The 57,671-nt window shown below is 50.8% G+C and carries 44 protein-coding genes and 3 tRNA genes (1 of these 47 running past the window's edge); 26 read left to right on the forward strand and 21 right to left on the reverse strand.

The genetic code is table 11. The features are described 5' to 3' along the window. The 4 genes from QNM19_RS23695 to QNM19_RS23710 form a co-directional block, all read left to right on the forward strand. A partial coding sequence (locus QNM19_RS23695; RefSeq protein ID WP_465251002.1) for an EF-Tu C-terminal domain-related protein occupies positions 1-137 on the forward strand: 137 nt, incomplete at its 5' end. A gap of 1,228 nt (positions 138-1,365) precedes the next feature. After that, complete coding sequence (locus QNM19_RS23700; RefSeq protein WP_049864267.1) at positions 1,366-1,725, forward strand: hypothetical protein; 360 nt, start codon at positions 1,366-1,368, stop codon at positions 1,723-1,725. A 14-nt stretch (positions 1,726-1,739) separates the two neighbouring features. Then, positions 1,740-3,521: a lipoprotein N-acyltransferase Lnb domain-containing protein gene (locus tag QNM19_RS23705; protein ID WP_284027285.1), complete on the forward strand. Its 1,782-nt coding sequence runs from the start codon at positions 1,740-1,742 to the stop codon at positions 3,519-3,521. Positions 3,522-3,604: 83 nt separating this feature from the next. Next, the gene (locus tag QNM19_RS23710; protein WP_284027286.1) at positions 3,605-4,408 is read left to right on the forward strand and encodes a VOC family protein; all 804 of its coding nucleotides are present in this window, start codon (positions 3,605-3,607) and stop codon (positions 4,406-4,408) included. Positions 4,409-4,420: 12 nt separating this feature from the next. Here the strand turns inward: QNM19_RS23710 and QNM19_RS23715 are convergent, their stop codons facing one another. Further along, positions 4,421-5,167, reverse strand: a complete 747-nt coding sequence (locus QNM19_RS23715) for a type 2 periplasmic-binding domain-containing protein (protein ID WP_049866331.1) — start codon at positions 5,165-5,167, stop codon at positions 4,421-4,423. Between the two features lie 126 nt (positions 5,168-5,293). Here QNM19_RS23715 and QNM19_RS23720 point away from each other — a divergent pair, with 126 nt between their 5' ends. The 3 genes from QNM19_RS23720 to QNM19_RS23730 all read left to right on the forward strand — a co-directional run bounded on the left by QNM19_RS23720 (position 5,294) and on the right by QNM19_RS23730 (position 8,744). Then, positions 5,294-5,959 (forward strand): SDR family oxidoreductase, encoded by a 666-nt coding sequence (locus QNM19_RS23720; RefSeq protein ID WP_049866330.1) that lies wholly within the window; start codon positions 5,294-5,296, stop codon positions 5,957-5,959. Positions 5,960-6,036: 77 nt separating this feature from the next. After that, positions 6,037-6,408: a hypothetical protein gene (locus tag QNM19_RS23725; RefSeq protein ID WP_049866329.1), complete on the forward strand. Its 372-nt coding sequence runs from the start codon at positions 6,037-6,039 to the stop codon at positions 6,406-6,408. Continuing rightward, positions 6,408-8,744 carry a fatty acid cis/trans isomerase gene (locus QNM19_RS23730; protein ID WP_284027287.1) on the forward strand — a complete coding sequence of 779 codons (2,337 nt, stop codon included), beginning with the start codon at positions 6,408-6,410 and terminating at the stop codon, positions 8,742-8,744. The genes QNM19_RS23725 and QNM19_RS23730 overlap by 1 nt, the downstream gene beginning before the upstream one ends. Positions 8,745-8,772: 28 nt before the next feature. On the opposite strand, the gene QNM19_RS23735 is transcribed toward QNM19_RS23730, so the two are convergent. Continuing rightward, positions 8,773-9,414 (reverse strand): peroxiredoxin-like family protein, encoded by a 642-nt coding sequence (locus QNM19_RS23735; protein WP_049866328.1) that lies wholly within the window; start codon positions 9,412-9,414, stop codon positions 8,773-8,775. Positions 9,415-9,544: 130 nt separating this feature from the next. Between QNM19_RS23735 and QNM19_RS23740 the strand changes: the two genes are divergently transcribed. Continuing rightward, the gene (locus QNM19_RS23740) at positions 9,545-10,165 is read left to right on the forward strand and encodes a dUTP diphosphatase (protein WP_284027288.1); all 621 of its coding nucleotides are present in this window, start codon (positions 9,545-9,547) and stop codon (positions 10,163-10,165) included. Here the strand turns inward: QNM19_RS23740 and yrfG are convergent, their stop codons facing one another. Beyond that, entirely contained in the window at positions 10,166-10,822 is a 657-nt protein-coding gene (gene yrfG / locus QNM19_RS23745; protein ID WP_125564760.1) for a GMP/IMP nucleotidase, read from the reverse strand. A 61-nt stretch (positions 10,823-10,883) separates the two neighbouring features. Between yrfG and nudE the strand changes: the two genes are divergently transcribed. From nudE to QNM19_RS23770, 5 genes are all read left to right on the forward strand, one after another. Then, positions 10,884-11,447 (forward strand): ADP compounds hydrolase NudE, encoded by a 564-nt coding sequence (nudE, locus tag QNM19_RS23750; RefSeq protein ID WP_010387001.1) that lies wholly within the window; start codon positions 10,884-10,886, stop codon positions 11,445-11,447. Beyond that, positions 11,447-12,244 carry a 3'(2'),5'-bisphosphate nucleotidase CysQ gene (gene cysQ / locus QNM19_RS23755; protein WP_010387000.1) on the forward strand — a complete coding sequence of 266 codons (798 nt, stop codon included), beginning with the start codon at positions 11,447-11,449 and terminating at the stop codon, positions 12,242-12,244. The genes nudE and cysQ overlap by 1 nt, the downstream gene beginning before the upstream one ends. Positions 12,245-12,471: 227 nt before the next feature. Continuing rightward, positions 12,472-12,548 (forward strand) — tRNA-Met (locus QNM19_RS23760). Positions 12,549-12,667: 119 nt separating this feature from the next. Next, positions 12,668-12,744 (forward strand) — tRNA-Met (locus QNM19_RS23765). A gap of 36 nt (positions 12,745-12,780) precedes the next feature. Beyond that, positions 12,781-12,857: transfer RNA gene (locus QNM19_RS23770), tRNA-Met, on the forward strand. A 470-nt stretch (positions 12,858-13,327) separates the two neighbouring features. Here the strand turns inward: QNM19_RS23770 and QNM19_RS23775 are convergent. The 6 genes from QNM19_RS23775 to QNM19_RS23800 form a co-directional block, all read right to left on the reverse strand. Then, on the reverse strand, positions 13,328-14,512 hold the full coding sequence (locus tag QNM19_RS23775) for a dipeptidase (protein WP_049865990.1): 1,185 nt from the start codon (positions 14,510-14,512) through the stop codon (positions 13,328-13,330). Between the two features lie 98 nt (positions 14,513-14,610). Beyond that, the gene (locus QNM19_RS23780) at positions 14,611-14,856 is read right to left on the reverse strand and encodes a YheU family protein (protein ID WP_049865989.1); all 246 of its coding nucleotides are present in this window, start codon (positions 14,854-14,856) and stop codon (positions 14,611-14,613) included. 7 nt (positions 14,857-14,863) lie between these two features. Beyond that, complete coding sequence (locus QNM19_RS23785; protein ID WP_049865988.1) at positions 14,864-15,853, reverse strand: hydrolase; 990 nt, start codon at positions 15,851-15,853, stop codon at positions 14,864-14,866. 514 nt (positions 15,854-16,367) lie between these two features. Continuing rightward, the gene (locus tag QNM19_RS23790) at positions 16,368-16,508 is read right to left on the reverse strand and encodes a DUF3149 domain-containing protein (RefSeq protein WP_010386996.1); all 141 of its coding nucleotides are present in this window, start codon (positions 16,506-16,508) and stop codon (positions 16,368-16,370) included. Positions 16,509-16,626: 118 nt separating this feature from the next. Continuing rightward, entirely contained in the window at positions 16,627-17,070 is a 444-nt protein-coding gene (locus tag QNM19_RS23795) for a TIGR02444 family protein (protein WP_049865987.1), read from the reverse strand. Next, a complete protein-coding gene (locus QNM19_RS23800; RefSeq protein ID WP_284027289.1) occupies positions 17,064-18,986 on the reverse strand; it encodes an ATP-binding cassette domain-containing protein in 1,923 nt (640 codons plus the stop codon). Before QNM19_RS23800 ends, QNM19_RS23795 begins: the two co-directional genes overlap by 7 nt. A gap of 172 nt (positions 18,987-19,158) precedes the next feature. Here QNM19_RS23800 and QNM19_RS23805 point away from each other — a divergent pair, with 172 nt between their 5' ends. Next, positions 19,159-19,359, forward strand: a complete 201-nt coding sequence (locus QNM19_RS23805) for a YheV family putative zinc ribbon protein (protein WP_010386993.1) — start codon at positions 19,159-19,161, stop codon at positions 19,357-19,359. A gap of 33 nt (positions 19,360-19,392) precedes the next feature. On the opposite strand, the gene QNM19_RS23810 is transcribed toward QNM19_RS23805, so the two are convergent. Then, positions 19,393-19,605 carry a SlyX family protein gene (locus QNM19_RS23810; RefSeq protein WP_010386991.1) on the reverse strand — a complete coding sequence of 71 codons (213 nt, stop codon included), beginning with the start codon at positions 19,603-19,605 and terminating at the stop codon, positions 19,393-19,395. Between the two features lie 2 nt (positions 19,606-19,607). Beyond that, positions 19,608-20,600, reverse strand: coding sequence for a WD40 repeat domain-containing protein (locus tag QNM19_RS23815; protein WP_284027290.1), 993 nt, complete (start codon positions 20,598-20,600; stop codon positions 19,608-19,610). A 268-nt stretch (positions 20,601-20,868) separates the two neighbouring features. On the opposite strand from QNM19_RS23815, the gene fkpA reads away from it, so the two are divergent. After that, on the forward strand, positions 20,869-21,645 hold the full coding sequence (gene fkpA, locus QNM19_RS23820; protein WP_049863512.1) for an FKBP-type peptidyl-prolyl cis-trans isomerase: 777 nt from the start codon (positions 20,869-20,871) through the stop codon (positions 21,643-21,645). Between the two features lie 107 nt (positions 21,646-21,752). Here the strand turns inward: fkpA and QNM19_RS23825 are convergent, their stop codons facing one another. After that, positions 21,753-22,226, reverse strand: a complete 474-nt coding sequence (locus QNM19_RS23825; protein WP_010386987.1) for an Rsd/AlgQ family anti-sigma factor — start codon at positions 22,224-22,226, stop codon at positions 21,753-21,755. 642 nt (positions 22,227-22,868) lie between these two features. Here QNM19_RS23825 and hemE point away from each other — a divergent pair. Beyond that, positions 22,869-23,936: a uroporphyrinogen decarboxylase gene (gene hemE / locus QNM19_RS23830; protein WP_046006930.1), complete on the forward strand. Its 1,068-nt coding sequence runs from the start codon at positions 22,869-22,871 to the stop codon at positions 23,934-23,936. Positions 23,937-24,012: 76 nt separating this feature from the next. Here the strand turns inward: hemE and speE are convergent, their stop codons facing one another. Next, positions 24,013-24,879: a polyamine aminopropyltransferase gene (speE, locus tag QNM19_RS23835; protein ID WP_010386985.1), complete on the reverse strand. Its 867-nt coding sequence runs from the start codon at positions 24,877-24,879 to the stop codon at positions 24,013-24,015. A gap of 239 nt (positions 24,880-25,118) precedes the next feature. Here speE and speA point away from each other — a divergent pair, with 239 nt between their 5' ends. The 5 genes from speA (at position 25,119) to QNM19_RS23860 (ending at position 31,153) form a co-directional block, all read left to right on the forward strand. Further along, positions 25,119-26,999, forward strand: a complete 1,881-nt coding sequence (gene speA, locus QNM19_RS23840) for a biosynthetic arginine decarboxylase (RefSeq protein WP_049863514.1) — start codon at positions 25,119-25,121, stop codon at positions 26,997-26,999. A 154-nt stretch (positions 27,000-27,153) separates the two neighbouring features. Next, a complete protein-coding gene (locus QNM19_RS23845; RefSeq protein ID WP_049863515.1) occupies positions 27,154-28,077 on the forward strand; it encodes an acyltransferase in 924 nt (307 codons plus the stop codon). 25 nt (positions 28,078-28,102) lie between these two features. Further along, positions 28,103-29,023: an acetyltransferase gene (locus QNM19_RS23850; RefSeq protein WP_049863516.1), complete on the forward strand. Its 921-nt coding sequence runs from the start codon at positions 28,103-28,105 to the stop codon at positions 29,021-29,023. Continuing rightward, positions 29,020-30,225, forward strand: a complete 1,206-nt coding sequence (locus QNM19_RS23855; protein ID WP_049863517.1) for a mechanosensitive ion channel family protein — start codon at positions 29,020-29,022, stop codon at positions 30,223-30,225. The genes QNM19_RS23850 and QNM19_RS23855 overlap by 4 nt, the downstream gene beginning before the upstream one ends. Before the next feature lie 109 nt (positions 30,226-30,334). Next, the gene (locus QNM19_RS23860; protein WP_082225349.1) at positions 30,335-31,153 is read left to right on the forward strand and encodes a substrate-binding periplasmic protein; all 819 of its coding nucleotides are present in this window, start codon (positions 30,335-30,337) and stop codon (positions 31,151-31,153) included. On the opposite strand, the gene QNM19_RS23865 is transcribed toward QNM19_RS23860, so the two are convergent. Further along, positions 31,150-33,735 carry a serine hydrolase gene (locus QNM19_RS23865; RefSeq protein WP_049863518.1) on the reverse strand — a complete coding sequence of 862 codons (2,586 nt, stop codon included), beginning with the start codon at positions 33,733-33,735 and terminating at the stop codon, positions 31,150-31,152. The two genes, QNM19_RS23860 and QNM19_RS23865, sit on opposite strands and share 4 nt — an antisense overlap. A gap of 196 nt (positions 33,736-33,931) precedes the next feature. Here QNM19_RS23865 and QNM19_RS23870 point away from each other — a divergent pair, with 196 nt between their 5' ends. Continuing rightward, entirely contained in the window at positions 33,932-34,435 is a 504-nt protein-coding gene (locus tag QNM19_RS23870) for a DUF6653 family protein (protein WP_049863519.1), read from the forward strand. Here the strand turns inward: QNM19_RS23870 and QNM19_RS23875 are convergent. After that, positions 34,420-34,767, reverse strand: a complete 348-nt coding sequence (locus tag QNM19_RS23875; RefSeq protein ID WP_049863520.1) for a rhodanese-like domain-containing protein — start codon at positions 34,765-34,767, stop codon at positions 34,420-34,422. The two genes, QNM19_RS23870 and QNM19_RS23875, sit on opposite strands and share 16 nt — an antisense overlap. 3 nt (positions 34,768-34,770) lie before the next feature. Beyond that, complete coding sequence (locus QNM19_RS23880) at positions 34,771-34,959, reverse strand: YgaP family membrane protein (protein ID WP_010386970.1); 189 nt, start codon at positions 34,957-34,959, stop codon at positions 34,771-34,773. Positions 34,960-35,073: 114 nt separating this feature from the next. Here QNM19_RS23880 and QNM19_RS23885 point away from each other — a divergent pair, with 114 nt between their 5' ends. Genes QNM19_RS23885 through QNM19_RS23895 form a run of 3 tightly spaced genes read left to right on the forward strand, consistent with a single transcriptional unit; the run spans position 35,074 to position 39,798 of the window. Continuing rightward, entirely contained in the window at positions 35,074-35,382 is a 309-nt protein-coding gene (locus tag QNM19_RS23885) for an ArsR/SmtB family transcription factor (protein ID WP_049863521.1), read from the forward strand. After that, on the forward strand, positions 35,379-38,705 hold the full coding sequence (locus tag QNM19_RS23890; RefSeq protein WP_284027291.1) for an efflux RND transporter permease subunit: 3,327 nt from the start codon (positions 35,379-35,381) through the stop codon (positions 38,703-38,705). The genes QNM19_RS23885 and QNM19_RS23890 overlap by 4 nt, the downstream gene beginning before the upstream one ends. After that, positions 38,698-39,798, forward strand: a complete 1,101-nt coding sequence (locus tag QNM19_RS23895) for an efflux RND transporter periplasmic adaptor subunit (protein WP_049863522.1) — start codon at positions 38,698-38,700, stop codon at positions 39,796-39,798. Before QNM19_RS23890 ends, QNM19_RS23895 begins: the two co-directional genes overlap by 8 nt. Here the strand turns inward: QNM19_RS23895 and QNM19_RS23900 are convergent. Further along, positions 39,761-40,438 (reverse strand): nitroreductase family protein, encoded by a 678-nt coding sequence (locus tag QNM19_RS23900; RefSeq protein ID WP_010386962.1) that lies wholly within the window; start codon positions 40,436-40,438, stop codon positions 39,761-39,763. The genes QNM19_RS23895 and QNM19_RS23900 overlap by 38 nt on opposite strands. Before the next feature lie 252 nt (positions 40,439-40,690). Here QNM19_RS23900 and QNM19_RS23905 point away from each other — a divergent pair, with 252 nt between their 5' ends. Then, positions 40,691-41,356, forward strand: coding sequence for a fumarylacetoacetate hydrolase family protein (locus QNM19_RS23905; protein ID WP_049863523.1), 666 nt, complete (start codon positions 40,691-40,693; stop codon positions 41,354-41,356). Here the strand turns inward: QNM19_RS23905 and QNM19_RS23910 are convergent. The 4 genes in view from QNM19_RS23910 to QNM19_RS23925 are tightly spaced (at most 11 nt apart) and all read right to left on the reverse strand, a layout consistent with a single transcriptional unit that may run on beyond the window. Further along, complete coding sequence (locus tag QNM19_RS23910) at positions 41,346-42,629, reverse strand: MFS transporter (protein WP_049863525.1); 1,284 nt, start codon at positions 42,627-42,629, stop codon at positions 41,346-41,348. The two genes, QNM19_RS23905 and QNM19_RS23910, sit on opposite strands and share 11 nt — an antisense overlap. After that, a complete protein-coding gene (locus tag QNM19_RS23915; protein ID WP_284027292.1) occupies positions 42,626-46,747 on the reverse strand; it encodes a non-ribosomal peptide synthetase in 4,122 nt (1,373 codons plus the stop codon). Before QNM19_RS23915 ends, QNM19_RS23910 begins: the two co-directional genes overlap by 4 nt. An 11-nt stretch (positions 46,748-46,758) precedes the next feature. Continuing rightward, complete coding sequence (locus QNM19_RS23920; RefSeq protein WP_284027293.1) at positions 46,759-53,145, reverse strand: non-ribosomal peptide synthetase; 6,387 nt, start codon at positions 53,143-53,145, stop codon at positions 46,759-46,761. Position 53,146: 1 nt separating this feature from the next. Further along, positions 53,147-57,671 carry the 3' portion of a non-ribosomal peptide synthetase gene (locus tag QNM19_RS23925; RefSeq protein WP_082225350.1) on the reverse strand. 485 nt of this gene lie beyond the right edge of the window, so only the last 4,525 of its 5,010 coding nucleotides appear in the window; its start codon lies beyond the right edge, outside the window — the gene reads right to left on this strand; its stop codon occupies positions 53,147-53,149.

Genomic DNA, 57,671 nt, shown 5'->3' on the forward strand with positions numbered 1-57,671 from the left:
TGGTAATGCCTGGTGACAACATCAAGATGACTGTTGAGCTAATCGTTCCAATCGCGATGGACGAAGGTCTACGTTTCGCGATCCGTGAAGGTGGCCGTACAGTTGGTGCTGGTGTTGTAGCAACTATCGTTGAGTAATCAACAGTAGTGATGCAATAAGCATTGTAAAAAAGGTCACTTCGGTGGCCTTTTTTAATGCCTGAATGAAAGTCATCATGTGAAGGTGGCGCTCTCTACAGGGTAATGTAGGTGCTTGTAGCTACAATCGTAGAATAATCTACAGATTGCAGTAACACTGTGAAAAAGGTCGCTTAGGCGGCCTTTTTTAATGCCTGAAATATAGCGATGGAAAATGCGGTGTGGAAGTACATCCTTGTAGCGATGCCCATCGCGCATCTCGATAATTGCTCCTGCATTATTCTACTTCCCCACATCCATGTGGGTCCTTGCGCTCACCTCCTCATGCTGCGAAGCGGCGGTGACTCCAGGCTTCCTGCCTTACGCTCTTCGAGCCAGCATAGCTGTTCAAAAATATTCCAGATATTTTTGTCGTTCACTCGTCGCTCTTGCGTAAAGGAAATGCCAGTGCAAGCACTTTGTCATTAGCCCTTTGCACGATAGGTGGCGCCTTCCACAGGGTAATGTAGGTGCTTGTAGCTACAATCGTAGAATAATCTACAGATTGCAGTAACACTGTGAAAAAGGTCGCTTAGGCGGCCTTTTTTAATGCCTGAAATATAGCAATGGAAAATGCGGTGTGGAAGTACATCCTTGTAGCGACGCCCATCGCGCATCTCGATAATTGCTCCTGCATTATTCTACTTCCCCACATCCATGTGGGTCCGTGCACTCACCTCCTCATGCTGAGAAGCGGTGGTGACTTCAGGCATCCTGCCTTACGCTCTTCGAGCCAGCATAGCTGTTCAAAAATATTCCAGATATTTTGGTCTTTCATTCGTTGCCGTTGCAAAAAGAGAAGCGAAAAAAGCATCAGGTTAGACGGTAGGTGATGGGTTATCGCGTAACACAAAGTGACCATTGTTGCGATTTATACAGTGTAGAATGAATATAATTAGGCATGAATTTAAATCGGAAAAGAGAGAAAAAACCTGATTAATTAAAGGCTATTATAGGATCTTATAATCACTCAATACGCTGTGTCAGCCTGGCTATGAGTAGTTTTATTCTCGCATTTGACGAATAGGTTGTTTATTTCATTAATATTAAAAGTTCAATATTAACAAAGAGGTGGTTGATGTTTGTTCGATTATTCATGTTGCCTGAATGTATAATGAACATTTTTATTGACAGGTTTCTGGCTATGTGTAGAATTTGGGTAACTTTTTTAATATAAAGATAAATGGAAATGAAATACTCAATTATCCCTGCTGCTGCACTAGTAATGTTGTCTGGCTGCGCAAGCGTTATGACTTCTGATATGCAAACTATTCAAGTAACAACAAACACAGGTAAAGTTGTTGAAGTGACTGCTGATGGCAATCAATCAAGCACTCCAGGTGCCGTTCAGGTACTAAGAGACGGTCAGGATAAAGTGATCAGAACCACTGCTGCGGGCTGTGCTTCTGAAACACCAGTTAAGAAATCTGTCACCCCTGCATTTTTCGGTAATATCCTTATCGGTGGCTTGCTAGGTTCAACCACAGATTCCTCAACAGGTAAAATGTGGGACTATGAAGAAAACGTAGAAATTCAGTGTGATAACTAAGCTGTAGCTCAAGTATGAAACAAATATTAAGCTGTTTTATAACAGCTTTTTTTTTATTTGCTGGTCAGGCTGTTGCCCTTACCACAGCGCCATTGGAGCGTCTCGCTGATTCAAAACAGTGGCATCTGTTACTTCATCTAGATGACAATGGTATGCCTCAGATCGAGGACCCGCAGTTTTTACTTTCTGCTGAGTCTGGCCGCTTCTCGGCAAAGGCTGAGCTGGATAAAACACTGGCGTTAATGAATGAAGATCTTCGTCTTGCTTATTGCCAGTTTCCTGCACGAGTGACGCTGATATCGCAGGCCACCGGGCGGACACTCTCTTCCGATATGGCACAGCAGTGCCCTGAATTACAAAAGTTTCTTGATTATGTTCCCTTTGATTCACTGACCCTGGTTTTTGCATCAGAAGTGGTGACGTCTGCATCCAGTATGATGGGGCATATCTTTTTTAAGGCCGAAGGCAAAAATCACAAAGGGACGGACGTGGCCCACTCTTTGGCTTATTTCACGGAAATCACCACATTCAACCCACTTAAACTGCTGGTTGAGAGTACCTATACGGGGATGCCTGGGTTTTTCTCTGTGCGGCCATTTGCCAAAGATTTGGTGAAGTATCGTGATATTGAACAACGCAGCTTGTGGCAATATAAATTAAAGGCAGATCCTGAAAAGCTATCGTTACTGCAGTTACACCTATGGGAGCTTAAAGGCAAAGAGTTAGTATATTATTTTCAATCGTATAATTGCGCTACGATGACTCTGGAACTATTGGCTCTGCTCAATATTGATATTCTTGATGAAAAAGGCAGCATTGTGTCACCTTTGGATGTTGTTAAGGCAGCTAAAACACATCAGCAAATAGACACAATTCATGTCGATGCATCGGATTTATGGCTCGTGCATGCCATGTCCGATGAACTACCTGCCTCGAGTCTGACCAAACTGGAACAGTTGCTTACCAGTGATTTGTCTGTCATAGAGCAGGTGTCATTAACACCGCTTGAGAAAGAGTACCTGGTGAGATCGCTGAAATACTTGCCTGTTTCCGAGGATAAACAGACGCATGTTGCGCACCTTCAGGCTGAAGTCGATCAGCATCAGCTGAATCTGATGCATCATAAAATGCCGACTAAGGCCCCCCAAGATTCTTCTTTTGATCTGCGATTTGCAAGGCAAAGAAACGGTCATGATGTTATCAAACTAGGCTGGTTACCTGCTGGGCATTTTTTGCAAAGTGATAATCGCCAGTACTTGTCGGAATCAGAATTGCAAATGGGCTATACCGTCTTGGCGTATGATTTTGAGGCGCAAAGTTTGAGTCTGGATGAGCTGACGCTCTATAAAGCGCGATCGTTAGCAGCCTCTTTGCCTGCATTTGGGCAATTGTCTTCACAAGTGTACTTTGGATACCGGCCACAAAAAACGCAACAGCTCGATGAAAAGTCGTTGCTGGAGCTCTCTGGTCTTGCTGGCAAATCACATCAGTTCCACAGAGATATATTGGGATATTGGTTAGTGGGTGGTGGGTTGACATCGGATGTACGTCATACTCGTGGTTATATCAAAGCCATTGCAGGCTTATCGGCGGATATTCTGGTAGACAGTAAATTTACGCTGGAGTTGGGGGCGACAAGCGGTGCGGTCGCCGAGTCAAGCCGCAGCCATTACTTAAATACCTCTCTGAGCTGGTTTATGACTCAGGACAGTATGTTTAACTTGTCTTTTAAACTAGAGCGTAATCGTGATTATGAAAACCATGAGTTGGGTGTGCAGTTTGTCCAGCATTATTAGACGCATGGTGACTTAATTATTGCTCTATCGTGCATCCAGTGCTTCACTTAATCGGTGAATGACATTTTATCAGTGGGTGCAATATGGCATTAGTTTCTTATAACCGGGTGAGGGCGTTTTGTTGGGCAGAGCTGTGCACCAGCAACTGGCAGGAGGCGAAAGCCTTTTATACGCAACTTTTTGATTGGGGGTTTGATGACCAACCGATTGGAGAGGGCGCTTATTATACTATGCTGCAAAAGCAGGGTGATGATGTTGCAGCTATGTACCAGATGATGCCGCAACAGAAAGAAGCGGGTGCGCAGAGTCAGTGGTTGAGTTATATCGCGGTTGAGAATGTGGATGAGATGGCTGACAGAGCGCAGGCACTGGGCGCTGAAATCATTGCCGGCCCCCATGATGTGCCTGAAGCGGGCAGAATGGTGATGTTACAGGAGCCCGCAGAAGGGGCCCACTTTGCGCTTTGGCAGGCAAAAGAGCACCCGGGGTGTCACCGTGAACTGGAAGCTAATGTGCCTTACTGGTTTGAACTGGCGACACGGAGTAGCCAAAGAAGCAGGGCATTTTACAGCGCTTTGCTGGGCTGGCAGGCGCAAGATAAGCCGATGGAAGGCATGGATTATGTGTTGTTCAGCGCACGCGACACGGTTGTGGCGGGCATGTTACAGATGAGCGAAGAGTGGGGAGATGAGATCCCTGCACATTGGATGACCTACTTTGCGGTGCTGGATTGCGATGCCATGGCCGATAAAGCCCGAACACTGGGAGGGCAAGTGTGTGTGCCGCCGACGGATATCCCTCAGGTTGGTCGTTTTGCCGTGATCACAGATCCTCAGGGGGCTGTTTTTTCAATTATTCAATCTCAAATGCATGACATTGAACCTTAGCTCACATACGGCTCAGGTGTGGCTATCTGTACTTGGGTCTAACGAGATCAGCTGCCCCTGACACTGAGAAAAGGCGTTTTCCAGTCGTTCTGCATATTGCCTGAGTTGCCCGCTTTTTCTTATTGCCTTTATGTGGGCACTGAGTTTCGGTACCAGAGCCCGGTGCTTTTTATGGACATAATGGTAGATGGTAAAAGTGCGCTCTGAGGCCGTTTTACTATACAGCGTAGTGAGTCCGGATTCACACAGAGAGCCTAAAGCGTATTTATCGGTGGCTAATATCCGATTGACGCGGCCGCGGCTCAGTGCCTGATAGGCGGATATGTCATTCTGGACCCGATTACAATTGAGCTGGTGTTGCTGACAAAACCAAACCGTGATCAGGTTACCGGCAATGATGGCCAGGTCTGTTTCATAAGACAGGTCACAGTACTTTGGATCTGTACATAGCAGCATTAATTTGAGTTGGCCGAGTGGCGCAGGCACAGCAATTAAATTGGCATAGCGTGCACCAATTAAGTCAACGCGTCCGGCTTCGGCATCCAGTTCCCCCTCATTTACCAAGTGTAGACCACGCTCACTGGGCAAAAATTCAAACTCTGGTTGGATCCCCAATGGCGCATAAATGGCGCTGAACATCGCTGTGATTTGCTGCTGCCCCAGTGTATATGACAAAGCTTCGCTGATGTTGACACGGTAGGTGTTCGCAAACGCAGCTGGCAGCCATAACAGGGCGAGCAGGATGAAATAGCGTGGCAAGAGTGTACTCCCTTAACTGGCGTTCTTTAAAGGTAGCAGAACCTGCCGAGGCTGAAAGTAATCACTGCAATCTATAAAATGGCAGATATGCTAATGTGAGTGCAGACAAATAAATGGGAGAAAGATATGTCAAAACATGTGGTGATCACCGGAGCCAACCGTGGCATTGGTCTGGAGTTATGCCGACACTATGTAGCAGCGAGTGATCGGGTAACGGCGGTTGTACGTCGAACGTCGGATGAACTACAGTCCCTGGATGTAACCATCCTTGATGGTATTGATGTAAGCATTGCTGAAGATGTTCACACCTTATCTTCAGCGCTGGGAGATCAGGCTATTGATGTATTGATTAATAATGCTGGTATTTTTCACAATGAAACCCTGCAACAGATGGATTTTACAACATTGGAACAGCAGCTGATGGTCAATGCTGTTGCTCCAGTGCGCGTGACACATGCGTTGCAGCGTAATTTGGTTGCGGGGAGCAAGGTGGCGATGATCACCAGCCGGATGGGCTCCATCGAGGACAACGGATCGGGGGCTTATATTGGCTATCGTATGTCCAAAGCGGCTCTGAACGCGGCTGGGGTGAGTCTGGCACATGAACTGAAGCCGCAGGGGGTTGCCGTGGCTTTGCTTCACCCGGGGTTTGTACAAACGCAGATGGTCAATTTTGCCGGGGATATTTCTGCGACAGACGCCGCGCAGCGTCTAATCCAGCGTATCGCCGAGTTAACGTTGGAAACCAGTGGGGGATTCTGGCACGCCAATGGTGACCGCTTGCCCTGGTAAGGGCAGGATAGTGCACTGGAAAGGGGCAAAGTTGTGCTAAACTTCGGGCAGGTATTTGCATAAATGAGCTAATTTTCATGGAACTTCAAGAAAACACCCCGCTAAACCTGCCTCTGTTTAAACTGGATGATAACCTGGCGGAGCGCGACATTGCGCAGCCCGACCTGACATTGGAAGTTATTCTGGATGCCAATCTATTGGCCAATCTTTGTCAGAACCCTGCGCCTGAGCAAAGTGTGAGCATTCCGCTTGAGGGTTATCAGATCAGTAATATCGAACACCAGGTGGCAGAGGTTTTGAGCCATGGCCATCAGGCGCAGTTGTTGCTTAATCACGGTCCGGTATTGAGTGCTGTTTTAAGCTGTGAAAGCCAGGTCATGTTTGTTTCTCCACCAATGGAAATGATGCCCACATTCGATTTAGGGCTTGATGACGAAGAGGACGAGTAATGCGCAGATCGGGCTGGATACTGATTGGCTTAGTTACTTTCTTAAGTGGGTGTGTGGCATTGGGTATGAATCATTACGATGATTTGTTTGGGCCACAGCAGGTGCAGCAGCGTATCCAGCCACAATCAGAGCCGCATGGCGCAGCATATTTGAGCGATATCAAACCGATCCTGGACTCCCGGTGTGTGGTGTGCCACGGCTGTTATGATGCGCCTTGTCAGCTTAAACTGAGCTCTCCAGAAGGCATTGATCGGGGGGTAAGTAAAACCCGGGTTTATGATGGTACCCGCTTGCTGGCCGAGTCTCCAACCCGTTTGCTGTTCGATGCACAGTCTACGTCACAATGGCGCGATAAGGGGTTTACCCCGATCCTCAACGAGCGCGTGCAAACCGAGTATGCCAACCTCAATGCGAGTGTGCTGTATAACAGCTTGCTACTCAAACATACTCAGCCGTTTGCTCAGCAAGGGCTGCTGCCTCAGCATTATGACTTTTCATTAGACAGAGCGCAGACCTGTCCGACAATGGATGAATACCCGGACTATGCCAAAGAGCAGCCGCATGCAGGGATGCCCTATGGCTTGCCTGCACTGACGAACAGTGAATTCGCACAACTCACACAGTGGATTAAGCAAGGCTCACCAATGAGTCAGATTGCCCCACCCAATGCGGATGAGCAACTGGCCGTTGCAAAGTGGGAAAGTTTTTTAAACCAGGATGACAATAAGTCTCGCCTTGCCGCCCGATACATTTATGAGCACTGGTATCTGGCGAATGCTTATTTTGACCACCTGGATGGCGATGCCTTTTTTAAGCTTGTGCGTTCTAAGACGCCGCCGGGTGAACCCATTGAACTGATTGCGACGGTCAGGCCATTTGATGATCCCAAAGTCGCACGGGTTTACTATCGCTTGATGCAGGTGCGCAGCACTATCCTGTCTAAAACGCATATGCCGCTGGCATTGAATGACGACAAACTGGCGCGGCTGCAGACGCAGTTTATTCACAGTGATTATCAGGTGTCGCAGTTACCGGGCTACGCGCCTAAACTGGCAGCGAACCCTTTTAAAGTGTTTGCAGCGATCCCCGTGAAGTCACGGTATCAGTTTATGCTCGATGAGGCGGAATTGATCGTCAAAGGCTTTATTAAAGGCCCGGTGTGTCGGGGTCAGATTGCCCTGAACGTGATCAATGACCACTTCTGGGTGGCTTTTGTCGATCCTGATAAAAATGCCTCGCCGGCTGTGGCACAACTGTTGACCCGTCATGATGATGATTTGATCTTACCGGCGGCTGAGCAGAGCAATGTTTTGCCATTATCCAGCTGGGCGAAGTATGCCAAGCGCCAGCATGATTACCTGGAAGCAAAAACGGCTTTGTCTAATCAGGTATTTGCCGATGGCAAGCAACTCAACCTTGACCTGATCTGGCAAGGAGAAGGGCATAATCAGAATGCGGCATTGACCATTTTCCGCCACTTTGACAGCGCCACTGTGGTCAAAGGGTTCATTGGGCAAGCCCCCAAAACCACCTGGGTGCTGGATTATGCGTTGTTTGAGCGGATCCATTATTTACTGGTCGCGGGCTTTGATGTGTATGGGAATATTGGCCATCAATTGGTGACCCGCTTATACATGGATTTTCTGCGTCTCGAAGGCGAGCAGAACTTTCTGAATTTGCTGCCGCTGAGTCATCGTCAGGCGATTAAACAACATTGGTATCGCAAATCTCATCTGAGCCTCAGTGAGTTCATTAATCGCAAGTCATTACTGGGTGCACCATCTGGGATCCACTATCACAGCAACGACCCACAGGCAGAGCTGTATGACATGTTAAAAGCGCATCTGAAGCCTGTACTGAATGAGGCCTATGATTACACCGCTGTTCCGCCAGCACTGCAACCACTCAATACACTGCCCGTACGCGCGATTAATCAGCTGCCTCAGGTGTCGTTTATTTTGGCTGTCGATAGTAAAGGTGAGCATAAGCCTTATACCCTGATCCACCATAATGCACACTTTAATATTTCGAGCCTGCTGAACGAAGAAGGCCAGCGCGCGTATGAGGAAGACACCGCGACTGTGGTCCCAGGGTTTATCGGCGACTACCCGGAAGCTATCTGGCACCTGCCGAATCAGGCGCATATAGACGCTTTTGTGCAACAGCTGGGTGAGGTACGTAGCGAGTCGGATTACCGGATGCTAAAAGCCACATTTGGGATCCGCAGAACACACCCGCAGTTTTGGCAATACAGTGACTTATTGCACCGTGTTGCCCGTGACGTGCGGGGTGTGGAGTACGGATTGTTTGACTACAACCGACTGGAAAATAGGTAATTAACAGCGGGCTCAAACCCGCTTGTCGTTATTTCAGATTACTGGCGGCACGGACCGCTGCCAGCAGCACACTTTCTTCCAGACGTACTTTGTAATTGGGGTTGGCATACTGAAACTGTACCAGGCCCGCCTTATCAATGACAAAGACAGCTGGCACCGGCAGCGCCACTCGGTTTTTGCCATCCAGATCGACAAACTGTACACCCATGCGGTCGCGATAGGCCTTTGCGGTTTTGTCATCGAGGTAATATGCCAGTCCCAGTGCCTGAGTTAGAGCAAGCTGGTTATCCGAGAGTAACCGGTAATTGGGTGAACTGATGGTACTTTTACTCAATGCTTGTGGGCTGTCGGGTGAAACCGCCACTATCTGTGCATCGAGCTCAACAATCTGCTTTTCAATTTTCTGTAGTCCAGCCAGCTGACGAGAGCAATATGGGCACCAGCCACCACGGTACACCACCAAAACAGTGGTTTTGTCCTGATACAGCTTGCTCAGATCGATGGCCTTGGCATTGTTATCCTGAAGCGTTAAAGCAGGGGCTGTGAGGCCAGGAAGCAAAGGTGATACTTTCTCCGGGTGATCACTGATGTTAGTGGCTTGTGCAGCTGACAGAGAAAAAGACAGTAATTGCGAGACTGAGAGTGTTATCGCAAGAAGTATGGATCGCATGTAAAACCTCAAAAATGTATTTATGACTCCTAATAGAACGGGGCAGAGCAAAAAAGCTTTCATCGTGGCATTTGCACCACTGTGTGGGTATCATAGCGCTTTGACTGAATTGTGAGAGTGAGAGCCAAATATGTCTGCGAATAGTGCAAAGCTGGTTGTGATGCTAGAGATGCAAAATGCCATGAATACCAAAGTGCATGAGCAATGGTTCAGCCAGGGGTTTGAATGGTACCGGGCCATCTGGGTTGAGTGTGCAGAAATGTTGGACCACTACGGCTGGAAATGGTGGAAAAAACAAACCCCGGATACTGAGCAAGTGATCCTGGAGTTGGTCGATATTTTCCACTTTGGCCTGTCACTGCGCATTGACGGTGAAACGACTTATGAGGCACTGGCAGCACAGTTGGATAGTGAGTTGTCTCAGCCTTTGTATGCCGAAGATTTTAAGGCAACGCTGGAAGTGCTTGCTGCATCGGCTGTGGCCGACAAAACCTTCAATGCCGCCGCTTTTGCAGGGTGTATGCAGCAGATTGGTATGAGCATCGACGACCTATATCGGGGATATGTGGGTAAAAATACCCTGAACTTCTTCCGCCAGGACCATGGATATAAAGATGGCAGTTACATCAAAGAGTGGCATGGCAAAGAAGACAATGAGCACCTGGTTGAAGTTGTGAAAAGCCTGGATACAGAACATCCAGACTTTGCTAAGCTGGTATATCAGGGCTTGCAAGCACGCTACCCAGGTTGATCAGCTGATCGGTAGTAACGTGCGGTAGTCGCAAATGGCCGGGTAGTCAGTGATGTCATTGTGAGGTTGCTGGCTATCCGGATTCGCGATGGCCAGTAAATGCCCGATGCCATATTCTCTTGCGGCGGCCAACACCGCCAGACTGTCATCGACAAATAAGGTGCGGTCTTTATCAAACCCCAGATCAGCCTGAACCTGCTGCCATAGCTGCTGGCTTTCCTTACTCACCCCATAGCTGTGCGTTGAAATTAATTTATCCAGGTACTGGTCAAACTGGGTTCTTTCTACTTTAAGACTTAAGCTATCCGGGTGCGCATTGGTGAGTAAAATCAACTCTTTTCCGGCTGCTTTTAATGCTTGCAAAAATGCCGGCACATCTTCGCGAACAGAAATCAGATGCTGGATCTCGCGCTTGAGTTCCATAATGGGTAATTGGAGTTGCTGTTGCCAGTAATCGAGGCAATACCATTCAATTTGTCCCATGACGGCTTCGTAGCGCGCGAGGATATCAGCCCGGGCTTGCTCCAGTGTCAGGCCTTGCTTAACGGCATGGGCTTTTGGGATCACGTCCAGCCAAAAGTGATTATCAAAATGCAGGTCGAGTAATGTGCCGTCCATATCCAATAACACAGTATCGATCTTTGACCAATTTAACATAGGCATTTACCTGTAAAGGCTTTATGATGAGGTTAATCGCCATGATAGCAAAATAATCTCTATGTCACAGAAAAAGCACCCAATTCCCCCTGAGATAATAGCCTCTGAGGTTGTCGCAAAAAGTAAGCTCTTTACCGTTGAATCATTGTCGCTGTCATTTTCTAATGGTGAGCACCGTGAGTATGAACGTGTTCGTGGCGGTGGTCGGGGGGCTGTAATGATAGTGCCCATATCAGCCGAAAATGAGCTACTATTAGTGAGAGAATATTGCGCGGGGACACATGATTATCAGCTTGGCTTTCCAAAAGGGCTGATTGATCCGGGGGAAACCCCCATTGAGGCGGGAAACCGTGAGTTAAAAGAAGAAGTTGGCTTTGGCGCTCATCAATTTTGTGATTTGAAAACTTTATCATTAGCACCCAGCTACTTTAACGCCAGAATGCATATTTTAGTGGCCCAGGATTTATATCCGGAGCAATTGGCCGGTGATGAACCAGAACCGCTGGTGGTGGTAAAGTGGCCCATGGCGCAATGGCAAGGGTTACTGAGCCAACCTGACTTTACTGAAGCCCGCAGTGTCGCCGCGTTGTTGTTGCTACAACAGTACCTGACAACGGAGGCTTAATGCAGTCATTTTTAGAGCCCTGTATTACCCTTGCCGAACAGGCAGGGCAAGCGATCATGGCCATCTATCAGCAAGACGACATAGGTGCGCGGGAAAAGTCGGATCATACACCGGTAACGGCGGCCGATCTGGCTTCGAATGAAGTATTGACTGCGGGGTTGCAAGCACTGGCCCCGGATGTACCAATCATGTCTGAAGAGACCCCGATCCCCCCGCTGGAAAATCGACAACACTGGCAACGTTACTGGCTGCTGGATCCTATGGACGGAACCGGAGAGTTCATTCTCGAAAGTGGCGATTTTGCAGTCAACATCGCGCTGATTGAAAACAATCAGCCTGTACTGGGTGTGATCCACTGGCCGGCAAAAGACGTGACCTATTTTGCTACTCATCAGGGTGGTGCGTTTAAGCGTATTGCTGGGCGTGATGAGCCGATTTCTGTCGCCCCAAAAAGTACCCTGACTCTGGCTGTAAGCCGCAGACAAAAAATTGAGGCCGTAAGTCAGTATTTAAACAGCCAGTTTGATACGGTGGCACTGGGGTCTTGTTCGCTTAAGGCGTGCATCGTGGCTGAAGGAAAGGCAGACTGTTTTTTACGGGTTGGACCGACCGGTGAATGGGACACAGGGGCATCACAGGTGATTGTTGAAGAAGCTGGAGGTTGTATCACCGATGCTGAGTTTAACCCGCTGACATACAATCAAAGAGAAAGTACAGAAAACCCCGATTTCATTGTGATGGGTCATCCCGACTGGCAGTTTCAGAAGTTGATTAATCCGCATCAGAGAGAGCAATAGCCTGGTGGTCGTTTTGGCCGCTAAGACAATAAATGTCATATTCGGGCGTTAGAATAGGGTGGTTTGACTGCTTTTTGAGCGGTTGGTGCCCTTTTCTCGATTAAGTCCTTGCAATATTAAATCAATTCTATATTATAGCGACCTCTTAAAGAGTTAGGGCAAATTAAGCCTCATAAAATACTGTTTAAGTGCTTCTCTCAACAGAAGTAAAACGTTGAAAATACAGGCGCGGGATGGAGCAGCCTGGTAGCTCGTCGGGCTCATAACCCGAAGGTCGTCGGTTCAAATCCGGCTCCCGCAACCACTTCCTAAGTGGTAACGCCGAAGGTCGTCGGTTCGCTCTTCATAAATCAAGGGCTCCCGAAACCACTTTCTGAGTGGTTACTACTTCTCTCAACGGAAGTAAAACGTTGAACATACAGGCGCGGGATGGAGCAGCCTGGTAGCTCGTCGGGCTCATAACCCGAAGGTCGTCGGTTCAAATCCGGCTCCCGCAACCACTTCTCTCAACAGAAGTAAAACGTTGAACATACAGGCGCGGGATGGAGCAGCCTGGTAGCTCGTCGGGCTCATAACCCGAAGGTCGTCGGTTCAAATCCGGCTCCCGCAACCACTTTCTGAGTGGTAACGACGAAGGTCGTCGGTTCGCTCTTCATAAATCAAGGGCTCCCGCAACCACTTCCTGAGTGGTAACGACGAAGGTCGTCGGTTCGCTCTTCATAAATCAAGGGCTCCCGCAACCACTTCCTAAGTGGTAACGCCGAAGGTCATCGGTTCACTCTTCTTATTTTTCTATAACTTTATATCTAAGCCCTCTCGTTACTACCCATTTAATATTCTATTTAATCTTATTCTCTTACGTTTTACCTCATTACTCAGACTATTAATGCGCTTGCTCAGTTTTATTACTGTCATGTCAGTGTTTCTGTGTCGGGTTTCATCAGGCTGTTTGTTCGTTAATTAGGATTGTTCGTACGTAGCGCTGATCTGAGTTGGGGCAGTGCGAAAAGGCCTTAGAGATAGGGAGGTAAGACGAGCTTGGCAGGAAGAAGGAGAAGTGGCAGGGCCACTTCTCACAGCAGGTTAAAACTGTTTTGCGTATTCTTCTGCATGACGCCATACGCGCAGGGTGTTGCCACCCAGTATTTTCTTGATTTGTCCTTCGGTGTAGTTGCGATCCAACAGACCTTGTACCAGGTTAGGATAAGTAGAGACATCTTTTAATCCGATAGGCAATGAATCACCCACACCGTCATAATCGGAGCCAATTCCCACATGGTCGATACCAATGAGTTCTACGACATGATCAATGTGATCGAGTACTTGCTCCAAAGTGGCGTATGGGAACGGATTTTTCGCACGATATGCCGCTCTGAAATCGGTTTTACTTTTACCCTGACTGGTTGCTTGCGCTTCCGCTTCATTACGTTGGTCGTACCAACTGCGCGAGCTGGCTGTGACAAAGCTTGAACCAAAGTTAATTTGAATGACGCCGCCATTCTTTTTCAGGGCTTTGAGCATATCGTCATCCATATTGCGCTCAAATCCTGGGGTGTATTTACGTAATGAGGAATGTGATGCAATCACTGGGACTTTAGACAACTCCATCACTTGATAGAAGGCTGCATCAGAAATATGTGAGACATCAATCAGCATGCCAATCTTATTCATTTCCACGACAAGCTTTTTACCAAATGGGCTCAAGCCCTTCCATTTACGGCGAATGTCGTATGACGAGTCAGAAATGTGGTTGCTTTGTGAGTGAGCCAGAGTGATATATCGTACACCTCTGTCAAAGAAGTGCTTCAGGTTATTTATATCACCTTCAATGGGGGAGCCGTTCTCCATGCCCATTGCAACCGAGATTTTCTTTTCACGAAATTGACGAAGGATATCTTTGGTATTGTAGGCCATAGCAAATTTATCTGGCGCACGCTGCGCCAGCGCTTCCATGCCATCTATTAGCTGGTTCGCCAGTTGGTAGCTTTTACCTTTGCCTTCAAACTCCAGGTTTGCAGGAATATATATCGACATAAAGGGAGCGTTCAGGCCACCCTGCACGGCACGGGGGTAATCAAAGTCGCCGCTGTTCGTGGCCTTAGTGACATCTTCCCAGTGCTCCTTGATACGATAAGGGACGTCGATGTGTGTGTCTATCAGCAGGTTCTGCTGAGCGATGCGGTGGGCGCGCTCAGATACCTTAATATCACTGGCGTAGGCATTCGACAGGCTTAAAGCCAGGGCGCAGAGTGTAGCGGGTAACTTCATGGATTGACCTTGTTATTCTTTGTAGTGTGTGTCGATTGTAGCAAGTTGGCGTTTATCTACAATCCATTCTGTCGGTTAGCCTGTGGGACTGACCGAAATTAGTCGTAGTTGTATTCCTCGGTCTGCATCGCCTGAAATTGGGCTTTTGAGACAATATTGACGGACTCATGCAGTTCGGAATAAACCAGCAAAGCTTCTCCTGACTTAAGCTGAGCATGAACCTGCTCGACTTTACGTTCTGTACTGATTTCACTGTCACCATAGTCGGTGCCTTCACGCAGCACATAATGCTCAATCAGATTGCTTAGCGTGGCGGGATCCAGTTGCTGATATGGAATGATCATAATTTATTTAAACTCGATGATTTAGTAGTGAATGCAAATAAGCAGGGACAATTTGCTCAAGCCAGAAAACGGGCTTGAAAGGATTGCGTCCGGCAATAAAGCCGACATGGCCCCCTTGTGGCGACACTGCCAGCGTAACCTGATCGCTGATCTGAGTCTGAGTTGGGATCGCGCGGGTCGACAGCATGGGATCATCGGCGGCATGGATCAACAGAGTTGGGGTGGCGATCTGCTTCAGATAGGGTTGCGCACTGGCTTTGGCGTAGTAATCTTCTGCGCCCTTAAAACCATGCAATGGTGCGGTGATCCGCTCATCAAACTGCCACAGGTCACGGATCTGCTGAATCTCATCTCGGCCGATCTGGAGTGCCCCTTCTATTTGATCAAACTTACGTGAAAAGGAGCGCTTCATGCGATCAAGCAAATATTTTTGATACAGTTTAAAACAGCTCTTGCGGATCACCTGGCAGGAAGAAGACAAGTGGTAGGGTGCAGAGATCACAGCGGCCCCATCCAGCTGGCTGTCATGACCTTGTTCTCCAAGATATTTGGCCAGTACATTGCCGCCCAGTGAGAATCCCACTGCGTACAAGGGACGGTCAACAAAGCGTTGTTTCAGGGTTTGCAGTAAAAATGCCAGATCACTGGTTTCACCGCTGTGGTAGGCCCGGGGCTGACGGTTCACCTGACGTGAGCAGTTGCGAAAGTGCATCAGTACGGCGTCCAATCCGGCAGTGGTGAGTGCCTGTAGCAGCCCTTTGGCATAAAAACTATTGATGTTACCTTCAAGTCCGTGCAGCACGACAACCAGTGGGGCTTGTTGATTACCCTTATTCGCCCAGGCCAGCTCTAAAAAGTCATCGTCGGGTGTCTCGAGATGCTCGTAGCGCACATCGGCTTTCAGGGTTGGCCTGAACAGACGGGGCAAAATGGTTTGCAGGTGACGGTTGCGCATCCACCAGGCGGGTTGAAAGGTTAACTCTGACGGCTTTAACATGTGGTTTGTATTTCCTGTAAATACCTCTGCGACGGTGAGGCTCATGTATGCACCCAAAAGAAAAATCGCATCGTGTGACGCCAATCAAAAAGCGGGGGATGATGAGCCTGAAAATGCCATCAGTGTATCAAACTGCGGGAAATAACCAAAAGAATGTTCGGGTAATACCAATTTGCTTAATTAAGTGTTCTATTTTGAGGCGAGAAAATAGGGTCGATAACACCGCTCCCGCGTCCTGCTACCGCTGAGGCACCTACATCCCTAATAGGCGAGACGAAAATTTTGTGAACCTATGTCTAGGGTATAAGGTTCTAAATGAGAAATTTTTAACGCCGTTAGCGTCCTATTTGCTCCTTCAAATTGAACAGGTATTAAGTGAAATTGGTATAATAAAAAGCACCCGATCAGCTGGGCTGATAAGGTGCTTTGTGCGTCGTGCTTAATTCTAGAACGGGAACTAATTGCTTAACGTTTCAACAACATGTTTCGAATAACATAAAAGAGTGTCGACGATTTACTCAGGTACTTCTGCTTCTTGCACTTTCTTGATGAAGTAGTAGACGTAGAAACAACACAGTACGATTACCACGCCCAAGATGCCGAAAGAGAGAAATAACACTGGGTCAGTAAAAAAGTCTCTGAAGAATACGTTCATGTCTGTGCCTCCTGATTTGTCGATGAAGTAATCTTAGTCGAGCATGCACAGCGCAGATATGATCAAGATCAAGTTTCCCGGGGCCCTATTCAGAACTCGGTAAATTGCTTGATCCCGATCATGTTTTTGCGCGGATAGTGAGCCTTTGGGTGGGACTCAGGTAGTGTGTCAGGTTATCTGGGTGCGGGTTTTGCTGTGGTGTTTGTTGATTGAGGTAGTCAATAAGCATCGCTTGCTGGTACTTTTCCTGGGCCAGTTCAGCATTGAGCATGTGCTGACGCAGCTCAGCATACGCCTCATAGTGCTGATGTTGCTGCTTTAAGATGCGGCGTATTTGACGCTGGGGATGCAAAACGGTGCGGTCAAATGCATCACACAGCGCGTGTAATGCCTGAACCTGCGCTACAGTAAGTGACAGATCATGTGCGTCCAGGTACATCAACAGTAAAATCAGGTTGACGTTTTTGTGTTCAGTATCTTGCAGTGTGAGCAGGGCATCCTGCATGCCTGCACGCGCATATTGCGCGCAGGCATAAGTCCAGAAATCTGCAGCGTCTAGCATATCTCGCCACTTTGCTCAAAATGGGTCTGTTTTTCTTCGAGCTCTTCGAGAGCCATAAGCAGCGCCTCTTCGGTGTCGTTTAACTGCGGTGTGAGTTTCGCTTGTTGGGCCAGCAACTCACTAAGTTTCCCTTTATTTTGCTCAGAGTACAGGTCGTTATCAGACAATGCCGTTTCAACTTCCCCAAGTGCCGCGCTGAGTTTATCGAGCTCTTTCTCCAGTTTGTCGATGGATTTTTTCAGAGGTTGCACGGCCTTGCGGAATTCCGCCTCCAGACGCTTCTGTTCTTTTCGATTAACACTTGAGTGGGCCTTGTCTTCGTTGCTGTCTTTGCGCGTGGCTTCTTTATTGGCATTAAGTAGCCACTGGTAGTAGGCATCTAAGTCATAACCAAAGGCGCTCACTTCACCCTGATCGACCAGGTAATACTCATCGGCCGTATGTTTCAGCATATGGCGATCGTGCGATACGGTGACCATAGCTCCTTCAAAACCTTGCAATGCCATCACCAGCGCATGGCGCATTTCGAGATCCAGGTGGTTCGTTGGCTCATCCAGCAGTAACAGATTCGGTTTTTGATACACCAGCATGGCGAGCACCAGACGTGCTTTTTCGCCTCCAGAGAAAGGTTTGACCGGCTCCAGGGCCTTATCGCCGTTAAAGGCGAAGCCACCCAGAAAATCGCGTAGTGACTGCTCACTGGCCTGCGGGTCGAGACGCTGTATGTGGGTAACCGCGCTGGCAGACAGGTCAAGCGATTCCAATTGATGCTGGGCGAAATAGCCAATCTTCAGCCCCTGATGCTGAAATACCTCTCCCGCTTGCGGCGACAGTTCACCGGCAAGCAGCTTAATCAGCGTAGACTTACCTGCACCATTGCGGCCCAGCAGGGCGATACGGCTACCTGGCACCAGATTCAGTTTAATCTTGTGTAAGATAGTCACATCACCATATCCGGCCTGGGCCTGATCTAATGTCATCAGCGGATTAGGCATGCTATCTGGGTTGCTAAACTCAAAGCTAAACGGTGAGTCAGCATGGGCGGGCGCCAGCTTTTCCATGCGCTCCAGGGCCTTAACCCGGCTCTGTGCTTGTTTGGCTTTACTCGCTTTGGCTTTGAACCGGGTGATAAATTGCTCCAGGTGGGCAATGGTGGCTTGTTGTTTTTCGTATAACGCCTGTTGCTGCGCCATGCGCTCGGCCTTTTGGCGTTCAAACTGGGAGTAGTGGCCTTTATAAACGTTGAGCTGCTGTTGGTCCACATGCCAGATTTGATCGACCACTGCATCGAGAAACTCCCGGTCGTGTGAGATTAGAACCAGAGTACCCTGATAGGCTTTTAAGAAACGTTCGAGCCAGTAGACCGCATCGAGGTCAAGGTGGTTGGTCGGCTCATCCAGCAGTAACAGGTCGGCATCGCGGATCAATGCCTGGGCGAGGTTGAGACGCATTCGCCAGCCACCAGAAAAGGCACTGACCGCATCGTTAAGCTGTGCATTACTAAAACCCAGACCATGTAATAACTCACCGGCTTTGGCTTCTATTGAGTAGCCGCCAACCACTTCTATCTGTTGATGCAGGCGAGCCTGCTCGGCACCGTCGCCCGATGCCTCGGCACTGTGCAGTGCACTGCGCAGCGCATAATATTCAGGGTGACCCTGTAGCACGTATTCCAGCGCACTGACAGCCAGTGCGGGCGTTTCCTGCTTTACGGATGCAATGGACCAGTCTTTCGGAATTTGCAGTTCGCCCGCATCCAGATGTAATTCTGATTTGAGCAACGCAAACAAGGAGGATTTGCCACACCCATTGGCGCCGACCAGACCCACTTTGTGCTGTGGAAATAAGGTGGCGCTGGCATTTTTAAGCAGCGTTTTACCACCGCGCATAAGTTCAATATTCGAAAGCTGGATCATACCGTTACATCACTGTTTACTAATGCGCCCATCATAACACGGATCCCTACGGACACTCCAAGCGTATCAACAGCGGAGAATATAGGATAAAATAGCCGCCCAGGGCGCGCAGCCCGTGATATGAATCGTCAACTGAACCGTTTACGGATCAGCTAACCTGAGGTAACTAAAGGTGAGAAAGAAAAAGCGCTTTATTGCAGGGGCATCTTGTCCTGAGTGTCACGAAGCTGATGTCATGATGTTGTACAAAGAACATGACGTGGAAAAGGTGGAATGTGTGAAGTGTGGTCACATCATGACACAGCCGAAAGAAGCTGTTCAGGCCTCAACACGCCAATTTGAGCAGGTTATCGGGGTATTCAGGCCAGAATAATCGGAGCCCAAATGGCTCGGCTCCGTAGTCGGGTCAATAATGTGGTGGAGGCGGCTCCTGATGCTGGGGCATCATGCCTGGATCTTTGCCTTCTTTGATTTTTTCTGCCAGTAACTCAATCTGCCGCTGCATGATTGCCAGACGTGCCTGATGCGCACTCAGTTCGTTGTTTAAAATCTCTATGGTTTCGTCTTGAAACGCCACTTTGGCTTCCAGTTCGTTAATGCGATCTTCGAGGTCTGTCATGGTTACTCTCTTGCAAATTGTTCTAACAGGCCGCTGGAGCTCTCTGTCAGCAGGGTTTCATCATCCCCGATAAACGCCACGTCAAAAACAACAGCAGACTTAGGTCGGCTTCCCTCGCGTGGTTTGACGCGCCAGGTCGCCAGCTTCTCGCCACTATCAACCTGCCACAGGGTCAGCTGTCTGTTTGGCGAGCCAGTTGCAATGAACTGCCCATCCTGATTAAAGCGCACGGCACTGAATATTTTCTGCCGCGCAATATACTGTAATTGCGCTTTGATTTCACCTGATGTGAGTTGCCAGATGCTGGCCTTTTTCATACTGTCTGCCGTGAACGCGTAGCGTCCCTGGGGGTCCAGGGCGACTTTAGTGACCCGGCTGGGATGATTGAATCTATGAATAACCTGGCCGGTCCGGGTATCCCAAAAGTAGGCGCTGTAATCATTTGCGCCGGTTAGCGCAAAGTGGCCATTGGGTGATAAGGCAATACTGTTAATTTTTTCTTGGTGGCCAAGGAACTCTATGCGCCTGCCGCTTTCTAAGTCGAGATGCACAACCACATTGTCGCTGCGTCCATATAAGACATAGCGGCCTGCGTTGCTGATTGCGATGTCGCGAATGGTGCCTTGTTCAATCTGGTAATAACCAATATTTTGTCCATCGGACAAACGCCAGATTGCAAAGCGATCGTTGGCTGCGGTGACGGCGCTGGAGTTATCATGGGCAATGGCCAGAGAGTGCACCAGTTCATCCGCTTGCTGGGACTGGGACCACTGATATTTTAAACCATGGGTGGTGTTATCCCATAAAACCACACCATGTTCGATGGATGACACTAAACTGTAACGCCCATCGTGTGAAATAGCCGCGGCAAATGCACCACGTGCGGCATGTTCAACGGTCAGCAACGCATCTGAGCTGTCTGTTGAACAACCAGATAACAGGGATGCGATGATAATTAAAGCAGTTTGAGCGTTGTGCCGTAAAAATTTGGGCATAAAATCGGTATTTCCTCTTAACTCCATGATTTGCACCGAGTAGACTAATGGGTAATTTGTAGAGGCCACAAAACTGATATTAGCCTATCGGTACACCAATGTCGCCGATCTCGAAATGAATTTTGCGTCAAAAAGAGAAATTTGGCTTTATGCGCTACGGATGGTAATGTGACATCCACCCTTTTTTAAGATTAATATAATTTTAACAAAGACACCCAACCAGGATAGTGATATTTGACTCTGAGCCTGGGTTTGTCGGAGAGAAAACATGAAACACACAATTAAGTTATCTTTAGTGGCTGCCTCGGTTCTGGCACTGACCGCTTGTAACCAAAAAGCAGAAGAAAAAACAGCGCAAGTTGCAGAAGTAAAGCTGGAGACTGAAGTTCAACAGCAAGCTTATGGTATCGGTGCATCCGTTGGTAACTTCCTGCAAAAAGATATGGCAGATAAAAAAGAGCTGGGTATTGAACTGGATCAGGCACTGATCATGCGCGGTTTTAAAGACGCACTAGATGGTAATGCAAAACTGGACGAAGCGAAAATTCGTGAAGTACTGACTGCATTGGATTCTTCAGTACGTGAAAAGCAAGCGGCGAAAGCACAAGCTGATGCTGAGAAGAACAAAGTTGAAGGTGCTGAGTACCTGGCTGAAAATGCGAAGAAAGATGGCGTAAACGTCACTGACTCGGGTCTGCAGTATGAAGTACTGAGCGAAGGTGAAGGCAAAAAGCCAGTTGCAACTGACATCGTGAAAGTACACTACAAAGGTACTTTGCTTGACGGTTCTGAGTTCGACAGCTCTTATGCACGTAACCAGCCTGCGACTTTCCCACTGAACCAGGTTATCGCGGGTTGGACTGAAGGTCTGCAGCTGATGGCGGTTGGCTCTAAGTACAAGTTCACTATTCCTTCAGAATTGGGCTACGGTGAGCGTAACCTGGGTAAAATCCCGGCTAACTCAACCTTGGTTTTCGAAGTAGAACTTCTGGAAATCCAGGAAGAGAAAGAGCACGGCCACGATCACGCGCACGACTCAGAGTAATACCTGCTGATGCCTCATCTAAAGGTGAGGCAACTGAAAGCAGATATAAAAAAAGGACCGTCAGGTCCTTTTTTTATATCTATTTTCGAGGTCAAGCACAGCTAATATTAATCTTCGCTGTGATTGGCATAGAGGTTATCGATGAGCTCATCTTCGAGTGCGAAGCGTAATTCAAGGGCTTCACCGAGCTCCGACAGATCTTTGTCAAAGTCTGACATCAGTGTTTCCGACTGCATTTCTGCGTATTTGTCGTTAAAGTCCAGTGCCAGGTCGGTCGTGTCAGTGATCCTAGGGTACAATGACTGCGCCAGTTTCAGGCTTTGTGGGCCCTTCTCTTTACACGCTGCGACCAGATTGTCGTAAATCTCAAAGTGCCCGGCGGACAGGTAATCCATCAGGATCTGACAAAAAGTCTGAATTTGTAACTGATCAGGCAGTGCCCGGTCATCCTGCTCAAACGGAGACAGGCCTGCAACCTTACAATACAGCAGCAACAGCTCCTGTCGTTCAGCTAACCAGTTGTCGATAACGCTATGGCTACCTCCCCACCTTTGTTGGGCTTGTTCTAAGCGTGACAGCATAGTTATCTCCTTAGCGGGTCATCATCTGCCCGTGGCTTGCCAAAAACATCGGCACAGTGTGACCCAAAACGGGGTCAAAACTCGATAGTGACCACCAAAAAGCGGTGATGCCGATTATGTTTATCTGTCTCCTATAAAAAGGAAATCTGATGAAAAGGTCAACCTCTTTTTTAGCCAAGTGAGTAAATAACAGGGTGTGTTTCTGATGTAGGTGCGGGAATAACTCTTGTTTACGAGCAGATTGCATAAACAGCAGGGTGGGGTTGCTTGAAATGTTGAAAATTAGTTAAACAAAAAAGCCGCTTCAGGGGGTATTCCTGAGCGGCTATCAATGCAGTTTAGCAATAGAGCTTTATTTTTATTGGTTTTAAAGGTGTTTTTATTCTTCTTAGCGCAGCAAATTTATAGCAAGCTTTTACCCTTGTTGCAAACAGTTTAATCGGGTGTTTTTAATCTGGTTTGTAATGTATTGAAGTAAAAGGGTTTTAATTTTGTACCAATCGAATAAAAAGTGACCTGGTCAGGATGAGAGGATTAATCCAGATCATGCTGGTGGGAATTTGCGTGCTGTTTCAATAGTGACGTATTGAAGTTAATGATACAATCTGAGCAATTTTTACAGCATTGGAATGAAATTACGCTATGAGCGAGTTGAAAAATGATCGTTACCTGCGCGCGTTGATGAAACAACCCGTAGATGTTACGCCCGTTTGGATGATGCGTCAGGCAGGTCGCTATCTTCCTGAATACCGAGCGACCCGAGCGCAGGCCGGAGACTTTATGAGCCTGTGTAAGAACGCAGAGTTGGCATGTGAAGTTACCCTTCAGCCGTTGCGTCGTTACCCGCTTGATGCGGCGATCTTATTCAGCGATATCCTGACAATCCCAGATGCGATGGGTCTGGGCTTGTATTTTGAAACCGGTGAAGGGCCTAAGTTTGAGCGTCCAATCAGCTCGCTGAGCGATGTGCAAAAACTGCCTAAGCTGGACCCAACCGATGAGCTGGGTTACGTGATGAATGCTGTTAGCACCATTCGCCGTGAATTGAAAGGTGAAGTGCCACTGATCGGATTCTCGGGTTCACCCTGGACACTGGCGACTTACATGATTGAAGGCGGCAGCAGCAAGACCTTTGGTAAGATCAAGAAGATGGCCTTTGCTGAGCCTAAGACCTTGCACTTGTTACTGGACAAAGTGGCAGACTCAGTTATTGACTATCTGAACGCCCAGGTGAAAGCCGGTGCTCAGTCGCTGATGATATTTGACTCATGGGGTGGCGTACTGAGCCCGCGTGATTACAAAGAATTTTCGTTGCAATATATGCACAAGATCGTTGATGGTCTGATCCGTGAAAATGATGGCCGTAAAGTGCCGGTCACACTCTTCACCAAAAATGGCGGTCAGTGGATTGAAGCCATCGCGGCAACGGGCTGTGATGCGGTTGGTCTGGACTGGACAATTGATATTGCAGATGCCAGACGTCGTGTTGGTGATAAAGTTGCTTTGCAGGGTAATATGGACCCGTCTATGTTGCATGGTACGCCAGAGCGTATTCGCGAAGAAGTACAGCACATTCTGTCTGGCTATGGTCAGGGGTCGGGGCATGTGTTCAACCTGGGACATGGTATTACTCCAGATGTGGACCCGGAAAATGCCGGCGTGTTTATCAATGCAGTGCATGAGTTTAGCCGTCAGTACCATCAGGAATAACTGATAGCTTGATGTAATTAATAAAAAACCCGGCTGTTGCCGGGTTTTTTTATGAAAAGGATTCAGTGATCACCGATTAGTCCTGACTTTCAAAAGCGCGACGCATAAATCCTGGGGTTGCCAGTGCGCCTTTGTGTACGCCGGTATTGTAATACTCAGTTTCAAAGCTGGCCTGCTCGGCATCTTGCTCACGGAAGCCGTTAAACGATTCCCCTTTACGTGCCAGTGTCGCCGACCACAAGCCGCTCGGGTAGATAGGCTGTGGGAAAGGCAGCGTTTGCAGGTCCACAAACCCCACGTCCAGCATTGCCTGACGCATGGCTTTGAGCAGGTTCATGTGCATCAGAGGAGACTCACTTTGCTGCACTAAAATACCGCCCGGGCGCAGCGCTTTGAGGCAGCTGGTATAAAATGCATGGTTGAACAGACCTTCGCCTGGCCCCACCGGATCGGTGCCATCCACAATAACCACATCGACTGACTCAGGGGCTGCGTCATGCATATACTTGATGCCATCGTCAAACATGACGGTTGCACGCGGATCGTCATTCGAGGCACAGAGCTCTGGAAAATATTTTAGCGACATTTGCGTAACGACTTCGTCAATGTCGATTTGGGTCACGGTTTCTACATCCGGATGCTTAAGCACTTCGCGCAGTGTGCCACAATCTCCACCACCGATGATCACGACATTTTTAGGGGCCGGGTGAGAAAACAAAGCCGGGTGGCTCATCATTTCATGATAGAAAAAATTCTCCCGGGTGCTGACCATAGTACAGCCGTCAATGATCATCAGATTGCCAAAATCTGTGGTCTCATACATTTCAACATTCTGAAATGGTGACTGGATCTCGTCCAGTTTACGAGTGACGCGTAATGAGAACGCGCTACCATCACGGTCGCTGATCTCAGTAAACCAGCGGTTTGCTTCTAAATTTGACATTGTTGCCTTCATGCAGATGTAATTTTCAGAGATTTTGCCAGCGCTTTCGCCCCAGCTCAATCTATTTTAGCGTATAAACACCGACTCGGTTAGGGACAAAATACCGCAGGTCGGCTCAGGCTACTGGCATAACAGATAAATCAGGTTTGCGTTTTACACAGAGGATGGCAAAAGATTGTCACATCTTGGCCTTAAGTATTAAAATATGCGATCTATAAAGCTAGTTAATTGAGATTGCCATGACCTGGGGTTTGCAAACCGCACGAGCCACTTATAACGTTACTCACTGGAGTGAAGGGTATTTTGACATCAATGATCAGGGGGAGTTAGTCGCCTATCCCGATGGCGATCGGGCAAAACCGGCCATTTCTCTGGTTGAATTAACCGAGCGTTTTAAAGAGCAAGGCCTGACCTTGCCGGTGCTGGTGCGGTTTACTGATATTTTGAATAGTCGCGTTGAAACCATGACACAGGCTTTTTCACAGGCGACCATCGCTAAGTCTTATCAGGGGCAGTATACCTGTGTTTACCCCATCAAAGTGAATCAGCAGCGCTCCGTGGTGAGTAAATTACTGGCACACCCGAGTGGCCTGGTTGGCCTGGAAGCGGGTTCTAAGCCCGAGCTTATGGCTATTTTAGGGATTGCCAAAGATCCCATCACTATAGTGTGTAATGGCTATAAAGACAGCGAGTTTCTGCGTCTGGCGATGATAGGCCAGGCCATGGGGCATAAAGTGCACATCGTCATTGAGAAGCTGTCTGAGCTGGATACTTTGCTGAAGGAGATCGCGGTGTTGGGCATTGAGCCCACCATAGGTATTCGTATCCGTCTGAACTCCATTGGCAAAGGGAAGTGGCAAAATACCGGTGGTGAAAAAGGCAAGTTTGGTCTGACAGCCAGTCAGGTACTGAGCGTGGTAGACAAGCTTACCGCTCATGGCAAACTGCATCTGATGCAGCTGGTGCATTTCCACATTGGCTCGCAGATCGCCAACATCCGTGATATTCAGCGCGCACTGCGTGAATGTGCCCGTCATTATGCGGAGTTGTCACAGCTGGGTGTACCACTAAAAACGGTTGATGTGGGTGGTGGCCTGGGAGTGGATTACGAAGGGTCGGGCTCTCGCAGCGCGTGCTCAATGAACTACACTGTCGCTGAATATGCCCGTAATGTGGTAGGGGCTTTTGCCGAAGTGGCTGAGCAGCATGGGCTACGCCATCCCGATATTATTACCGAATCTGGCCGGGCACTGACGGCACACCACGCTGTACTGATAACCGATGTGATTGATGTAGAGCAAGCGCCTTTTCAGACCACGCCGAGCGCCCCAACGCCTTCTGCGCATCATATCCAGCAGGAGCTATGGTTGTCATTGCAACGACTGACGCCCAGACTCGCAATTGAAACATACCATGATGCAATGCATCTGTTTGGTGATGGTCATGATCAATATGTCCATGGCCTGATAGACATGCAGCAGTGGGCGCAAATCGAGCAACTTTATTTTACCATCTTGCAACGAGTCAGAGAGTGTCTGAATGTGCATTCGCGTTCGCACCGTGAGGTGTTGGATGAGCTCAATGAAAAGCTGGCCGATAAATTGTTTGTCAACTTCTCGCTATTCCAGTCTCTGCCGGATGTTTGGGGGATCCAGCAACTGTTTCCGGTGATGCCCATTGCGGCACTGGACCAGCCACTGACGCAGCGTGCGGTGATCCAGGACATTACGTGTGATTCAGATGGTCAGATCCGCGAATATGTGGAAGGTGCAGGGATTGAGTCCAGCTTGCCTATTCCGCCCTATCAGCCGGGTGAGCAATACCATATTGCGATGTTCATGGTAGGCGCTTATCAGGAGATTCTGGGCGATTTACATAACCTGTTCGGCGATACGGATTCAGTTCACGTCGAACTCACCCAGGCAGGGTACGAGCTGAGCAATGCCATTAAAGGTGACAGCGTTGAGGACGTGCTGAGGTTTGTCCATTATGACAAAGCGGCGCTGGCGGAAAACTTTACCACGCAAATCTCCGCCCTTCAGGTTGATGAAGCAACGAAAGCCGATTACCTGGCACAGTTACACGCCGGACTCAGCGGTTATACCTATTTTGAAGACTAAGCGTCACGCGATCCGTAAGTCACCACGGGCTGTCTAACGATGCTTGGCAGCCAAGGCCCCGGTATGATGTAATAGGGCTAGTTCGTTATTCTAATCATATGGTCTGAGTGCACTGGCATACAGACCATCTTCAGTCGTAGTAAAGGAACATTGCATGTCGCTAATCCGCCAGGTGCTGGGATTATTGTTATACGTTATTAATACACTGGTCTGGTTTATCCCCATTTTTCTGATGGGTGTGATCAAACTATTACCTATTGCACCACTACAAAAAGTGGCCAGTCGCATTGCCAAAGGGTGCGCCAGTTTATGGGTTGCCGGTAACAATCTTAACCAGTCTGTTATTTCACCGTTTCGTCTTAATGTGTCAATGCCAGAGACGATGAAAGCCAAAGATTGGTATCTGGTGATCGCCAATCACCAGAGCTGGGTCGATATTTTGATCTTGCAACGGGTATTACATCGTAAAATCCCCTTTCTGAACTTTTTTCTGAAAAAAGAATTACTCTACGTACCTGTGCTTGGGTTGGCCTGGTGGGCGCTGGATTTCCCGTTTATGAAGCGCACCAGTAAAAGTCAGTTGAAGAAAAACCCTAAGCTGCGCGGTAAAGACGTGGAAACGACCCGCAAGGCGTGTGAGAAATTTAAAACCATGCCCGTCAGTATTGTGAATTTTGTGGAAGGGACGCGTTTTACTGAACAAAAACACGCACAGCAGCGCAGTCCGTTTCAACATTTGCTAAAACCCAAAGCCGGGGGGATCGCGTTTGTGATGCAGGCAATGGGAGAGCAGATCAACCAGGTGGTGAATGTCACCCTTCATTATCCGCAGGGAGTCCCCAGTTTTATGGACTTTGTTGCGGGTCGTGTAGGCGAGGTCAATGTACAGGTTGAACTGATGCCGGTGAGTGCAGACCTGATTGGCGATTACAGCAATGACAATGAGTTCAGAGTGCGCTTCCAAAGCGAGTTGAATCGGTTATGGGGACAAAAAGACCAACAGTTGGTCGATTTCGTTGCGCGCCATGGCAGTGCTGAGGTAGCTGCCGAGCATCATGAAAAGTCGCAACAGTCCTGATAGAACAGTTGGTTAAGGAGGTGGCATGTTGAGAAAGTTTTTACCAGCCTGGCTAGCGGGGGCAACCGCGACGGCGATACTACTGGCGAATACGCTCTTTTGGGGTATTGTCGTGTTTGCGCTGGGGCTGGTGAAATGCGTGTTGCCACTACGAGGTGTATCAGACCTCCTACACTGGGCCTATAGAGGCTGGTGCCGGGGCAATCGTGTCGGGCTCCAGTTGGGCTGTCCTGACATCACACTCAGTTTACCTGAGCACGTGAGTAATCAGGCCTGGTATTTACTGGTTGCCAACCATATCAGCTGGTTAGATATCGTGGTGCTGAGTGCGCTCGACAGACTGCCTGCTCCGAAGTTTTTTCTTAAAGATGAACTCAAATACGTGCCCCTGATCGGCACCGGTGCCTGGGCACTGGGTATGCCTTTTATGAAACGAGCAAGCAAGGCGAAAATCGCCAAAAATCCCAAGCTCAAAGGCATGGATGTTGAGCGAACTCAGCACAGTTGTCGTCACTTTAGACAGCACCCTACAACCGTGATCAACTTCGTGGAAGGCACGCGCTTTACCGCGCAGAAACATCAACGTCAGGGTGGGGCGTTTCACTACTTGCTTAAGCCCAAGGCCGGTGGCGTTGCGTTTGCCTTAGAGGTATTGGCCCAGCAACTGGACGGCCTGCTTGATGCCACCGTCATTTATCAAAGTCCGGATCAGCACATTTGCCGGAGCTTTATGTGTGGTAAGTTGCAACGCATTGACGTGCGGATCCAGCTGTTGTCTATGGGATCCGTCCCTCAGGGTAACTATCAGACGGACAAACAATACCGGATTGCTTTTCAGGCTTACCTTAATCAGCTGTGGCTGGACAAAGACGCACAGCTGATGGCGTACTGGGAACAGCAGCAAGCTCGGGGAGCTGTGTGTGGCGAAGAGGTAAAACAGCTATGAAAGTGACACATCTCAGTGAAGCACTCACACCCTGGCTTGGCGCATCGTCGCACAGTGGATTGCTGATATGGGGTACCAACATATTGGCTCTGGTGATATTGCTGCTGGTGTTTTGGTTGATCCGTCAATGGCTCCTACCTCGGGTTCAGCAGTTTCTGAGTGCCTACTCCAACTCTAAAATCGGCTTTTTGGCACCCCAGCTGAGCAAATTCAGTGGTCGCTTTTCAATGGTAGTGTGTACGCTGTTGTTTATCGCCTTCAAAGAAGCCTTGTTTTTGGCACCACAAGGCCTATTCAATGTAATGAGTGTGGTGTCTCAGGGGCTTCTGATCATCAGTATTGGCTTTTTGCTAAGTAGCCTGGTCAACATTGTGAACGCGATTTATGACCAGCAACCATTTGCCAAAAGTGTGCCGATCCAGAGCTTAGTGCAGGTAAGCAAGTTACTGATTTTTATTGTTTGTGCCATTTTGGTGATCAGCCTGGCGATAGATAAATCGCCCACGTATATTCTGTCCGGGTTTGGTGCCATCGCGGCGGTCACGCTGTTGGTGTTTAAGGACACCATTCTGGGGCTGGTGGCCAGTATTCAAATTGCAGCCAACCGCTTGCTGGCGACAGGTGACTGGATCCAGGTGGATGCATTTGGTGCAGACGGTGAGGTCATTGAAGTTGGCCTGAACACAGTGCGCGTGCGCAACTGGGATAACACGGTCACAACCATTCCAACCTATAAAATTATCTCGGATTCGTTTAAAAACTGGCGCGCCATGCAAGAGTCGAATGGGCGGCGGATCAAGCGAGCAATATACCTTGATTTTGATTCTATTCGTTTACTGAGCCAGGATGAATTGACCGCGCTCAGTCAGGCGTTACCTGAGGTGGCTGCGCTTTTACAAGACACCACCGTGCAGCGTTGGAGCAATGTCTCTGTGTTTCGCCGTTATGCCGAAACCTACCTCAAAGCACATCCCCAGGTAAATTCGGAATGTCTTTGTATGGTACGAGAGCTGGCACCGACACAGTATGGTTTGCCGGTAGAGTTGTATTGTTTCAGCCGGGATAAACGTTGGGTGCAGTATGAACATTTACAGGCTGATGTACTGGACCACATCTTGACGGTGATGCCATATTTTGGGCTGCGACCCTACCAGGTTATTTCAAGTCATCAAAACGAAATAAATCACAAAAAACCAGAGTAAGCTGCAAATCCTTGTGTTATCTTAACGATTCAGACTTTATCTTTTTATGACATATTTGTGACATGGAGACGAGTTAGGTTGCTGAGTTGCCCAAGAGGTAGGTAGTGCAATGAAGTATTTTGTAGCAATCATGCTGGTGATGAGCTTGTGTTCAATCAAACAGGCCTTGGCAGACCATGAACAAATTCTGGTAGCGATCGACCACGCTCCCCCTTACAGTGCCCTCGATGACAAGGGGAACGCACGTGGGTTAATTCTCGATATTCTTAATTACATTAAACACCACAGTGATGAAGACATCGCTGTCAAAGCCGTGCCTTGTCCTTTTTCTCGGTGTATTCGTATGCTGGCACAGGGGGAAGTCGACGTGATGGGCGGGCTGATCAGAACACCTGACCGTGAGCGTAAAATGGCATTTGTGACTCCCCCCTATATGGCTTTGTCTTCTTCCTTTGTTTTTTACGGCCATCAGCATAGTCAGATTGAAGTACGTCGCTATGAAGATCTCATCGGTAAGCGGATCGCGGTGATGCGCGGTGCTGCATTTTTCCCGCGTTTTGATCAGGACAGTCGGCTCGATAAGGTTGAAGTGCCCTCGGAACGTATTGCTGTAGATCTGGTGCTAAAAGGGCGGGTCGATCTCGTGATTGCCGTCGAGGATACGGCCGATCTGGCCATGAATGTGCTTGCTCAGCCCGCGCATCAGCTGAGAAAAATGGACTATCGCCATACTCAGGTGATCTATGGGCACATGGCGATGAGTCGTGCATTTGCACAAAGCCATGTGGGGCGTGAGTTCACTGAACATATGCAGCGGATGGCAAAGAACAAAGTCCTGGACAAGCTGGTAGCGCCTTATCAATTACCAGCTATCCCGCCTCAGCTGTTATCAGAAGAGACGGGGAGTACACCAAAAAATACCTTTTAAGGCGCGGTATGCGGCTCCTTCATGATGCCGTAACTGAATGCCAGTACCAGCTGTGCTATGTCGTCATAGGCCTGGGCACTGGTATCATTTCCTGAATCCGCATTGGTCAGCAGCACAAAGCCACGTTGATGGCGCATATCTCCATATACCTGGGTAAGCACGCCCGGATCCTCCCCGCTGTGGTAGATTTTGTCACCATCCAGCCCCCAGAAGAAACCTCGCTCTACCGAGATGCTTGGGACATCGGTTTGTGGCGCCAGCATGGCCGCTACGGCACGTGCCGGGATACGCTGTTCTCCATTGAGTTTGCCCTGTTGCATGGAGGCAATCAGAAAATTGCCCAGATCGTGTGCGGTAGAAATGGCACCGCCTTCACTGTAGGTGATGTTGCCATAATCAGGTAAAGGCATCAGCTGCTGTGTGTCCGGGTGATGAATGTAACGTGGCACCACAGGTTTGGTTGGCTGGGCAATGCCCCATTCACTGCGCTGCATCGCCAGTGGGGTGAAGACATAGTCCTGGGTTAACTCAGGTAGGGTTTGTCCGCTTGCCTGCTCAGTGACATAGGCTGCCAGTGCGGCACCGATATTGGTGTATACGGCGGCCTCATTATTGCGCAGAGCAAAGCGGCTAATAAAATTGTCAGTGTGATAGTGGCTGCCGGGTTGTGTCAGGTAAGCGGTGAAGAAACGGTCGAGGTTGGTGTCTGCTGGTTCCTCACATGCGCTCTCCTGGCTGAAGCGGTTGTATAAACTGCTGCCATCGGTATGTACAAAGTAATTACAGCGATAGATGGCATCGCGGTCCATGATGCCGCTGGTGTGGGTGATCAGCTGCCGTAACGTAATGGGCTGAGCCAACGGTGTGCCAAAATCGATAGAGAAATTCAGGTAACGCTCCACAGGCGCATCGAGATCAACCTGTTGTCGCTCAACGGCCTGGGCCAGAGTCGCCCCCAGCAGTGTTTTACTCACCGAACCCAGATAAAAGCGGCTATGTGCGTTAACCGCCGTGCCTTGCTCATCCGCATGGCCAAACCCCTGTTGATAGACCGACTGGCCGTCGTGAATAATATTAACGGCCACGGCGGGAATATTACCCTGTTGCTGAAGCGCTCTGAGCTGGCGTTCAAATTCTCCAATGGTTAGTTGAGGATTGGGGTCTTTACCCAGTAAAGTCAATGCGTGATCATAGCTTTCAAACCGGCCACTTTCGAGTGCATGCATGGAAAATGCAGGTACTGTGATATCAGGCTGGATCCCACGTTGCTCATACAAAGTACCCTGTGCATCCCGGTAGACTTCATTCGAGAGGGATATCTGCCAGCCATTGGGCAAGGTGAAAAAGCGCTTATCCGACAAGGCGCCAGATGTTGCTTCTCCGAGTAAGGTCACGTGTGGCAGATGCATCATGGCCATAGCTAGAATTTCGCCAGCGCTGATGGTCAGCTGGCTGGTGAGTAAATAAATGGGTTTGGTATACGCATTGGGGTGAGTTTGCAAAGACTGGCTGAGCAACACCCCCTGGCCCGCCTGGTTCAGAGCCTGTTTATTAAATGCCAGGCGTTTACTGGTATTGAAGCGGGAGGCAATCGCCAGGGCAATGGCATCGTCGCCGCCAGTGTTGTTGCGAATGTCCAGGATCAGTCCCTCGGTGTCGGCCAGCGCTGCCATAATGCCATCAATCAGCACACTGGCTGCATCGAGATGCTCAGTTTCACTAGCCTCTGCGTCGCTGCTGAAGCGCGCGAGGTTATTGATCACCAGTACTCCGATGTTGTCTTTGGTCTTACCCCATAGCAAGGTTTTTTCTTCTTGCTCAGCCGGAAAGCTGCCCATACTGCCAGGTACCAGGTATCGCTGAGTGACTTGCAGTGAGTCCAGAACCAGCTCTGAAAAGACCTGTTCATCGGTCAATTGCATGTTATAACGCAGGTAGTAGCTGGCTGTGCCTCGCGCTGCACGCAAAATAGGCGCATCTTTCATCGCAAAATAGGGGTGGCCAGGTGTTCTGGCAACCGACACATGACCATCGGCAAGGGGGGCAATCATTTCTGTTAACGTCTCAAACAAAGCATCGTCAGGCATCGCATCATGGATCTGTGGACGATAGAGGTTGTACTGTGTTTGCCAGTCCATATCGCGCAAGGCAAAAAAGGCGTAATAATCGTTAAATGCGTGCCAGAAGTATTCAAACACTTCTGTAGGGTTGGCTTGTGTATCAACGGATAAGGGCGACTGACAGACACCGGGGAGTGACGTCTGCGGGTCATAGATATGCGGATAGACTTCGCCCGCATAAGTCAGTTGCAGCTGCTCTGTGTTCCTGAGCTGAGCCTGGGTTATCTCACTATCTGAGCTCAGTGGCAGGGCACGCTGTGCCACTTTGATACAAGCATGAGTATTAAATTCATAACGTTGCATGCGATCTGCGCTGATATCGAGTACTTCACCATAGGCGGTTTTCTGCCAGACCCCTGGGTGCTTTTGTAATGCCCCGCGATGATCCTTGCTATCGCCGCAGCCACTGAGCACAGCGCTGATAATCAATCCTGAGGTGAGCAGAGAAAAGCCTTTGAACATGATTGTGTCCTTAACTGAATAACCCAAATACGGTGTTGCTGTGTTGCCAGTGTAGGGGCTGAGGTGTCTTGGCGCTGTAAGCGAGTTGCGCCAAAGGGTCAGAAAATGTACCCGGTCATTGACATTTTTAAACAGAGGGTAACGCTGACTCTGGCTACACTGGTGGAGAACTAAACTGAGCGTATGAGGTGAAGTGATGCAACGAACTGCTGCGAAGTATTTCGCTATGAGCGAAGAAGTCTGGGCACGCCATGCCAACCCCTGGAGTGTCTGGAGTCGTTATTCTTGTTTGCCTTTGTTGATTGCGTGCCTGTGGTGGCGTGACTGGCTGGGGGTGGCTTTTTGGCCGCTGTTGGTGGTGTTGTTACTTTGGGTGTGGCTGAATCCCAGGTGTTTCAGCAAACCCAGAGATACCCATAATTGGGCATCACAAGCCGTATTGGGTGAGCAGATCCTAATCTATCAGCTGGAGCGGGTGCCACTGGTGCATTATCAGGTGATTAAAATCATCATGGCACTGCTAACGCTGAGTACCCTGGTATGTGGTGTTGGCCTGTGGTTTCAGGAAGCCATCAGCACCAGCGTCGGCGCATTGGGCGTGATCCTGAGCAAAACCTGGTTTCTTGACCGTATGGTCTGGCTGTATCAGAGTGTTGCCCGCTCAGATGCCGAGCTGGCGGCACGTCAGGCAAAGACCTGACACACCTGATCGACTTTACAGGTGATCACGCTGACATTCTGGTAGCCAATGCGGGTGAGTTGCTCTGCGGCAAATACCGCCCGGCCGCCCGCGGCACAGTGCAAGTACAAAGGTCTGCTTGGGTCTTTTTCCACAGAGGGTAACTGAAACTCCAGCACGCCACGGGGAATATTCAGTGCCCCCGGGGCAGCTTTTTCCTGATGTTCCTGAGGCTCGCGCACGTCAATCAATAAGCCCTGATTGGTGGTTATTTCTGCTTTGGCCTGCTGCGCGCTGATACAACGTTGATTAGGCCTGACGGTTTTTAAAATGTCCTGTGGGGATGTCAGCATCGCTTAATTCTCCATTCCAAGTTTTTTGAGCAAGGTCATCATCGGGCACCAGCCGGTAAAGGCGGATTGGATCAGGTTCAATGCGATAAACACACTCAACCACACCCAGCGTGGATCCATAAACCAGGTCAGTAACAATGACAGTATCAGCATACTGCCGGCGATCAATCTGATAGCGGCTTCCAGTCTCATAAGTGTACCTCCTGAACTCAAGTATATGGCAAGATTTAATATTAGCAAGATCTAATATTAGTAATTTCTAATATTGTGTTCTATACTCGCCACATCATTGAAGTGGGGAAAAGTATGGATTTACACGCAATGGCCGATAGCGCCGCACAGGCTGAAGCATTACTTAAGATGCTGGCGAATCGGAATCGGTTAATGATCTTGTGCAGTTTGCAAAGTACGGAGCTCAGTGTTGGTGAGTTGAATGAGCGGGTTCCACTGGCTCAGTCTGCACTGTCTCAGCACCTGGCTGCCATGCGAAAAACCGGGATCGTTGCTTCACGACGCGCTGGTGCCACTGTGTATTACCGCATTGCGGATGACAAGGTGCTGGTGATCCTGCAGCAGCTTTATCTGCTTTTTTGTGCCGACAAGGATACACCATGAGTGGCACAGTGGGTTTTACTGAGCGAGCGATAAGCCAGAGTCTGACTGGGCGCTTGCCTGCGCTGTTTTTCTTCTTTGCTATGGTGCTGGGTGTATTGGCTTTACAGTTCATGCCACGGGAAGAAGAGCCTCAGATAGTGGTGCCGATGTTAGATATTCATGTCACGGTGCCCAACACCGCCGCACCCGAAGTGGTGCGTCTTGTTACCACGCCTTTAGAGAAGCTGCTGCTGCAAATTCCCGGTGTAGAGCATGTTTACTCGATCACCAACAGTGGCTCCGCCGTGGTCACGCTGCGATTTCATGTTGGAGAGAGTCGTGAGCAGGCCATCCTGAATACCTACACGAAACTGTATGCCAATGAGCACCAGATGGCCGCTGTGGTCAGTGACTGGCAGATCCGGCCGATCGAAGTCGACGATGTGCCGATTGTTATGCTGGGCTTGTATAGTACTGCACCTCAACAATACAACGATTATGAGTTAACCCGATTTGCTCAGGAGATCTCAACGCAGCTGCAGCGGTTACCCGACACCAGCGAGGTCAAGGTGGTGGCAGGACGACAGCGCCAGCTGAATGTCTGGTTGGATGCGACGGCATTAGCGGCACACCAGAGCACGCCACTGGACGTGTTAACCGCGATTCAAAACAGCAATCAGTTGCAACAGGTTGGCAAGCGTATCGCGGGCAGCAAACAGATTGTACTGGAGTCTGGGGACGTGTTGCGCACTGCCGCGGCGTTACGCGCGTTAGTGATCACTGTGGTCAACGGACGCGCCGTAAAACTCAAAGATGTCGCGCGCATTGAAGATGGGCCGGGTGAGCCCGAGCAGTATCAGTGGCTGGCGATCAGTGATGGTAGCCAGGATCTGCCGTTGGTGACCCTTAGTGTGGCTAAGCAAAAAGGCAGCAATGCGGTGTCCGTTGCTGAGCAGGTTCACACGTTGATGGACCAGCTGCAAACTCAGCTATTGCCACCGGAGGTCGAGGTCAGAGTATTGCGCGACTACGGCCAGACAGCCGATGAAAAGGTCAATGATTTGATGGCCAGCTTGCTCTTTGCGGTGCTGACCGTAGTGATCTTTGTCGGTGTTTTTCTTGGCTGGCGACCGGCGATTGTGGTCGGGCTGGCGATCCCGGTGTGTTACGGGGTGACACTGGCGCTGGACTGGGCGTTTGGTTACACCATCAACCGGGTGACGTTATTTGCCCTGATCCTCTCGCTGGGTCTGCTGGTGGACGATCCCATCACGGGCATTGATAACATCAGCCGAATGCTGGTGCCCGGTAAACCGCGTCAGCAGCAGATTGTGAGCGCCATGATGGAGATCCGCACCGCATTATTGATGTCGACATTGACCATCATGATGGCGTTTCTGCCACTCGCTTACATCACTGGGATGATGGGTCCTTATATGGCCCCTATGGCCTTTAATGTGCCCGTGAGTGTGATGGTGTCAACCGCGGTGGCTTTGTTCATTACGCCCTGGCTGGCGAGTCGCTTACTAAGCGCCAATCCATCATCAATAGTCAGAGTGGATAATGGCTGGTATGCGGCATTACTCACGCCTTTGCTGCGCTCGCCACGCAGGGCCAAAGGGGTGTTGTGGTTGATGTTAGTGCTATTTGTGCTGAGTACCAGCTTACCTGTGTTTCGGGCCGTTCCACTCAAGCTATTACCTTATGACAATAAAAATGAAGTCCAGGTGCTGATTGATTTACCAGAAGGCAGCACATTGGAAGCCACCGCGAGTACTACGCGCGCAGTGCAGCAACGCGTTTGGCAAATGAACGAGGTGAGTGCGATTGCCGCCTATGTGGGCCAGCCCTCAAGTATGGATTTCAACGGTATGGTACGGGGATATTATCGTCGTCACAGTGACAACCTGGCCGAGCTAAGGGTGATTTTACTAGACAAGCGTGAGCGCGCACACCAGTCTCATGCTGTGGTGCTACGGCTGCGCAAAGCGCTGGCAGAGTTTAATCGTGATGGCACGGTGATCAAAGTGGTGGAAGTGCCGCCGGGTCCACCCGTTATGAGCACGCTGACCGCCGAGGTTTATGCTGAGCCCTTTATTGCCACGGATACACATCGTGATGCAGCACTGAGGCTGGCGGCACGTTTGCGCCAGGAGCCCCATGTGGTGGAAGTGGATACCTCTTTGTCTGCCCCGGTTACATTGCAGCGGTTTGTGACTGATAAACAAAAAGCGGCACTCTCCGGTGTGAGCAGCATAGAAATAAACCACACTCTGGCGCTGGCCAGTGGCGGCATGCAGGCCGGACTCTTGTACCAACCTCGTGAGGCTCAGCCGGTGCCGATCACCTTACAGCTGGCTTATGCGGACCGTCAGCATTGGTCGGACTTACTTGCAACTCAGATCCGTGGCAGCAGCGACGTGACGCAGGCGCAAGATAATTTTGGTCTGAGCCGGGCAGCCCGGCCTATGGTGGCCTTGTCTGAAGTCGGGGATATGCAGACTTTGATGGCTGAGCCTGCGATTTACCGTAAAGATTTAGCCCCGGTCATTTATGTGTTTGCGGAATTAAATGGCCGCACCCCGGCTGAGGTCATAGCTGATGTGGTGGCCGATGAGCAACCAGCGGGTGTTCCCGTGCAGCATGAAGCGCAGGTAACGCCCTGGCAGCAACGCACTTTTCTCAGCAGTGGTAGCGGGTTATCGTGGCAGCTGCCGGAAGGCACACAATATCGCTTCAGCGGTGAAGGAGAGTGGCGTATCACCATCAGGGTGTTTCGGGATATGGGCATTGCCTTTGCTTTTGCACTGGCGGCTATATTCCTGATTTTACGCTGGCAGACGGCATCCAGTGCGGTGGCACTGATCATCATGTCTGCCATTCCTTTGACCATGATAGGGATTATGCCAGGCTTTTGGGTGCTTAATCAGTTGGGTGAGCGCACGATAGCTGGGGCACCCGACCCTGTATTGTTTACCGCCACAGCGATGATTGGCATGATTGCACTGGCCGGTATCGTGGTGAGAAACTCTCTGATCCTGGTAGAGTTTATTACCCAGGCGCGACAGGCTGGTATGCCTCTGGAGGCGGCCTTGATCCGCGCCGGTAGTGTGCGTATGCGGCCCGTATTACTGACCGCGGGAACCACTTTGCTGGGCAATCTGGTGATCATTCTGGACCCCGTATTCAGTGGTCTGGCGCTGGCAATCATGTTTGGCATTGTTGCCTCAACCCTGTTTTCTTTACTGGTTGTGCCGGTTGTCTATTATCTGGTGTTCAAAACGCCCGACAATGACAATACATCAGCCCCGATTTCTGATGATTTGGAGACTACGCATGTCTGATATTCGATGGGTACGTCCGCTGCTGGCGATCGCGTTATTGCTGTTGACCATTGCCTGGATGGCTGGATTATTTAATGACACTGTGACACCTGGTGATAAGCCCCAGGTTAGCAGGCCACAACCCCAGCTACATGAGGTAGCACAGCAACTGGTTTATGACGTAGAGCAGATCCCCGGGAGTGTGATTGCCAAACACAATACGGTAGTGGCCAGCCGCGTGCTGGCACAGCTCAAAAGTTTGACGGTGCGCTCTGGTGATACGATCCAGGCTGGTCAGTTGATTGCCACACTGGATGATGCCGATCTACGGGCGCAATTACGGGCTGTGAAAGCCGAGCAGCAGGCCAATCTGGCACAGCTAAGCCAGGCGAAAAAACAACTTGAGCGTGCCCTGACTTTGCAGCAAAAAGGCCTGGTTGCGCATAACCAGGTCGACGAATGGCAGACTCAGGTGAATGAGCTTTCGGCCAGAGAAGCGGCGCTGGTACAACAGCAGGCCGGGGCAGAGGTGGCCTTAGGCTATACCCAGGTCAGGGCACCTATCTCAGGGACTTTGGTTGCACGCTTGCAAGAGCCCGGTGCCATGCTCAACCCAGGCACGCCGCTGGTCTCTATATATAACCCGGCACAGTTGCAGGTTGAGGTCTCTGTACGAGAGCATTTGTTGCCGGAGTTGGCGGTGGGCGAGCGTCATCAGATCAGTATCCCGGCCGCAGAAGCCACGCAATATGCCACCATCAGTGAGCTGGTGCCAGTCGCAGATCGCGATGCGCGCAGTTTCACCGTAAAGCTGGATATGCAGTGGATGCAAGGGGTGATACCGGGCATGTATGCGGTATTGAAACTGCCTGGTAACGGACGTCAGGCGATATTGATCCCAACATCATTGGTACAACATTTCGGTCAGCTCAGCAAAGTCGCAGTGCTACATGACGGGCAGGTACAGAGTCGCTTTATTCGTCTCGGTAGGGAGTATGGTGAGCAAGTCGAGGTTATCAGTGGCTTGCGTGCCGGTGAGCGCCTGGTAGCAGGATCACCGACAGCGTTAACAACGACTACAGAAAAGTCGCAATCTCCTCAAGCGGCTTTTTAACCAGGGCGTGCTCCGGAACGGTTGCGTCTTCTGCTGGATAACCGGCGATCAGCAACATATAAGGTCGCTCGTTTTCTTTATCTCGCTGGCAGATCTCGGTCAGGAAGCTCATAGGTTTCGGCGTATGGGTCAGGGTCGCCAGTCCGGCATGGTGTAGCGCCTGGATCAAAAAGCCAGTCGCAATGCCAACGGATTCATGGACATAGTAGTTGGTATTTTTATCTTCGGTGTGGATGCCGCCTTTTTTCTGGCTAAAAATAGCGATTAACCAGGGAGCATGCTCCAGATAAGGCTTATCCGCATCGGTGCCTAATGGTTTTAAGGCATCAAGCCATTCTTCGCCTGCACGACCTTCATAGAATGCTTGCTCTTGCTGCTCGGCCGCTGCACGGATCTGTTGCTTAACGTCCTGACTGTGGATGGCCACAAAATGCCAGGGCTGATGGTTAGCGCCACTGGGCGCTGAGCCAGCCGTTTTGATACAGGCTTCGATGATCTCTTTGGGCACCGGACGGTCGCTAAAGCTGCGGATGGTATGGCGGCGCTTTGCTTCATCCAGAAATGCAGTGGCGCGGCTGAGCATTTCTTCCTGTGGATACTCAATAAAATCGTTGAGAGGCACGTTCGCATGTTGTTTCATGATTTACCTTTGTCTTTTTTGTTTATATTTTGTTATATCCTGACTGTCTATCCCTTGCAACCTGCAGGCAATTCAGGGGGCTGAGCTATGTAAAGCTAACTGTGAGCCGACGGCAATTTTACTTTACCTTTAATGGCTAGAGTAAAAAGGCGACTGTTATTCTTATTGGTTATATTGAACATCAATCGTATGGACTCTGTCGCTGTGTCTGGATCCGTTATAATAGTGACCCATTTCTGAACGGAGGTCATTATGTATCAGCATTTATGGGAATCAGGTGACGCAGTCGCCCTGGAGGTGGGTAAAGCGGTATGTGTGGGTCGCAATTACGTGGCACATGCCAAAGAGCTAAACAACCCAATACCCGATAGCCCCCTGCTATTTATCAAACCAGCTTCGGCATTTTGCCATTTTCAGTCGCCATTGGTACTCAATACCACGCTGGGTGAGCACCACTATGAAGCTGAACTCGTACTGCTGGTAGGGGAGACCATAGATAATCACACCCGTGAACCGTTGCAACACATCTGTGGAATTGCGACCGGACTGGACCTGACACTCAGGGAGTTACAGAGCAAATTAAAACAACAGGGGCACCCATGGGAGTGTGCCAAGGCGTTTGATAACAGTTGCAGTCTGACCCCATTCAGAGCCGTGAATGGCCTGGATGAAAACAATGTGCTGCACTATCGATTTTGGCAAAATGACGCGCTTAAGCAGCACGGAGACAGCAGTCTGATGATTTTTTCACTGTCGAGCTTGCTGACTGAGATCAGTCGATATTTTACCCTGAACCCGGGTGATATCGTGATGACGGGCACGCCACAGGGGGTGGGGGCATTAAACGAAGGCGACACCCTGGCGTTACAGCTCCAGGATGCCCCTCGGTATAGCGCGACGATTTCTGTCAGGCGTTAAGGTCCGCGGAAGCGGGGTCAGCCTCTGGCTCTGTAACCTCAGGTGGGTCTTGCTGGTTGAGCGATGGGCTGAACAGCAACACGATGCCCAGCAGCGACAAGGCGCCAAGCAGTAACCAGCTTACCGGCAGCGAGACCAGATTTAGTAAAGCACCCGTGAGTGCGGCGCCCAGCATGCCACCCATGCGGGTCGTTAGTGAACCCAGAGATTCAATGGTCGCTCGCACACTGTCGTCGCATAGTTGATGCTGCAGCTGCAATTGTGCCGGCTGGGTCAGGCCAAAGCACAGGAAGAACAGTAGTAGCGCGGCCACAAACCAGCTCAGATCAGGTGCCAGTGCCATGGCAACCAAAGCAACCAGCTTAAGCAGGTGGGCAACTGCCATTGCCTGCCCCAGCTTTTGATTGAGCAGTGTGCATAGCTTAGCACTGAGTACCGCGGCGACGCCGTTCAAAGCGAAGGTTGCAGCCATGACGGCTGGAAATAACCAGGCCACGGCATCCATATCGACTTGCTCCAGCTGGTGAACAAAGATAGGCCAGAATTTTTCGATACTGGCGCTGACCGGGATCACGATTACCAGCGCAATCAGCAGCTTAGCCAGTGCCGGTTGACGCACTGTGCTGAGGGTGGTGCCAACATGTTGGCTTAGTGCCTGTTTAAAGCGCTGCTGAGCGGGGGATTTGACCTCTTTGACCCAGTGAAAGGTCAGCGGCAGGAGTAAGATAAAGCCAATACTCGATACCACAAAGATCAGCTGATACATCTGCAAGGTCGACAGCGCAAGATGGTCGCCAAATGCCAGAAACAGCGCAGAGAGCACTGCGGAGGAAGCGCCAATCCCATACGCCAGGCCATAGGTCGCAGCGAATCCCTGATTCAGGGTTTGTTCGCCTTCTGCTTCATGAAAGCGCTCCACAAACCAGGCGTTGAGTGTCCCGCTCAGGGTGGCCTGATTGAGCCCCCAGCAGCTGACGGCAATCAGCAAGGTCACAAAGTCAGTGGCGATCAGCAATAACAGATTGGTCAGTAAAGCAAATACCAATGAACAGCAAAATAGTCGGCGACGGCCGAAATGGTCGGCCAATGCTCCACTGGGTACTTCACTGATGATGATCACGGCAGTCATGACGACCATGGCAATGGCTATCTGGCTGACCACAAAGCCCTGCGCGAGCAGGTAAGGGGTCAGGATCGGCAGCAGCAACATGGCAGCAAACATGGTCAGGCCGAGATGAATGCCGTAACGCTTACACAATTGTTGTTTGGTCATGCGCGTCGCTCCTGAACACGCTGAGATTGAGCTGAAGACAGCACCTGATTGAAGCGGGCAGCAATGCAATCCAGATCTCGTTCATCGGTCATGATTTCGTCATGGGCGCTGAGTAAGTCAATGTACTCAGCCTGGGGCAGCAAGGTCGCAAAGCCATTGTCGGGTAATGCAAAGGTAGCTTTGTATACCGTCGCGACATCAAACACCGGTTCGAACAGGCCTAACGCTTCTGTTGGCATTGCTTCATCATTAACCCGATCGGCGGTAAAAAAGCTTACCGGGTAGGCATAAGAGTCGGTAGTACGGAAGTGACGTACAAAGTCCACAAAAGCACGACCGATCGGCCAGGTTTCCAGGCTTGGGTCACTGTTCTGTACGCGTTGTTCTGCGTCGGCCAGTTGGGTCGCGTTCAGTTGCGGCAGGATGGGGTCAATCAGGAAGCTGTGCGCTACTTCATGGCCCATAGATTCCAGATGTCTGGCAACTTCAAGGCTTAGGGCCGCGCCTTCGCAGAAACCACCCAGGTAGTAGGGTCCCTCGCTCTGATGCGCAACAATGCGCTCGGCATAATAACGCACCAGGCTCAGTTGGTTGAGGTGGCGACCGGTGAATATTTTCACGTTCTCCAGTGCATGTACCTCAAACTGTGTGCTTAATTTTTCCACCAGGGGATTAAAACTATCTGCACTGGCCGCTGCGGGGAACAGATGCACAATGGCCGCATCCACTATTTCTGCAGGGCGGATTAGTCCGGGTTCGAAATGTGGCAAGGTTAACACGGCCTGAAGCGCTTCATCATCACTCATGCCGTTGAACAGATCTCGATTTTGCTGCTCCAGCAGTGCCGCCTGAGTGCGAATGGTGTTGTGCTCTATCAAGAGTTTAGGCGTGAGCTGCCAGCCCTCTTTGCTTGCTGCACTGCAAAAGTGCAACAGCCGAATTGAGTCAGCGCCATAATGCATCACAGGTTGCGTGACACACATGCTGTCTATGCCCAGCAGGGATTGCCACAGTGCCAAGAGCTTTCTCTCTGTTGCGCTCTCAGGTTCTATCACCGTATCCGACACTTGTTGCGGCTCAGGTAATCGGCGCTTGTCGAGTTTCCCGCTGGTAGTCAGTGGCAGTTGCTCGATGGCGCTTAAAGTATGTGGCTGCATATAATCGGGCAGCCGCTGATTGAGTGTATCGCGCAGCGTATCAAGCTGAGTAGTGATGTCACCAGTCTCTGCCAGCACCACATAGCCATCAAGTTGGCTGTGGCCTTGGTGCTTGCGTACCACTAAGGCGCAATTGCTAACTTCGGGGAGGGCATTAAGCTGTTGTTCGATTTCTCCCAGTTCAACGCGGTGACCGCGGATCTTGACCTGCTCATCATTGCGGCCAAGATAAGCCAGCGTGCCATCTGGTTGCCAGTAAACCAGATCTCCGCTTCGGTAATAAGACTGAGGTTGACCAAACACTTTGAGCGTGACGAATTTTTCTGCGCTGAGTGCATCGCGATTTAAATATCCCAGCGCGAGGCCTGCGCCGCCAATGTACAATTCGCCAGGGCAGCCCGGCGGCAGCAGCTGACCATGTTGACCAATGACGGCAACGGCCCGGCCCTGAATAGGTTTGCCTATGGGAATGCGGGTATCCTGACCGGTGATCTCATGGCTGGTGGTGCAACTGGAGCATTCCGTCGGGCCATAGAGGTTATAAAAGTGTTTGGGCGCATACTCTGAATTAACCAGCTGATTGACCAGCTCTGGGGTCAGCGCTTCTCCGCCCGATAACAGATGTTCCAAAGTGGTAAACAATGTCGGGTCTTGCTGGTATAAGGTGTCGAATAATGCCCGGGTCAGGAACAAGGTTGAGATTTGCTCTTCACACAACATCTTTTTGAACTCAGTGATCTGACTGAGTAAGTCGCTGTAACCGCAATAGAGGGTTGCACCATTGAGTAAACACATCCAGGTCTCAATGGTCGTGGCATCAAAAGCAGGATTGGCCAGCTGCATCATGCGTGATTGAGGCGTGATGTCGATGTACTGACAATCAGCCGTGAAAGACGTGCAGCCATAATGCGTCAGTAAAGCGCCTTTTGGTTTGCCAGTGGTCCCTGAGGTATAGATGATATTGGCCGGGCTGTGTGGGGTCGTTTCACACTGTACGGGCTCGGTACTCAAAGATGTATTACCCTGGATGTCGTCGACATTAAGCAGCGGCAGTTGCGCAGAGTCAGCCAGGATCCCGGCTTCTTCGATTAAACTGTTTTGCGTCAGTAGCAGCTCCGCCTGACTGTCTTCAAGCTGATAGGCCCGTCGTGGCAGAGGATCTTTGTAGGGCAAAGTGGTATATGCCGCGCCAGCTTTAAGGGTCGCCAGCATGGCGATGACTAACGGAGCGTTTCCGGGTAAATGCAGTGCAACAACCTGAACGCCCGGGGCAAATGCCTGGATCTGGGCTGCCAGACGATTGGTTTCCTGATCTAGCTGCTGATAGGTCCAGTGTCGTTCGGCGCTGCGCAGGGCGGTGTGTTGCGGGTATTTGGCAGCGATGTGCGCAAATCGTTCAGTGATAGTCAGAGGGGTCGGGAAGGCATCTGACAGACCACTGAGCTGGTGTTGTACGTCTAAATCTGACTGGCTGAGTAGCGGTAAGCTAAAGAGCGCATCGCGTTCTGCCTCCATACTCTGTGCATAGGCCGTTAAGACCTGGGTATAGAGTGTAGCGATACGCTGGGCGTGCTCTTCACTGTACAGTGCGCTGGCATAGTTGAGGTTGACCTGAGCCTGCTCAGGGGCCAGTTCCAGATGCATCGTCAGGTCAAACTTAGCGGTTACATGTGCATCTGTGTCGGTCATATATTGCTGCCACAGCGCATGTTCAGTGGCATGCTGAAACTGACTGGAGGTAAACATGGTCTGAAACACCGGGTGGCGACTGGTGTCCATGGTCACATCCAGTGCTGATTTGATTTCCTCAAAAGGTAAATCCTGATGCGCCTTTGCTTCATTCACCTGACGTTGTACCAACGCCAGCCAGTCGGCCAGCGTGTGGCTCAGCTCAGTCTGAAGGCGGATTGGCAAAGAGTTTACAAAGTAACCCAGGATCTGCTGACAAGCCTGATTAGGACGGTTGTCGCTGGGTAACCCGATAGTCAGATCCTGCTGGCCGCTGTATAAGCTCAGAGTGTGGAACCAGGCTGCCAGCCCCAGCGTATTGGTGCTGATCTTGTGACGTTTTGCCAGAGCCTGAAGCTGTTCGCTGCTGCCGTCAGGTAAGGTCAGCGTGGCATTTGCACCGCTGTGGTCAAACACTTTGGGTCTGGTGTGGGCGCAGGGCAAATGTAAGGCAGAATGGGCATCAAGTTGGCTTAGCCAGTAGTCTTTCAGTGTCGCAATACGCTGTGCACTGAGACGTTGTGCCTGCCAGAGAGCGTAATCATTAAACTGTAATGCAGGGGCAAGCGCCGTACCCTGATAACTGGTCTGCAACTCAGTTAAGAACACACCCAAAGACCAGCCGTCAAAGGCAATATGGTGCCATAGCAGATAAAGATAATTGTGTGACTCTGTGCTCAACCAGGTGGCACGAAACGGGCGTTCCTCACTCAATGCAAAGGGTCGGGTAAATAGCTGCTGACAGGTTTCATCCAGCGTGGCCTCATCGCAGTCTAGCTGTGTCAGTTCAAAAGGAGTAGCAACCTGCTGTTGCTGTATCTGACCCTGTGCATTGGAGACAAAGCAGACACTGAGTGCACTGTGTCGTTGACACAGACGCTGCAACGCTCGCTCCATTGCGTCTTTATCGCAGTCTTTGGCGAGCTTCAATAAGCAGGGAATATGATAGGTATGAGTCTGCTCGCTGATTTGCTGAGAAAACATCATTTGTGTCTGTCCCAGCGTCAGCGGCGCAGCGTTGCTTTCGGCTGCAAAGATCTGTGTTTGCTCAAAGCACAGTCTGCTGTTGATGTTATGGCGTTGCAAGTAGTCCAGCAACTGGGTTTTATGAGCGCGGATTGTCGCTACTATGTCCGACTGGCTTACATCACTCTGGCTGGCAAGCTTTAGCTTGCCTTGGTCTTGCCAGACGCTGATCTGTTGGCTTTTCAGGGTGTACATTAACTGGTGCATGGAGAACCTCATTATAATTCCATTTCAAATTCGGCGTCAGGGATGGCTTGTTCAGCCAGCAGCCGATCTACGGCGGCGGCAAATTCGGCCAGCACCGGATGCGTCAGTAGGGTGGCCAGTTCAATACTGACCACAAATGCTTTTTCGCACTCGGCGATTAACCGGGCAGCCTGTACAGAAGAGCCACCCAGCTCGAAAAAGTCATGATTGATATTCAGCTCAGACACGCCGAGCAGTCGCTGGCAGAGTTCGAGCACGGTTTGCTCTGTTGGGGTTTGTGGTGCCCGTTGTTCGACCTGAAGCTGATCCAGTTCAGGTTGTGGCAGTTGTTTCAAATCCAGCTTGCCATTTAAGGTCAGCGGGAAGTGACTCACAAACAGCAGGTGCTTTGGTCGCATATAAGGGGGCAGCTGTGCGTTCAGCCAGTTGAGCAAGGTGCGAGACTGTGACTCTGCCACTTGTACGGTATCACCCTGATTTAACACACAGTAAGCGATCAGTTGTTGTGCATGACCTTGTACCTGACAGACGACGGCCTGAGCTATATCGGGGTGGGCCAGTAGTTTTGCTTCAATCTCGCCCGGCTCTATGCGGTAGCCATTAATCTCCAGCTGCTGATCGGTACGTGCCACAAACTGCAGGGTGTCTTTATCGACCCGACGTACTAAGTCACCGGTCCGATATACCTGCTCATGGAGGCGTTGTGAGTCGTGGTGCAGTGTGAGTTCGAAGAAGTGCGCTGCTGTTTTATCGGCATTTTGCCAATAACCCAGTCCGGTACTACTCCCTGCACTGTGTAGCTCGCCGCAGCCACCTGGTGGCACAGGTCGCTGATATTTATCCAGTACATACAAGCGGCTATTGCGAATAGCACGCCCTATGGTGACAGGCTGCTGCGGGAGCACCTCGGCCTGGCTGATGCAGACACTGGTTTCACTGAGCCCGTACTCGTTGTACAAGGTTTTTGCCAGCGGTATGTGCACCGGATTCAGTGGCGCACCGCCTACAAACAGCACGTCTAACTCGCACGTCGCCAGCAGATCCGGAAACTGATTGACCAGAACGGTGGGCACGAAAGCAACATCGACCTGCTGACGACGCAGGAAATCACATAATCTGGGCACGTCACGACGGATCGCCTCAGGCATGATCTCCAGTCGTGCGCCCGCAGCTAATGCAGGAAATATTTCTATGATGGACGCGTCGAACACATATTCTGCATACTGACTGGCAATTACCTGACGTGACCGACCAATTAAGCGGTGGCTGTACATCATGTGTTCTGAGAGGTTGATAAGGCCACGATGGCTGAGCATGGCCCCTTTGGGTGTACCAGTGGTACCTGAGGTATAAATGAGATAAGCGAGGCGATCTGCGCTGTGGTTAAAGTCGATACAATAAGAGTCGGATTGCGTTTCTGGCCAGTCACGCCAGTGATACAGCAAAGTGGGCACCGTTGACCAGCTCAATGCATCATCACTGAGTAGCAGCGCACACTGTGCCTGCTGCAACAGAGTTTCGCGCCGGGATTGCGGGTGGTTAGGCGACAGCGCAACGAATGCCGCACCGGCCTTGAGTGTGGCCAGCATAGCGATGATCATGTCGCAGCCTTTGTGAAAGTGCAGCGCGACATGGGCGGGCTCAGCACCCGGTGTACCCAGACGTTGATGCAATGTGGCGGCCAGTTGTGACGACAAGCTATCCAGCTCAGCATAACTCAGTTGCTGGTCTTCAAATGACAGGGCGATGTTATGTGGTGCACGTTGGCAGGCTTGGGCAAAGCAGGCTAACCAGTTTGTTTGTGATTCACTGTACTGCTGAGCTTGTTGGGCAACGAGTGCCTGAAACTGTATGTCACTCAGCAGTGGGCAGTCGCGCACTGCGCGTTCTGGTGCACTCACCAGATTCTCTAACAGCACCTGGTAGAATGCCAGGAATTGTTCGCAGCGAGTGGCATCAAAGCGGGTCGTGGCGTAGGTGAATTGCCCTTGTAACTGAGTGCCATCGTCTTTAAAGACCATATTCCATTCAAACTTGGCCGGGGTATAGGCGTAATCCTGCGGGTTTTCCTGGATCACCTCAAAGCCGTTAAATGCCTGATCCATTGGGTTGAACTGGTCCAGGGTGAAGAACAGCTGGAAGAGCGGCGACAAACCACTTTGTCGCTCCACGTTCAGTGCGTCTGCCAATACATCCACCGACACCCCCTGATGACTTTTGGCTTCATGAACCTGTCCCTGCACTTGTGTCATGAGCGCGGTAAAGCTGAGCGTGCTGTCTAAGCGCAGAGGCAGCGCCAGGGTGTTAACAAAGTAGCCCATCAGCTCATGACTATCCGGATGGGCGCGGTTGTCGCTGGGAGTGCCAATCACGATGTCGTCCCGGTCAGCCCAGAAGCACGCGGCGAGCTGAAAACTGCTTAGTAGCGTAGCATACAGACTTACACCCTGTTGTTGCGCCAGGGCGCGTAATGACTGGGTCAGGGTATTAGGTAACGTGAAGGTCAGCGCCCGACCTTGCGGATCATAGCTGGCACTGCGGCTAAAGTCGCTTTCCCAGGGGGTCAGGTCTATACCGGCAAACGCCTGCTGCCAGTAAGCCAGCTCAGTGCTGTCGTCTTGTTGGCTTCGCCAGTACGCGTAATCCCGGTAAGTCAGTGCAGGAGGGGTGATAACTTTGCCGGCCATTTGCTGATCCAGCTCATGGATAAAACGCTCGACTGACCAGCCGTCAAAGGCAATATGATGAAACACCAGCAGCAGTCTGTAGCTTGGCAAAGGGCCTACGCGTAATTGTGCCACTTTCACCGGGGCTGAGGTGTCCAGTGCAAACGGCGCATTGACAAATTCCTGTAATCCTCTGTCATTATTGCCACTCACTGCCAATACCTGACAAGGTATGGGATAGCGAGTCTGACTGATATACCAATGACCCTGATCATCCTGTTCGTACCCTTGCTGTAACACCAAATGTCGGCTGATCACCTGTTGCACCCCCTCCATCAGGGCCTGTTGATGCGCGAGGGAATCGCAGCCCAGCATGAGTGGGATATGATAGGCACCGGCGGTGGTGGCAAGGCGTTCACTCAGCAGCATGGCCTGTTGTTGCGGGGTGACAGCGACGCGCGTAGCAGGATCTGTGAGCACGGGGATTGGCGCAATATTATGCTGAGAATCCAGGTTGGCCAGCAGCGCAGCGGGTGTCTTATGAGTAAACAGTGCTTTGAGTGTGACTGCCAGTGATAAGGTACGCTGCATTTTGGCAACCAGCGTCATCGCACTGAGTGAATTGCCCCCCAGCGCAAAAAAGCTGTCATACATGCCCACTTGTTCAACCCCCAGGTGCTCAGCCCACAGTGCACACAGATCTTTTTCTAGCGGGCTTTGCGGCGCTACATAGGTGGTACTGATGTTGATGTCCAGTGGCGTGAGGGCACGGGCATCGACTTTGCCAGAGGGCAGCAGAGGCAAGGTCGCACTGCATTGTATTGCCGCCGGGTGCATATAGTCTGGCAGGCGCTCACTTAGCCAGGGCAATAACTGCTCGAGCGTTAGCGTGCTGTTGGTGCCGAGATACGCAACCAGTGCCGGCCCCTGAGCCAGGGTCTGTACTTTCACACAGGCTTGTTCAATATCGCCATGTTTTAGCAGCACGGCCTCAATTTCGTTGAGCTCAATACGATAGCCTCGGAGTTTGACCTGCGCATCATTACGGCCCATAAATTCGAGGTTGCCACAGGGCAGACGACGTGCCATATCACCAGTGCGGTAGGCACGCCCGGCAGCGGTGGTGATAAAACGTGCTTCGGTTTGTTCTGGCAGATTGAGATAGCCGCGGGCAATACTGTGGCCGGAAATGAGTATCTCACCGGGACAGCCCACTGGCAGGGCACTTAAGGTGTCATCGACGATGTCGATGGTGACATGACCAAGGGGCTTGCCAATGGCTTTGAGGTTTTGCTGTTGGGCAAACTGGGTATGCACCGTTGCTGTTACCGTGGCTTCTGTGGGGCCATATTCGCTGAACAGGCGCTGTTGCCAGGTATCGATCAGACTTTGACTACAAGATTCGCCGCCAAAAACCACACGCCGGATGGCGCTGGCTTTACCGCAGTGACCTATGGTCTGCAAATGCGATGGCGACGCCACCAGGTGGGTGACTTCCCGGTCGAGAATTTCTTCTCGCATTGCCAGCGGGTCGTTGCAGCTGCGCTCGCTGGGGATGACCAGGCAGGCGCCACTGAGCAGGGTCATAAATAAGGGTTCGACCGAGGCATCAAAAAAGTAAGGCGGTAACCAATAGGTCCGCTCGTCAGCGTCGAACTGATAGACCTCTGAGATACTATGCACCAGCGCGTCAACATGGCCATGCTCGACCATAACGCCCTTAGGTTGTCCGGTACTACCCGAAGTATAAATGACATAGGCGAGTTGCTCAGCACAGCGGTGCGGTAACGCATCATCCGCCGGGCCTGTTAGTAAGGCCTCTGTTGTGACCACAGGCAGGGCACTCGGCTGCGCCAGTTGCTGTGCCTGTGTGGCCAGATGGGGCAGTGTCAGTAGCAACGCCGCGCCACTGTCACCGAGAATAAACTGATTGCGGCTACTGGCCTGGGTCGGGCTCAGGGGCACATACGCAGCGCCAGCAGCGAGGGTGGCTAAAATAGCGGTAACCATCTGTGGGCCACGGACAAACATCAGCGCGACTTTGGGGTCGTCATGATGGGCAATCTGAGCGCGCAGATGAGTGGCCAGTGTTCTGACTTCCCGGGCCAGCGCACGATAGCTCGTTGTTTGTTCCTGGTAAATAAGTGCGGTGGCATCCGGGGTCTTTTCGGCTTGCTCGATAAAGCGTCCATACAGGTGCTCATACACAGGCTTTTCCGCACTCAATGGGTTGTTTGCGGATTGGGCTTCAGGTACATAAGTGTGCGATTGCAAAGGCTGGTGGGGCGCGGCCACACAAGACTCAAGCAAGTGAATAAAGGTTTGACGAAAGGCATCAATGTAAGCGTGACTGAAGCGGTTTGGGTTGTAATCAATCTGACCTGAGATAGTCTCTTCGCTGTCATCCAGTGCCAGCAGCAGATCAACCTTAATCGGCTGGTACAATTCTTCATCACTGAGCAGCGGACTGAGCGCAAAGGGTAGTGACAGCGCGGGGTCGAGCTGACTGGCCAGCTTTTGCACACTGAACATGATTTGCAGCGCACTTTGCTCACGGTCGTCCTGGGCAAAATACTGAACCACTTCGTCAAATGGCAGATCCTGATGTTGCTTGGCCTGATGCAGGTTTTCTTTCACTTGTGTGACCAGCTGCGCGAAGCTGGCTTGTTTGTCCAGTTGTGCTCGCAAGGCCAGGGTATTGACAAAGAAACCAATAATATCCTGTGTCTGCGGGTGATCCCGGTTATCAGAGGGGACACCAAGCAGCACATCATTCTGATTGGTGAAGAGCATTAAGGTATAATAGTAGGTACTGAGCAACACACTAAATGGTGTTGCACCGAGGTTGCTGGCCAGCTGACGGACCTGCGTGCCAAGTGGAGTAGGCAAAGTGAAGTACACATTGCTGCCGCGTGTCAGTGGTGTACTTAGCGGCTCGCTCAGCGTCTTTGGCAGCCGGGTTGGCAGCGCGCCTTGTAAGTAGGTCTGCCAGTAATCATGGGCTTTTTGCTGGTCCAGATCTTGGTGCCAGGCTGCGTAATCAAAGTATGATAAAGGCGATGTTTGTTGCGCCGCCCACAAGGGATCACCCAGGGCCTGGCCCAGCTCCGTAAAAAACAGCTGCATTGACCAGCCGTCAAAGGCTATGTGATGCCATAAAAACAGTGTGTAGGTGGTTGATGCACAATGATAATGCACCACTCGCATGGGAGCGTCCTGGGCTAGATCAAAGGGTGTCAGCACCTGAGCTTTCACCTCAGCTTTGAGTGTCTGTTGATCGACACATTCATGCTGCTCTGAATGCCATATCGTGCTACGAGGCTGGCAATAGAGCAGGTCGTCATGTTCGACAATCTGGCTGTTTAAGATCGGATGACGCACCGTCAGGGATTGAATCGCCTTATCCAGTGCTGCAATGTCAACGGGATGGGTGTGCTCAACCAGCATCGGAATATGATAGGCACAGCGCTGCGGCTGCATTCGGTCAACAAATAACAGCCTTGCCTGGGCATTCGACAATGAAGACAGCTGCAACACAGACCAGCTTAAAAAGGCCTGCTCCGAGTGTATCTGATGCTCTTCAAGCAAAGCCAGTAAGCATGGTTTGTTGGCTTTTAACTCGGCAATCAATTCTGCTGCGACGGTTTCCTCATATCCCAGTGCCAGCGAATTGTTGTCACCCAGCCAGACCCGCAGGCCTTGCGCATGTAGTTTTTGAACAAAAGATAACATATTAAAGCTCCATGACCTGCTTTGCGCTGGTCTGTGTTGCACGCTGTGAACGAACGATGGTATTTACCTGAGTGCTGCTCAGGTGCTCTGCCAGAGTGGCAATGTTTGGGTAACTCAGTAAGGCTGATAGTGGCATTGCCAGCTGCATAGACTCCTGCGCTTCGCGTACCAGCTTGACCGCCAGAATAGAGTTTCCTCCCAGCTGGAAGAAGTCATCCTGGATCCCCACCTGGCTCACTCCCAGGATCCGTTGCCAGAGCTGGCAAAGCTGCTGTTGTAAGGGGGTCTGAGGTGCCACATAGCTGCTCTGACTGGTTAGACTAGGCGTAGGCAGCGCTTTTTTATCCAGCTTGCCGTTAACCGTCAGTGGAAAAGCATCCAGCGCAATGAGCTGGTCTGGGATCATGTAACTGGGCAGGCGGGTAGCCAGACGCTGACGTAGCGCTTCGCACTCGCTGGTATGCTCGGCAGGAACTATATATCCCACCAACGCCGTTTGCCCCTGATTGTCATAGGTCAGTACACAGGCTTTTGAAATTTCGCTGAAGGTCAGTAACTGTGCTTCTATCTCGCCCAGCTCTATCCGGTGACCTCGGATCTTGACCTGGTCGTCAAGCCGGCCCAGATATTCCAGGTGTCCGGTTGGGAGCTGGCGTGCTTTGTCACCGGTGCGATACACCCGACATTCACGCTCGCCCAGGGTCAGAGTAAAGAAGCGCTCCGCACTCAGCGCATCACGATTCAGGTAACCCGCTGCCAGGCCTGCGCCGGTGATATAGAGTTCACCCGGGCAACCCACAGGGACAGGACGATGTTGTTCATCCAGCACCAGCGCCTGCATGTCGGCTAGCGGCTTACCGATGTCGGCAATGTGGCGTGGCATCGTGGCGCTCAGGGTCAGTGCGGTGACGTGTACTGTGGTCTCGGTGATGCCATACATATTGACCAGGGTGATGCGATCACCATATTGCTGCCACCAGGACGCCAGCTTGCTGTAGTTCAGTTGTTCGCCGCCAAAAATGACATAGCGCAGGGTAGTGAGCGGCACCTGAGCGCTGCTGGCGATGTCGGCAAAGGTATAAAATGCACTGGGCGTCTGGTTGAGCACGGTGACGCCAAATTGCTGACATTGCTCGACAAACTGCATACTGTCGCGGATCTCCAGGTAGTCCGGAATAAACAGCTTGCCACCATAAGCCAGCGCGCCCCAGATCTCCCAGACACTGAAATCAAAGATATAGTCGTGGTATAGCACCCAGGTATCTTGTGTTGAAAAGCTGAAATGCTGCTCCGCGGCACTGAGCAGACGGGCGACATTGCCATGGGTTTGCACCACCCCTTTGGGCTTGCCTGTGGTGCCAGAGGTATAGATGACATAGGCCGGATCTGCGCCAGTGATGGTGCAAGCGGGCGGTGTGTCCGGATAGCTGAACAGGGTTGTCTCATCATCCAGGAAAAGGGGTGTCAGCTGCGGTGTATTCAGTTCATCAATGAGTTCACGATAGCTGATGACGACCTGTACCTGAGCATCTTCGAGAATAAAGCCATTGCGACTGACGGGCGCACGCGTGGACAGTGGCACATAGGCAGCCCCTGCTTTTAGCACGCCGAGAATCGCAACCAGGGTATCCGGGCCCGGCGGTAAATATAGTCCGACAAACTGACCGCTCACATTCTGGGTCATCAGCCAGTGTGCCAGCTGGTTCGCGCGACGCGTTAGCTGATCGTAACTCATGGAGCCAGTTGAGGTGAACAAGGCGGTATTATCTGGGTGGCGCTGAGCCTGTTGTTCGAATAAGGCAGTCAGGCTTTCACTGGAGTGCAACGGGGTAGTGAGCGGTTCAGGTTGCGTTGCCGCGGGTGCCAGTGCAGCCACAGGCTGAGACAGCGCTGAGGGTGACGTACATGCGACCAGCTGTGCTAACAGGTGGGCAAAGTTGCTGGCCATAGACTCGATGAACCACAGATCATAGCGGCTGCGGTCATATTCCCATTGCATGACAACAGGGCGGTCAGGATCCTGACTGTGCATGTCCAGCATCGCAATGTTCAGTTCGAATTTAGCATCCTGCGCCGGTACACCCTGATCGAGCTGAATGTCTTTGAATGTGTCCAGGGGGGTTGCGGGCTGCGGTGTGTCCTGGAAGGTAAAACATACCTGAAACAGCGGGTTTACGCCGGGAATACGCGGCACATTGAGTGCATCAACCAGCGCCGGGAAGGGTAAAGTCTGGTTTGCTTGTGCTTCTGCGCACACCTCAAAGCTTTGTTGGACTAGCTCCTCGATGGTCGTCTGCGGATCACTTTGTAAGCGGTGCACCACCGTATTCACCAGCATACCCATGGTGGTATCAAGCTGAGGATGGTTGCGATTGGCCATAGCTGAACCAATACAGATATCCTCATCTCCACTGAAGCGCGACAGTACAATATATAATGTGGCCAGCGTGGCTGAAAAGGGAGTTATCTGATTGCGCTGACAAAATTGCTGAAGCTGTTGCCAGACGTGTCTGGGTAGTTCAAGGCGATAGGTATCGGCGCTGACGGGCACGTCTGGAGCCAGCTGTGAAACAGGTAAATTGATACGCGGCGGAGCGGACTGCAACTGGGTCTGCCAGTACAAACGTTGCTGCTGTGCCTGCTCGCTGTTCAGCCACTGCGCCTGGTGGCAGGCATAATCGGCATATTGAATGACATCGGGCTCCGCGGCAAGAGACTCGCCATTGCTGAGCTGGGCATACAGGGCCAGTAATTGTGTTGCAAACTGATTGGCTGACCAGCCGTCATGGATCAAATGGTGCTCTACTTGCAGCAATACGTGCTTTTCAGTCCCCAGTTTAACCAGTGTCCAGCGTGCCAATGGCAGGCTGTCCAGCCTGAATGGAGCATTGAGCTGGTCCAAATGCTCGGTGATCTTCGCCTGGGCGTCCTGTTCACTCAGATCGCTGTAATCTACGATCGGTAGTTCAGGGACAAAATGCGGGTGGATATGCTGCAGCGGTTCGTGCAGGTCAAATGACGTTCGATAAATTTCGTGACGCTGTACCAAACTACTGAGTGCACCTTGCAATGCCGCCGGGTCGAGCACACCACTCAGGGTCAGGCGGCTGACCGAATGATAGGCGAGATTATCGGGTGCCTGGCGCGCTAAAAACCACAGCCCACTTTGTTGTGCCGACAGAGGCGCAGTGTGTTGATGGTGCGCTGCGCGCGGGGCAATGTCGACGGGCGGACGGGCATTGTGAGTCAGTAGCGCCTGCCAGATCTGCGCCGGGGTACGCAAGCGGTAAATCAGCTGGGTATCCAGATGTAAGTTAAGCTGTTGCTGAACCTCATTGGCGATGCGGATCGCAGAGATGGAGTCACCGCCTTGTGCAAAGTAATCACTGTGCCAGTGCAGCTCTGCCGGACAATAGCCCTGCATCAGGGTCAAAAAAGCGTGCTGCGCATGCGATAACTGAGCATCCTGATGAGTGTGCTCCACTTCGATAGGTAATGCCGCCAGTGCGCGTTTATCCGTTTTGCCGTTTTCTGTCATTGGCAGCTGACTGAGCAGAACGATTAGGTCGGGTTGCATGTAATCTGGCAGAGCGTGGCTAAGGTGGTTGGCGATGTCCTGAGTCTGAATGGCTTCATCATGCTGTGTCACGACATAGGCGGCGAGTAAGCGACGATTACCTTGTTGTTTGATAACGCAACTGACCAGCTTGACGGAGTCTAAAGTGGCGATGGTTTGTTCGATTTCTTCAAGTTCGATACGAAAGCCGCGTAGTTTGACCTGACCATCATCACGTCCGGCAAAATGGTATTCCTGGCCATCAAAGGAGGCTAAATCACCGGTTTTATATAAACGGCTGAAGCCGCTGGCATCGCACTGGGGGTCGTAAAAAGGGTTGGCGATAAAGCGACTTTGAGTCAGCTCGTCACGGTTAAGGTAGCCCAGCGCCAGACGTGGGCCACTAATATAGAGTTCACCAACTTCACCTTGTGGACAGGGTTTAAGCTGGGGATCCAGCACATACAAGAGCGTGTCATTGAGTGGCCGACCAATATTCAGCTCACTGTCTTGCGCTGAAAAGCGATGCAAACTGGTTGCAACGGTGTTTTCTGTTGGGCCATACCCATTATAAATAGCAGTGACCTGGCTGTAGGCCTCGAGCATGGCCACATTGGGTGTCTCACCAGCTACGATCAGGCACTTGAGTGCGCTGAGCTGGTGCGGTGGAATTAACGCCAGGAGTGCAGGTGGAATAGATGCAAATTCGATGTCGTTTTGCTGTACCAGTGTGCTCAGGGCCTGCGCATCTTTACGTTCATGCTCGCTGGCAATATACACGCTTTGCCCCAGCAATAAATGGACGAACAGCTCGAATACGCTGGCATCAAAAATGTACGAGGCAAATAACAGAGCGCGCTGATACTGTGGCGTGTTGAACGCGTCAATATGGGTATCGGCGAGGTGTAAGATATTTTGCGCGGGGATCTGCACGCCTTTGGGTTGTCCGGTTGTCCCTGAGGTATAAATC

It is taken from the genome of Pseudoalteromonas ardens, assembly GCF_030125445.1.
In the GTDB taxonomy this organism is placed as follows: Bacteria; Pseudomonadota; Gammaproteobacteria; order Enterobacterales; family Alteromonadaceae; genus Pseudoalteromonas; species Pseudoalteromonas ardens.

Coding starts and splice junctions, on each gene's coding strand:
- QNM19_RS23800 (WP_284027289.1), bottom strand. CDS start 18,986: ATGATCCAGCTTTCGAATATTGAACTTATGCGCGGTGGTAAAACGCTG.
- speE (WP_010386985.1), bottom strand. CDS start 24,879: ATGTCAAATTTAGAAGCAAACCGCTGGTTTACTGAGATCAGCGACCGT.
- QNM19_RS23900 (WP_010386962.1), bottom strand. CDS start 40,438: ATGAAACAACATGCGAACGTGCCTCTCAACGATTTTATTGAGTATCCA.
- QNM19_RS23735 (WP_049866328.1), bottom strand. CDS start 9,414: ATGCGATCCATACTTCTTGCGATAACACTCTCAGTCTCGCAATTACTG.
- QNM19_RS23775 (WP_049865990.1), bottom strand. CDS start 14,512: ATGAAGTTACCCGCTACACTCTGCGCCCTGGCTTTAAGCCTGTCGAAT.
- QNM19_RS23895 (WP_049863522.1), top strand. CDS start 38,698: ATGTCTGATATTCGATGGGTACGTCCGCTGCTGGCGATCGCGTTATTG.
- QNM19_RS23865 (WP_049863518.1), bottom strand. CDS start 33,735: ATGTTCAAAGGCTTTTCTCTGCTCACCTCAGGATTGATTATCAGCGCT.
- QNM19_RS23890 (WP_284027291.1), top strand. CDS start 35,379: ATGAGTGGCACAGTGGGTTTTACTGAGCGAGCGATAAGCCAGAGTCTG.
- nudE (WP_010387001.1), top strand. CDS start 10,884: ATGTCACAGAAAAAGCACCCAATTCCCCCTGAGATAATAGCCTCTGAG.
- hemE (WP_046006930.1), top strand. CDS start 22,869: ATGAGCGAGTTGAAAAATGATCGTTACCTGCGCGCGTTGATGAAACAA.
- speA (WP_049863514.1), top strand. CDS start 25,119: ATGACCTGGGGTTTGCAAACCGCACGAGCCACTTATAACGTTACTCAC.
- QNM19_RS23710 (WP_284027286.1), top strand. CDS start 3,605: ATGGCATTAGTTTCTTATAACCGGGTGAGGGCGTTTTGTTGGGCAGAG.
- QNM19_RS23880 (WP_010386970.1), bottom strand. CDS start 34,959: ATGAGACTGGAAGCCGCTATCAGATTGATCGCCGGCAGTATGCTGATA.
- QNM19_RS23790 (WP_010386996.1), bottom strand. CDS start 16,508: ATGAACGTATTCTTCAGAGACTTTTTTACTGACCCAGTGTTATTTCTC.
- yrfG (WP_125564760.1), bottom strand. CDS start 10,822: ATGTTAAATTGGTCAAAGATCGATACTGTGTTATTGGATATGGACGGC.
- QNM19_RS23875 (WP_049863520.1), bottom strand. CDS start 34,767: ATGCTGACATCCCCACAGGACATTTTAAAAACCGTCAGGCCTAATCAA.
- QNM19_RS23920 (WP_284027293.1), bottom strand. CDS start 53,145: ATGTTATCTTTTGTTCAAAAACTACATGCGCAAGGCCTGCGGGTCTGG.
- QNM19_RS23870 (WP_049863519.1), top strand. CDS start 33,932: ATGCAACGAACTGCTGCGAAGTATTTCGCTATGAGCGAAGAAGTCTGG.
- QNM19_RS23850 (WP_049863516.1), top strand. CDS start 28,103: ATGTTGAGAAAGTTTTTACCAGCCTGGCTAGCGGGGGCAACCGCGACG.
- QNM19_RS23910 (WP_049863525.1), bottom strand. CDS start 42,629: ATGACCAAACAACAATTGTGTAAGCGTTACGGCATTCATCTCGGCCTG.
- QNM19_RS23740 (WP_284027288.1), top strand. CDS start 9,545: ATGTCTGCGAATAGTGCAAAGCTGGTTGTGATGCTAGAGATGCAAAAT.
- QNM19_RS23785 (WP_049865988.1), bottom strand. CDS start 15,853: ATGTTAAAGCCGTCAGAGTTAACCTTTCAACCCGCCTGGTGGATGCGC.
- QNM19_RS23860 (WP_082225349.1), top strand. CDS start 30,335: ATGAAGTATTTTGTAGCAATCATGCTGGTGATGAGCTTGTGTTCAATC.
- fkpA (WP_049863512.1), top strand. CDS start 20,869: ATGAAACACACAATTAAGTTATCTTTAGTGGCTGCCTCGGTTCTGGCA.
- QNM19_RS23915 (WP_284027292.1), bottom strand. CDS start 46,747: ATGCACCAGTTAATGTACACCCTGAAAAGCCAACAGATCAGCGTCTGG.
- QNM19_RS23795 (WP_049865987.1), bottom strand. CDS start 17,070: ATGCTAGACGCTGCAGATTTCTGGACTTATGCCTGCGCGCAATATGCG.
- QNM19_RS23815 (WP_284027290.1), bottom strand. CDS start 20,600: ATGCCCAAATTTTTACGGCACAACGCTCAAACTGCTTTAATTATCATC.
- QNM19_RS23810 (WP_010386991.1), bottom strand. CDS start 19,605: ATGACAGACCTCGAAGATCGCATTAACGAACTGGAAGCCAAAGTGGCG.
- QNM19_RS23730 (WP_284027287.1), top strand. CDS start 6,408: ATGCGCAGATCGGGCTGGATACTGATTGGCTTAGTTACTTTCTTAAGT.
- QNM19_RS23780 (WP_049865989.1), bottom strand. CDS start 14,856: ATGATCATTCCATATCAGCAACTGGATCCCGCCACGCTAAGCAATCTG.
- QNM19_RS23855 (WP_049863517.1), top strand. CDS start 29,020: ATGAAAGTGACACATCTCAGTGAAGCACTCACACCCTGGCTTGGCGCA.
- QNM19_RS23725 (WP_049866329.1), top strand. CDS start 6,037: ATGGAACTTCAAGAAAACACCCCGCTAAACCTGCCTCTGTTTAAACTG.
- QNM19_RS23720 (WP_049866330.1), top strand. CDS start 5,294: ATGTCAAAACATGTGGTGATCACCGGAGCCAACCGTGGCATTGGTCTG.
- QNM19_RS23825 (WP_010386987.1), bottom strand. CDS start 22,226: ATGCTGTCACGCTTAGAACAAGCCCAACAAAGGTGGGGAGGTAGCCAT.
- QNM19_RS23705 (WP_284027285.1), top strand. CDS start 1,740: ATGAAACAAATATTAAGCTGTTTTATAACAGCTTTTTTTTTATTTGCT.
- QNM19_RS23700 (WP_049864267.1), top strand. CDS start 1,366: ATGAAATACTCAATTATCCCTGCTGCTGCACTAGTAATGTTGTCTGGC.
- cysQ (WP_010387000.1), top strand. CDS start 11,447: ATGCAGTCATTTTTAGAGCCCTGTATTACCCTTGCCGAACAGGCAGGG.
- QNM19_RS23885 (WP_049863521.1), top strand. CDS start 35,074: ATGGATTTACACGCAATGGCCGATAGCGCCGCACAGGCTGAAGCATTA.
- QNM19_RS23845 (WP_049863515.1), top strand. CDS start 27,154: ATGTCGCTAATCCGCCAGGTGCTGGGATTATTGTTATACGTTATTAAT.
- QNM19_RS23905 (WP_049863523.1), top strand. CDS start 40,691: ATGTATCAGCATTTATGGGAATCAGGTGACGCAGTCGCCCTGGAGGTG.